Source organism: Kocuria sp. APC 4018 (genome assembly GCF_030407675.1).
In the GTDB taxonomy this organism is placed as follows: domain Bacteria; phylum Actinomycetota; class Actinomycetes; order Actinomycetales; family Micrococcaceae; genus Kocuria; species Kocuria rhizophila.
The window spans coordinates 1-57,671 of record NZ_JASDCY010000008.1; the positions used below are offsets into that span (position 1 = coordinate 1).

A 57,671-nucleotide genomic window follows, 5' to 3' on the forward strand; every position below is an offset into this window, starting at 1 on the left:
CTGGATCAACCAACCAACCGCCGCCGAACCGGTAGCCGCCTGACACCCACTGGCCTCAAACACCTTGAAAAATTCCGGTGCTGCCGAACGGGAGGCACCCGATCGCCCGGCGCCGCGGTGTACACCGGTGTGCACACCCGTACCGTGGGCACCGGCTCACCCCGCCCGCGTGAGACGCGCGCCCGTGCAGCACTCACGGTCTCGCCCGCTCGCGGGACAGGTGCGGCTGCGGGGCGCGGGACCGGGCGCGGCGGCGTCGTCGTGGGCCGGCGTCAGCGGGCGTCCTGGCGGGGGACGAAGACCTCCCGGACCAGGAGCAGCCCCGCGGCGGCGGTGGGGATGGCGATCAGCGCACCCAGGACGCCCCAGAGCGCGCCGCCGGCCGCCACGGCCACGATGGCCACGGCGCCGGGCACGGCCACGGCCCTGGACATGATCCGCGGGGAGATCACATAGGCCTCCACCTGCAGGTAGGCGAAGTAGCCCAGGGCGTAGGGCACCACCGTGTTCCACCCGCCGAGGGTGGCCACGAGGCTCACGAAGACCCCCGCGATCACCCCGCCCACCAGGGGAATGAACGCGAGCAGGGCCACAAAGAGCACCAGGAGGGAGGCGTAGGGGACTCCGGTGATGCTCATGAGGATGAAGGCCACCGTGGCGTTGAGCAGCGCCACGCAGGCTTGGCCCATCACGTAGTTGCCCACGCCGTTGATCATCCTGTCCCCGAGGTGGGTGACCCGGGCGCGCTTGCTGGCCGGGGCCAGGCGGTAGCACCACGCCTTGATGGTGGGCCACGAGAAGAGGAAGTACAGCGTCAGGGCCATCACGATCAGCGTCCCCGTGACGCCGTTGAGCACCACCCCGCCCACGTTCACCACGGAGCCGAACATCCCGCCCAGGAAGTTCTCGTCGGAGGCGAGCCTCTCCTGCAGGCCGCTGGCGCCCTTCTGCACCGAGGCGGCGATGTCGAAGCGGTCGTTGAGCGCGTGGTAGAGGTCGGAGTGCATGAAACTGTCCACGAACTCGGGGACCCGGGCCGCGAACTGCTGGGCCTGCTCCACCATCCGCGGCACCACCACCAGGATGAAGGTGGTCAGGGCCAGGGCCAGGGCCAGGATCACCGCGGCCGCGGCCAGGGCGCGGGGCATGCCCTTGGACTCGAGCCAGCGCACGAGGGGATCGAGGCCCAGCGAAATGAACGCCGCGGTCACGATCCACCCCACGAGCCCGCCCACGTTGGTCAGCACGTAGTAGCCGAGCAGTGCGAAACCCACGCCCACGGTCAGCAGGAACCCGGTCTGCACCGGGTGGGCCTTCGCGGGGACCGGGTGGTCCCACGGGGCGCGCGGCTGCCCGGTCCCGTCCTCACGCGGTTCGGGTGGAACCTCGAACTTGCGGCGGGAGGGGCGGAAGCGCGCGGGCTGCTTGTGCTGGGAACCGGGGCTGGTGCTCACGCCGGAAGCGTACAACGCCTGCCGGGTGGAGGATCCCCACGGCGTGGTGCCCATAATGGCAGCAGCACGAATGCCCGGGCGTCAGCGCCCGGCAGCCAGCCCACGACGCCCCACACCGGTGCCCGGGTGGGGCCACAGGAGGTACACATGAGCGAGTTCCCCCGTTCCCCGCAGCCCCGCCCGACGTCCGCCGGTCCCGGTGCGGGCTCCCCGACCGGGGCTCCCGGCTCGGGCCGGACGGACGCCGAGCCGAGCGTTCCCGCGTCCGTGCGCGGTGCCGTGGACCTGGGCGCCGCGACCGCCCCGGCCGGGGGCACCGGGGGCGACGCCGCGGCGTCGGGCTCCGGGGCGGGTGCCGGCAGCTACCGCGTGGCGCTGAGCACCGCCACCTTCCAGCAGTACGCCGAGGCGTCCGCGTCCTACCCCGTGGTGGTGGTGCTGCACGCGCCGCAGAGCCCCGAGTCCGAGCAGTTCGCGGACACCGTGGCCGCGGTGGTGGACGAGTTCGCGGGCAAGCTGCTGCTGGGCACGGTGGACGTCTCCGCCGAACCCCAGATCGCGCAGGCCTTCCAGGCCCAGACCGTGCCCACCATGGTCGCCCTGCTGGGTGGGCGCGTGGTGCCGCTGGTCAACTCCACGGTGCCCGAGCAGCAGGTGCGGGAGCTGCTCACGGAGCTCGTGGCGCTCGCGCAGCAGAACGGGGTGACCGGCACCGCGGAACCCACCTCCCAGGCCGAGCCGGCGCCCCTGCCGCCGCTGCACCAGGAGGCGCTGGAGAAGCTCGAGGCCGGTGACCTGGACGGCGCGGAGGCCAGCTACAACCGGGCCCTGGCCGAGAACCCGGGGGACCACGACGCCAAGCTCGCCCTCGCCCAGGTGCATCTGCTGCAGCGCGTCAGCGCCATGGACGCCACTGCGGTGCGCGAGGCCGCGGCGTCGAACCCCTCCGATGTCGCGGCCGCGCTCGACGTCGCGGACCTGGACCTCTCGGGCGGTCACGTGGAGGACGCCTTCCGGCGGCTGCTCACCGTGGTGCGCACCACGGCCGGGGAGGACAAGGACGCCGCCCGGGCCCGCCTGGTGGACCTCTTCGACGTGGTGGGCGCCGACGATCCCCGCGTGGTCGCGGCGCGCTCGCAGCTCATGCGCGCGCTGTTCTGATCCGGGCCGCGTCCCGGCCGGCGGCTCGGCCCCGAGCGTGGCGCAACATGGCGCGGCGCCCGTGCGCGCCGGTTAGCGTGGGGCCATGAGCATCCCACCGAACGGACCCACGACGCCGCGCCGCGAGCCCGCTGCGGACGCCGCGCCCCCGGCCGAGACCCAGGCCCCACGAGACGGCACGGCGCCCGCGCCGTGGTCACCTCAGGACCACGACGCCGCGGGGTCGGACACCACACCGCGCCCGGCTGCCGGGGTCCCCGGGAGCGGGGCAGCGGCCACGGGTGCCGCGGCACTCGTGCTGCGGGAGCTCACCAAGATCTACGGGCACGGAGCCCGGCCCGCGGCGGACCGCGTGGACCTCACCGTGCCGCGCGGCTCGTTCTACGGCCTGGTGGGGCGCAACGGTGCGGGCAAGACCACCACGCTGTCCATGGCCACCGGCCTGCTGCGCCCCACCTCCGGGCAGGTGCTCGTGGGAGGCGGCAGCCGGGACGAGCTCGCGGACGTGTGGCGTGACCCCGTCACGGCCAAGCGCCGCATGGGCGTGCTCCCGGACGGGGCCCACCTCTTCGACCGGCTCACGGGCCGCCAGCTCGTGGCCTACTCGGGTCTGCTGCGCGGCATGGACCGCCAGCTCGTCAAGGAACGCACCGAGGACCTGATCACCGCGATGGACCTGCAGGACGCCGCTGGGCGCCAGGTGCAGGACTACTCCGCCGGCATGACCAAGAAGATCGCCCTGGCTGCGGCCATGATCCACGCGCCCAGCCTGCTGGTGCTGGACGAGCCGTTCGAGTCCGTGGACCCGGTCTCCGCCGCCAACATCCGCTCCCTGCTGCACCAGTACACGCAGTCCGGCGGCACCGTGGTGGTCTCCAGCCACGTGATGGACCTGGTGCAGCGCATGTGCGACCACGTGGCCGTGATGGACCAAGGGCGTGTGCTCGCCCAGGGGACCATGGAGCAGGTCTGCGACGGCATGTCCCTGGAGGACCGTTTCGTGTCCTTCGTGGGCGGCCGCACCGAGGCGGGGGAGGGGCTGCAGTGGCTTCGACCGGAGTGAACCAGACCCCCGGCGGTGCGCTGCCGGAGCCGTCGGCGCACGGCCGTGACGGCACGGCTGCCGTGCCGGGCGGCATCGACCCCGGGACCCGCGCTCCCGCGGCGGCCCACGGCACGGCCGTGCCCGGTGGGGCGGCCGACCGGCCGTTAGCGCCCGAGCGGCAGGAACCCGTGCCCGACGCCGCCGTCCCCGCCTCCGTGCGCCCCGCGCCGTCCGGGCAGGAGCACGTGAGCCACCGCTTGCGCGTGCTCGAGGAGGCGCGGCGGCTCGCGGGGCTGAAGTGGCACATCCTCGTCAACACGCTGACCCGCAGCACGTGGATCCTGGTGGGCACCGTCCTGGGAGGGCTCTACGCCCTGTCCATCCTGGCCATGCTGCTGGGTGGGATGTTCTTCCTGGGGTCCGAGCCACTGGAGGTGGTGACCGCGGCGTCCGTCCTGGGTGGCACCACCGTGCTGCTGGGCTGGTGGGTGGTGCCCGTGCTCACCTCCAAGGCCGATGCCACGCTGGACCCCGCCCGGCTGGGCCTGTTCCCGCTGAGCACCCCGGGGGTGCTGGCCGGTCAGGTGGTCGGCGCGGTCATCGGGATTCCCGGGATCCTCACGGTCATCGCGCTGGTCGGGTGGCTGTTCTGCTGGCGTTCCTCCCTGCCCGCCGTGGTCGCCGCCGCGCTGTGCGCGGCCCTGGCGGCGCTGCTGGCGTTCACGGGGGCGCGCTGCGCCGCCGCGCTGGCGGCTCGGCTGGCCAAGGGACGGCGTTCCACCGAGATCGTCTCGGTGCTCAGCCTGCTCCTCGTCGTGCTGCTGGCCCCGATCATCACGTCGGTGGCCACCGGCGTGGAGCGCGTGTGGGACAGGCTGCCCGGCTGGGCCGCGGTGCTGTCCTGGACGCCGCTCGGCGCGGTCTGGGCCGTCCCGGGTGACGTTGCCCAGGGGCACTGGGGCGCCGCCCTGCTCCGCCTCCTCATCGTGCTGGCCACCCTCGTGGCGCTCGCGGTCGCGGCGCGGTTCGCGCTGGACCGGGCACTGGGCGACGCCGCCGGGGGTGCCGCGCGCGCCACGGGCAGGTCCGTGGTGGGCATGGGTCTGCTCGACCGCTTCCCGTCCGCTCCGTGGGGCGCGGTCGCGGCGCGGTGTCTGACCTACTGGCTCAGGGACCCCCGGTACTCGGCGTCCCTGCTCATGGTTCCGGCCATGGGCGCGGCGCTCTGGTTCATGAGCGGTGAGGGGGGAACCGCCATGTGGCTGCTGCCCCCTCTGGTCGCCCTGCTGATGTCCTACTCGATCTCGGCGGACATCTCCTACGACAACACCGCGTTCAGCCTGCACCTGCTGGCCCCGGTGCCCGGGTGGGCCGACCGCCTGGGACGCGTGGTGGCCATGCTGATCGTGACCACGCCACTGCTGCTGATCGTCACCGGGCTGTGGCTGGCCCGGGTGCAGCGCTGGGACGCGTTGCCGGCGATGCTCGGTGTCTGCCTCGCGCTGCTGCTGTGCGGGGCGGGGCTGGTCTCGGTGGTCTCCGCGCGCTACACGTACCCCACGCCGCCGCCGGGGGCCTCGCCGCTGAAGACTCCGCAGGGCTTCACGCTGCTGAACCTCGTGGTGCAGTTCGTCACCATGGGGCTCATCGTGGTGCTCGCGCTGCCCTCGATCGTCGCGCTGTTCGTGTTCCTCGGCTCGGGTGCCGCGCTGTGGGGCTGGATCGCCGTGGCGGTGGCCCTCGCGGAGGGCGCGGCGCTGCTGTGGATCGGTGTGCACCTGGGCGGGAAGTGGCTGGATGCCCGCGGGCCGGAGATGCTGCAGGAGGTCGCGGGCTACCGCTGAGCCGGGATCGGGGAAGGGGCTCACGGGGTACAGTGGTGGACATGGACACCACCGAAGCCCAGCACGTCGGGGGCCCCTTCTCGCGGTCCTCCCGGGTGCTGAACAGCACCGAGTCAGGCACGGAGACCGTGGGGGGAACCGCCACGATCGAGCGGGAGGAGACCCGCCAGTTCGCGGAACCCGGTGACCACGAGCGGTTCGCCCACTACGTCCGCAAGGAGAAGATCATGGAGTCGGCGCTGTCCGGCGAACCCGTGATCGCCCTGTGCGGCAAGGTGTGGACCCCCGGTCGCGATCCCCAGCGCTTCCCGGTGTGCCCGGAGTGCAAGGAGATCTACCAGGGTCTGCGCCCCGGCAAGGACCAGCCCGAGAACTGACAGCACCACCGCAGCACCCCCGTCCCGCCCCGCGGGACACCGGCGGCGCCCGCGCAGCGGGCGCCGTTGCCGTGCCGGGCGACGGCGCTGCGGACTGCACCGCGCGACGGCACGGGCCCGTTCTCCGACGCCGGTGATCGGCACCTCGCGCCTGACCCGGCCGCGGTGCGCGTGCCGGCACGGGAAGTCGACACCGGCTTCGGACGTCGGCACCACCCGAGCGATCCCCGGGAACCGCGCCGCGGCGGCGTCGTCGGGCGAGGGGTGCCGAGGACGGGCGACAGGACCGGGGAAGTGCGGAACGGGCGCGGGGCAACCCCTGCCCGCGGACCCGACCGGGCGGCGTCGTCCGCAAGAACTCTGGAGAAACGGTGGAAACGCGCGCCACAGCGCGCGGAGAGGACGAGCACCACGTGTCTGAGAACGACCAGATGTCCCTGTTCGGGGCGGCGGCCGACCTGCCTCCGGCGTACCCGGATCGAGCGGCGTGGGGCACTGCCCCCAAGCTGCGTGCCTGGCAGGCGGAGGCCATCCAGCGCTACGAGCAGGCGCAGCCGCGGGACTTCATGGCCGTGGCGACCCCCGGCGCCGGCAAGACCACCTTCGCGCTCACCGTGGCCAAGAAGCTGCACGACGCCGGTGTGGTCCAGCGCGTGACCGTGGTGACCCCCACCGAGCACCTGAAACGGCAGTGGGCGGACGCCGCCGCTCGCGTGGGGCTCGCCATCGACCCCAACTTCAAGAACGCGGACGGCCAGCACGGGCGGGGCTACATGGGTGCGGCGGTGACGTACGCCCAGGTGGCGAACAAGCCGCTGCTGCACCGGGCCCGGACCGAGGCCGGACGCACGCTGGTGATCATGGACGAGATCCACCACGCGGGTGACGCGCTGTCCTGGGGTGACGGGCTGCGCGAGGCCTTCGAGCCGGCCACCCGTCGGCTCGCGCTCACGGGTACGCCCTTCCGCTCGGACACCTCGCCCATTCCGTTCGTGCGCTACGAGGAGGACGGGGACGGCATCCGCCGCTCCACGGCCGACTACACGTACGGCTACGGCAACGCGCTGCAGGACCACGTGGTGCGCCCCGTGATCTTCATGGCCTACTCGGGGCAGATGCGCTGGCGGACCTCGGCGGGTGAGGAGATGGCCGCGCAGCTGGGGGAGGGCTTCACCAAGGACATCACGTCCCACGCGTGGCGCACGGCCCTGGACCCGCAGGGCCAGTGGATCCCGTCCGTGCTGCGCGCCGCGGACCAGCGCCTGACCCAGGTGCGCCGCACCGTGCCGGATGCGGGGGCGCTCGTGATCGCGACCGATCACCAGGACGCCAAGGCCTACGCCGAGCAGCTGCACGCGCTCACGGGGGAGCGGCCCACCGTGGTGCTCTCCGACGACAAGGCCGCCTCGAACAAGATTGACCAGTTCTCGGAGTCGGACAAGCGCTGGATGGTGGCCGTGCGCATGGTCTCCGAGGGGGTGGACGTGCCCCGCCTCGCGGTGGGCGTCTACGCGACCTCCACGTCCACGCCGCTGTTCTTCGCCCAGGCCGTGGGCCGCTTCGTGCGCGCCCGCAAGCGCGGGGAGACCGCCTCGGTGTTCCTGCCGTCGGTGCCCGTGCTCATGGCGCTCGCCAACTCCATGGAGGAGGAGCGGGACCACGCCCTCGACAAGCCCAAGAGCGTGCCCGACGTCGTGGACTTCGACCAGCCCATGGAGAGCGGCTGGGACGACGACCTGCTGGAGGAGGCCAACCGCGACGAGCGGGCGTCGTCCGCGCTCGCACAGGGCAACTTCCAGGCCCTGGACTCGGACGCGTCCTTCCACGGCGTGCTCTTCGACGGCGGCGCGTTCGGCGGCGGCGCCGCCGTGGGCTCGGAGGAGGAGGCCGAGTACCTCGGCATCCCCGGCCTGCTGGATCCCGAGCAGGTCTCCGAGCTGCTGCGGGAGCGCCAGTCGCGCTCGGCGCAGCGCCAGGGCGGTGGCACGGCCCCCCAGCAGCCCGCGGTCCCGGACCACCGGCGGCTCAAGGACCTGCGGGCCCAGCTGTCCAAGAACGTCTCGGCGTGGTCCGCCCGCACGGGCACCCCGCACGGTGTGATCCACAACGAGCTGCGCACCAAGTGCGGTGGTCCGCCCGTGGCCCAGGCGTCGGAGGAGCAGCTGAACGCGCGCCTCGCAATGCTGCAGCGCTGGTTCATCGGCCGCAAGTAGGTCCCGTGCACGACGCCGCTCGGCCGGGTCCTCGACGCCCCGCGCGCCATCCTGCGGGCGCTCGGCCCTCGCAGACGCGCGCGGACGCCCTCGGCACCGCCTCCCGATCCGAGCCGGTTCCCTTCCCACGCCGAGCTGCGGCCCACTGGGCCGCGCCCGGCAGGGACACGTCAGGCCAGGTCGGTGACGACCTCCACGCCCGCGGCTTCCAGCTCCGCGACGGCGCGCTGGCCGCCTTCCGCTGAGACAGGCGCCGTGAGCGGCAGCAGCAGCCGGGTCTCGTAGCCGGCATCTACTGCATCCTTGGCGGTGGCCAGCACGCAGTGGTCCAGGGCGAGCCCCACCACGTCCACGGCCTCGACGTCCCGCTCCCGGAGCCAGTCGTCCAGGCTCACACGGTCCTCGTCCGCGGCTTCCTCCGGCTCTCCCATGGGCACGTCCACGTCCGGGGCGGACAGCCCCTCGAAACCCGAGTAGGCGGCGTCGTACGCGCCCTTGCGGAAGAACTCGGTGACGTGCTCGGTGTCGAAATCGGGGTGGGTCGCCGCGCCGGGGGTGTCCGCCACGCAGTGCACGGGCCAGCTCGTGGCGAAGTCCGGGGTGTCGCTGAAGTGCTCTCCCGGGTCCACGTGCCAGTCCTGGGTGGCGGCCACGGCCACGTAGTCCGCGTGGTGGTCCTCGAGGTGCTCGGAGATCCCCGCGGCCACCGCGGCGCCCCCGGCGACGGCCAGGCTGCCGCCCTCGCAGAAGTCGTTCTGGACGTCGACGATCAGCAGTGCAGTGCGCACGGTGTCCTCCCTGCTCAGTGAGCGGTTCCTGGTTCGATGACGGTGGGGATCACGGGCTCGCCCTCGGAGAGCCTGCGTGCCGCCCGCGGCAGCTCCGCCACGGACTCGGCGTGGCGCCGTCGGGCCCGCTGCACACCCTCGGGGCCGGTGAAGCCGTCGTGCAGCTCCCCGCCGGTGACGTAGTCCACGAGGAGGGGACGGTCGTCGCCGTCGTCGTGGGGCTCGTGGGAAATGCCCACGAGCTCGTGGGTGGCCAGGCCCTCGGCGCTGCGGCGCCGCAGAGCGTACTTCTCGCCGCCCACGGAGGCCTTGCCCGAGGAAGCCTTGGCCACCGGCTCCATGGTGCCCGAGGTGCCCTCCCGCGAGACGAGTTTGTAGACCATGGAGGACGTGGGGGCTCCCGAGCCCGTCACCAGGCGCGTGCCCACGCCGTACGAGTCCACGGGTACGGCGCGCAGGGCGGCGATCGCGTACTCGTCCAGGTCGCTCGTGACCGTGATGCGAGTGTTCGGGTTGCCGAGCTTGTCGAGCAGCGCACGCACCGACGCCGCCTGGGTCACCAGGTCGCCCGAGTCCAGACGCACCCCGCCGAGGTCCGGACCGGCGATGTCCACGGCGAGGCGGACGGCCCGCTCGACGTCGTACGTGTCCACGAGCAGTGTGGTGGACACTCCCAGAGCGTCCAGCTGGGCTCGGAAGGCCTGCTCCTCGGAGTCGTGCAGCAGGGTGAAGGAGTGGGCGGCGGTGCCCACGGTCCGCACACCGTAGCGGTAGCCCGCCTCCAGGTTGGACGTGGACTCGAAACCGGCCACCACGGCGGCGCGGGCGGCGGCCACGGCAGCCTGCTCGTGGGCGCGGCGTGAACCCATCTCGATGCACGGCCGGTCCCCGGCGGCGCCCACCATGCGGGACGCGGCCGAGGCCACGGCGGAGTCGTAGTTGAGCACGGACAGGATGTAGGTCTCCAGGACGCACGCCTCCGCGAAGGAGGACTCCACGCTCAGCAGCGGGGAGTGGGGGAAGTAGGTCTCGCCCTCCGCGTAGCCGCGGATCTGGCCCGTGAAACGGAAGTTCTCCAGGTAGGCCACAGTGGCGGCGTCCACCACGCCGGTGTCCCGCAGGAAGCGCAGCTGCTCGTCCGTGAAGCGGAACTGCTCCAGGCCCTCCAGGACGCGACCCACCCCGGCGAAGACCCCGTAGCGCCGACCGTGCGGCAGGCGGCGGGTGAAGACCTCGAACACGCTGCGGCGTGAAGCCGTGCCCGCTCGGAGGGCTGCCTGCAGCATGGTCAGCTCGTAGTGGTCCGTCAGCAGGGACGTGGCCTGCGGGTGCCAGGAATAGCTGTGCTCGTTCACCCTGCCAGCCTAGTGGGGCGCTCGCCGTGCGCACATCACCACGCCCCCGGCTACCATGGAAACGATGCTCACTTACCAGTTCCGGGGCCGTGTCCCCGCCCCCGCCGTGCTCATGAGTGCCGCGCCTGCGGAGTCCCCGCAGCTCACGCGGGAGGAGCAGGCGCTCACCGCCGTGAACGTGCCGTGGAACGTGGTGGTCTGGGACGACCCCGTGAACCTCATGAGCTACGTGGTGTACGTCTTCCGCTCGCACTTCGGGTTCACGGACGCCAAGGCCCGCACGCTCATGCTCGAGGTCCACCACCAGGGCCGGTCGATCGTCTTCACCGGCTCCCTGGAGGAGGCCGAGGCCCACGTGAGCGCACTGCACGGCTACGGCCTGTGGGCCACCTACGAGAAGGCGGGGGAGAACTGATGGCGCGCGGGTTCAAGCGCACGCGCAAGGGCATCGTGGGCCGCTTCGAGGCCCCCGAGGTGCGTCTGCTGCAGAAGCTGTTCTCGGACGTGGCAGAGACGCTCGCGCCCGAGCCGCGCGACACGGACGACCCCCTGGAGGCGCTCGTGGGTTGGGACGAGGACGTGGCCGAGCCCACGGACCCCGCGCTGCGCAGACTGCTGCCCGCGGCGTCGTCGGACCCCGAGCAGGCCGCGGAGTTCCGCAGGCTCACGGACCGCTCGCTGCGCGAACGCCGGATCGCGGCACTGCGGGCGTCCTCGCTCGCCCTGGAGTCCGATCCCGTGGTGCTGACCACGGAACAGGCGCAGGACGTTGCACGCGCACTCAACGACGTCCGCCTGGTGCTCGCGTCCCGGCTGGGGATCGACTCCCCGCAGGACGCCGAGCGGGTGGCGGAGCTCACGGACTTCGGGACGGCGCAGACCGTGGAGCAGTACATGGGCGTGGTGTACAACTTCGTCTCGTGGCTGCAGGAGACGCTCATGGAGGCGCTGCTGAAGACCCTCCCGTCCTCGTGACGCGGCATCGGAAGCACGCCTCGTCTCATGTTCGGGGTGCTCACCCGGACGCACTACAGTTTTCCGTTATGCAGGCTGAGCACCGTTCTCCCACCGGTCCGAACCCCAACTCGCCCATCGGGGTGTTCGACTCCGGAGTGGGCGGTCTCACGGTGGCCCGGTCCATCATCGACCAGCTGCCCAACGAGGAGATCCTCTACGTGGGGGACACCGCCCACGGCCCGTACGGTCCGCTGCCCATCGCCCAGGTGCGTTCGAACGCGCTGCGGATCATGGACGACCTCGTGGACTCCGGCGTGAAGCTGCTCGTGATCGCGTGCAACACGGCGTCCGCCGCGGTGCTGCGCGACGCGCGCGAACGCTACACGCGGGGCTACGACATCCCGGTCACCGAGGTCATCCAGCCCGCCGTGCGCCGCGCCGTGGCCACCACCCGCACCGGGCGCGTGGGCGTGATCGGCACCGAGGCCACCATCGGGTCCCGCGCGTACGACGACACGTTCGCGGCGGCACCCCAGCTGGACATCACCTCGGTGGCGTGCCCCGAGTTCGTGGAGTACGTGGAGCGCGGGGTCACCTCCGGTCCGGAGCTGCTGCGCACCGCCCAGGAGTATCTGCAGCCCCTCAAGGACGCCCAGGTGGACACCCTCGTGCTCGGCTGCACGCACTACCCGCTGCTCACCGCGGTGATCTCCTACGTCATGGGGGAGAGCGTCAACCTGGTGTCCTCGGCGGAGGAGACCGCGCGGGACGTGTACCGCAGCCTGCTCGACAACGGCCTCGAGCGTGATCCCGCGCTGGCACCCCACCACGAGTTCCTGGCCACGGGCGACCCCGTGAGCTTCGAGGGACTGGCCCAGCGGTTCCTGGGCCCGGAGGTGCTGCGCGTCCGCCACACCTCGTCCGTGGCCGAGCAGTACCCCACCGGCTCCCTCTCCACGATCCACCCGGCTCAGCGCTGAGTCGGCAGCAGAAAGGTCGCAACTCCATGATCCTCACCGTGGTCGGCAACTCGGGCAGCTTCCCGGGCCCGGACTCCCCGGCGTCCTGCTACCTGGTGTCGGGGGAGGACGCAGACGGACGGATCTGGCGGATCGTGCTGGACATGGGCAACGGCGCCCTGGGCACGCTGCAGCGCTACATCGACCTGCACGAGATTGACGCGATCATGCTCTCCCACCTTCACCCGGACCACTGCGTGGACGTGGGCGGTCTGCACGTGGCGGTCAAGTGGGATCCCCGTGGATGGAACGCAGGGACCATCCCCCTCTACGGGCCCTCCGCGACGCACACCTACTTGAACCAGCTGCACATGCTGCCCCCGGAGCACTCCATGGCCACGGAGTTCGACTTCCACGTGTGGCAGCCCCGGCAGCCCGTGACGGTGGGCCCGTTCACGGTGACGCCGTTCCCCGTGAACCACCCGTGCCCGGAGCCGTTCGCCCTGCGGGTCGAGCACCGGGGTCCGGAGGGTGTGGAGGTGCTCACCTACTCCGGGGACACCGATTCCTGCGAAGAGCTCGTGGTGGCGGCCAGGGACGCTGACGTGTTCCTGTGCGAGGCCGCCTACGAGGAGGGACGCGAGGACCACCTGCGGGGGATCCACCTCACGGGCCGGCGCGCGGGCCGGACGGCCGCGGAGGCGGGAGCGCGGCGTCTGCTGCTCACGCACCTGCCCGTGTGGAACGACCCGCGCACGGCAGAGGCGGAGGCGTGCGAGGCCTTCGACGGGCCGGTCTCCGTGGCGCGGCCGGCCAGGAGCTACCGCGTGTCCGGCCCGACCGACCGGTCGTTCGATGCGTTGGCACGCGCCGGGGCCGACGACTAGGCTGATCCGCATGACTGCGCCTACCGATCCGGCACGATCCACCGCGAACTCCACGGGCCAGGGCGAGCGCTCGACCACGGACGTGGTCCGCGCCGACGGGCGCACGGTGGCCGAGCTGAGGCCCATCACGATCACTCGCGGCTGGTCCGAGCAGGCGGAGGGCTCCGCGCTGATCGAGTTCGGAGGCACCCGTGTGCTGTGCACCGCCTCGCTCACGGAGGGCGTGCCCCGCTGGCTCAAGGGAGAGGGGCGCGGCTGGGTGACCGCAGAATACGCGATGCTCCCGCGCGCCACCTCCACCCGGTCCGCACGAGAGTCCGTCAAGGGCAAGATCGGCGGGCGGACCCACGAGATCTCCCGGCTGATCGGGCGCTCGCTGCGCTCCATCATCGACCTCGAGGCACTCGGCGAGAACACCGTGGTGCTCGACTGCGACGTCCTGCAGGCCGATGGCGGAACCCGCACCGCCTCCATCACGGGTGCCTACGTGGCGCTCGCGGAGGCCATCAACTGGGCCCACGACAACGGCGTGCTCAAGCGCCGCGTGAACCCCCTCACCGACTCGGTGGCGGCGGTGTCCGTGGGCATCATCGACGGCGTCCCCATGCTGGACCTGCCCTACGTGGAGGACGTCCGCGCGGAGACCGACATGAACGTGGTCGTCACCGGCTCCGGCGACTTCGTGGAGGTGCAGGGCACCGCCGAGGGTGTCCCGTTCCGCCGCGACGAGCTGGATGCGCTGCTGGACCTGGCGGTTGCCGGGTGCGCCCAGCTCGCCGAGATCCAGCGCGAGACCCTGGAGAGCACCCGTGGTCGGTGAGGTCCCCGGCGCCCGCGTGGTGCTGGCCACCCACAACCAGGGCAAGGTGCGCGAACTGCGCGCCATGCTCGCCGCAGCGGGTCTCAGTGACCCGGAGCTTGTGGTGGACGCCGGCACGGCCGGGGTGGGCGACGTCGTGGAGACCGGCGTGACGTTCCAGCAGAACGCGCTGTTGAAGGCGCGTGCCGCGGCCGCGGAGTCCGGCCTCGTGGCGCTCGCCGACGACTCCGGACTGGCCGTGGACGTCATGGGAGGATCCCCAGGGATCTTCTCCGCGCGCTGGGCCGGGCAGCACGGCGACGACGCCGCGAACCTCCGTCTCCTTCTCGCCCAGCTCGGGGACATCGCCCCCGAGCACCGCGGCGCTCGCTTCGTGTGCGCGGCCGCTCTCGTGGACCCCCGCGACGGCACCGAGCATGTGGTCACGGGAGAGCTGCCGGGAAGGATCCTCCCGGGTCCGGTGGGCGAGAACGGCTTCGGCTACGACCCGGTGTTCGCGCCCGAGGGGGAGGGCGGCGCGAGCTGCGCCCAACTCGGTGCGGAGCACAAGAACCGCATCAGTCACCGCGGCCGGGCCATGGCGGCGATGCTGCCCCACCTGCTGCGCGTCCTGGGCCACGAGGAGCGCGCAGCCGCACCCGTTCCGGGTGCCTCGCCCGAATCGGAGCCCGAGGCCTGACCATGACCTTCGCCTGCGGACACCTCCCCTTCGCCAACGCCGTGGAAGCGGTTCTGGCGGAGGCCGGTGTCTCCGTGGAGCGCTCCGACTGGGAGCTGCACGCGGGCGGCTCGGCGCACATCGTGGTCAACGCGGGCCACATGATGAGTGTGCGCATCGCCAAGAACCCCACCTCCGGTGAGAACGTCCGGCGTCGGACGCGGGCGCTGTCCAAGCTGCCGGAGTTCGACTTCACTGTGCCCCGACCGCTGACGCCCGTGATCCAGGACGGCCGCTACACGGCCGTCGGAATGACGTGGATCCCCGGGGCACCCCGGGCTCCGGGACCCGTGGACCCCCGTCAGCTGCGCCGTGTGCTGGAGCAGATCGGCCGCGCGGACGCCCGGGCCGCCGAGCCGTGGCTGGACCGCCCCGGGCAGCACTGGGGCGGGCACCGGCGCCGCCACGTCCTGCTGGAGCAGGTGCTTCCCCGGCTGCTGCCACGCAGCAGGGACCGGGCGCTGCACGCCATCGAGGACCTGGTGGCGCTCGAGAACGCGACGCCCCAGCTCGTCCACGGGGACCTTATGGGCTCCAACATGCTGTGGCAGGGGGAGCACCTGGTGGGCGTCATCGACTGGGACCACGCGTGCCTGAGCGACCCCGCGTACGACATTGCCTCCCTGGGACTGTGGTTCGGCTGGCCCAGCGTGCGCGATGCCACGGACGAGGTCGGCTACGAACGGGCGCGTCTGCACGCCCGGATCTTCCCGCTGCAGGCCGTGGCCTACGCGCTGCACCACGAGCTCGACGCCGCCCAGGTCCGCCAGGCGGTCGAGAAGGCGGACGCCTGGTACGAGTCGCGCGCCGTGGCGGCCGTCTGAGCCACCCTCATCGTGTCGGAGCGGGGCCGTACGCTCACAGCGTGTCCGTCAGCTTCACCGCCATCGACTTCGAAACCGCCAACCGCAGCCTCGCCTCGGCCTGTGCCCTGGGAGTGGTGCGCGTCCGGGACGGTCGGGTGGTCGACACCCGGTACTCCCTCATCCGGCCTCCCGCGGGCCACGACGGTTTCGAACGGGGCAACGTGCGCATCCACGGGATTCAGCCCGCGGACGTGGCGGACGCCCCCACGTTCGACCAGCTCTGGGACTGGATGTGCGACAACATCTCCCCGGAGGACCCGGACTCCGTCCTGGTGGCCCACAACGCGGTGTTCGACACCGGTGTCATCAAGGCCGCCAACAGCGCGTGCGGGGGTGCATCCCGGGTCTGGGACTATGCCTGCACCCTGAGGCTGGCGCGGGCGGCGTACACGCTGCGCTCGTACTCCCTCCCGAACGCCTCCCGCGCGGCGGGGGCGGAGGTGCGTGATCACCACAACGCCCTGAGTGACTCCCTTGCCTGCGCAGGCATCGTGCTGGACCTCGCCCGACGCAGCGGGGCGGAGAGCATGGCGGAACTGGTGTCGCACTACGGCGTGCGGATGCAGCGCGCGGACCTGTAGCCGGTTCGGGCGCGCCCTTCCACGTCGCCTGACGACTGCGACCCGCCAGGCACCCCTGCTGCGATCCGCTCCAAGGCCTCAGCCCCGGCCTGCCACGATCACCACGGGGTCAGGCGCACCAGCGGGAGATCCACTCGTCGGCCAGCGCCAGGAGATCGGCCCGGGTGGCGTCACGAGCGGACGTCCCGGGTGTTTCGGAAGCGGCCGGATCCGTGCCGCTGAGCCCCCACATGGCAGCGGCCACCGTGGTGGCCACGGCTCGGGCCGCGGTGTGGACCGGGGTGTCCCCGGGCAGCGCCGCAGAGGCGCGTCGAGCGGCGTCGTCCCCCGGAGTGGCCGAGGCCGGGAACTGCAAGGGGGCGGCGTCCGCCAGTGCAGCAAGTCCTAGAGCCAGGGCCGTCGACGCCGCGTGCTCGCCTCGTACGGCGAGATCCGGTGCCGCGGCCAGCAGCTCGCGCCGTGAGCCCGGTTCCGTGCACTGCGCCAGCAGCTCGAGGGTGCGGGGCGCGGGGCGGGTGACGACGGCGCACACCCGCGCGGTCTCGGTCAGCACGTCCTGTACGGTGGCACCGGTCTCTGCCGCGCGGGCGGCGGCGTGGACCGCGAGGGCCATGCCCACGGCGGCGGTCTGCGCCTCCGGGCTGCCGTGGGTGATGGCGGCCGAATCCACGGCGAGAGCCACGAGGGTCTTCCACCCGATGGTGGGGACCATGCCGTAGGGAGCCGTGCGCGCGAGAACCTCGGGGCTGTCCGCGGCGGGAAGCACAGGTCGTACGACCTCTCCGAGCGAGCCGGTGGCCAGCGCGTCGAAGGAGTCGCCGGAGTGCTCTCCCGGGGCGGCGACGACTGGATGGTGGCGGTCCAGGTCGTCGGATGGCGGGTGCGGGGCGTCGTCGGGCAGCTGCGCGCCGTTGGCCACGGCCCACCGGAGGTAGGACAACCAGGCGCACGCGGTGGGGTCTGCACTCTGGCCGTCGTTGGCCCAGCCCGCCACCTCGTCCAGCGCGGCCACCGTGCGTGCGGCGAGCTGCGTGGCCTGGTCGGGCCGGTCCGTGCCCGCGGCGATCCACGGTGCGAGAACCACTCCGCGGACCATGTCCGGGTACCGGTCCGACGTCGCATCCAGTCCTTGGTCTCGTGCCAGCAGCTCGGGTGTGTGCTCGGTGGTCATGGGACCAGTCTAGAAAGACTCGCCGGTGTGGTGACCATGAGGACATGGCGAGCACACGAACACCGCAGACGCACGGCCCCGGCGGGCAGGAGGACGAGGTGGTCTCTCGCCCTGGCGAGGTGCCGCGGGCTTGGAGGCGTCCGAAAGGTCAGCGGGAGGCCCCGGGACAGCCCACCCCGGAGGGATTCACCCGGCAGTCGTCCGCAACGTTGTGCACGGTGGCACGCCAGACGTTCAGCTGCACGGGGGCGGAGGTCACTTGGTTGTATCCCGCCACGGGCTGCCACCCCGTCCCCGCGATGTTGTACTCACCGTAGAACCAGGTGGTGAGGGTGACCGAGTAGTCGCCGGTTGAGGTGTACACGTGCGAGGTGTCCGTGGGAGTGTCCCACGCACCCTCCGGCAGGGGAGCGCCGGTGAGGGGAGTGGGGCCCAGGGACGCCCCGTCCCCGTAGTTCCAGGTGTACTGGGCGGGGTAGGCGCGCACCGACACGGGGTAGCCACCCAGGGTGGTCTCGAACGTCTGCGGCTGCGCCACGGCGTAGACATTCGTGTTCATGTTCTTCAAGGTGTCCGGGGCGGGCTGCACGTGGTTCTCCGCCGGAGCCACCGCGAGGCGCTGGAAGTCCTGGAGGGTGAACGTGGGCAGTGGCACGTAGCCGTCGTCTCCCGCGCCGCCGGCCTGGGTATCAGAAACGCACATCTGAGTGCCTCGAGGTGAACGCGCGCCGTCCGATGCCCCGCCCACGACGATGTCCATGGACACCCCGGTCTGGCCGGAATCGTCCGTGCACTCCTGCTGGGCCCGGCAGCTGCGCAGGGCGGCGCCCTTGTCGCCGGTGCAGGGATCCTGGAGGCCGTAGACCGTCTTGTTCTTGGCGGTGTCCATCATGCGGGCGTTGAAGAAGATGGAGTCGTCGTCGGACATCAACTCATTGCGAAGCGCGCGTTGAAAATCTGGGTCTGTGTCGGGATCCCATATCGCCCCAGATGCGTGAGACAAATTGTTGGTGGCGCCGCCACTGGCGGGCGCCCCCATGCCTGGGTTTTTGATTTCGAGCGACACGCGTATTTCATCCCCGTTCGCCCGACCATGGCTGGTCGCGAGACCCGCCTCGTCGGCCTGACCCCACCCGTCGGAGGAATCTGCAGCGTAAACCGGTGCCTCAATAGAAAGCGTGGCGACCATTAAAGCGAGACCACAGGCCACTTTGACAGCTCTCGTGTGTTTGTTCGATTCCGTCACAGTGATCCCCTGGGGGAGGCGGTGATGTAGATCCAGCTTTGCCCCTTGCGGATTACCGAGACATCAAGAAGGTTATCTCTGCTATACGGTTCTTGTCGATTTACAATTTTACCGTCGTCTATAACGATCACTCCTGAACTGCGAGCGTCTATTGGGAGAGTATATTCACCAGAGGCTCGGGGTTGGAAAGAGTTGGGGAGGATGTGTGATGATTCCGCCCCGCCAGCCATCCATGAACCAGATGCGTAATTTTCCTCGATTCGAGTGAACTGGTTGAAGCATCTGTCACAGGACGAAGAAGTGACATCGCGAACAAGAGACGTGTCGCCCGTCTGAAACGCATACCACTGCGCGTCCGCCCGGTAGTTGAGAAAGGCCTGCGCGCCCGCCTCAGTCTCCTCCTTTGCCTCGGGGGGCATGACCGGCTTCGGTACGTTGCGTGCGGGGTGCTCCAGTGTGGCGGGCTCGTAGTCGTCTGGCACCTTCTGTCCGGTGGCCAGGACGGTGGGCTCCTCGGGCCGCCAGTCCTCGGGCAGGGCCGCGTTGCTCGATGTCGTGGGGGTGGCTGTGCTTGTGGGCTTCGCGGAACCGGTGTCGGTTCTTTCCGGTGAGGGTGACGCGGAGGAGGACGTCTCAGCGGCCTGGGTGTCGGCGGTGTTGTCCTGCGGGCTGGCCCCGCAACCCCCCAGGACGAGGATGCCGAGGCCCACCAGGGCCAGAGTCCGCGCTCGCGTTCGTGCCGTACCCGTGTGCAGCATCTTCCACGCACTCTCCCTGTTGTCGTTCTCGAACCGGTGTGATGCACCTGACAGTAACCAGAGCATAGGGTGAAGACTGCCGCCGCGGGAGTGGTCGGCGAGCAAATGTGGACAACTCTAAAGATGCAGATGCATGACTGCACGTCAGGGGGGTGTGACGCCCCGCCCGTACCTGAATGGGTCTCGACGCGACCGCTGACGTCCAGGCGCGGTTCATGAGAAATCACGGAGAACGCAGGGCCCGGCCCGGTGCACGTGGGCGCGATGCCGCCGACCGGGAGCGGGACACGGGCGCGCCATGTGTGAGAGCCCTTATGAGTGTCTGAGACCCCCGTTACGTTTGATGCATGCTGATACTGCACACCTCCGACTGGCACCTTGGCCGGACGTTTCACGGGGTCGACATTCTCGACGTCCAGCGTCAGGCGATGTCCGAGATCGTGCAGTGGGTGAAAGAGCGCGGGGTGGCCGTGGTTCTGGTCTCAGGGGACGTCTACGACCGGGCTCAACCACGCACGGAGGTGGTCGAGCTGCTCAACGCCACCCTCGGAGGGATTCGTGCGGCGGGGGCGCAGGTGGTGCTCACGAGCGGCAACCACGATTCTCCGGCGCGGCTCGGATTCGGGGCAGAAATCATGGCTCACGGCGGTGTGCACCTCCTGACATCCGTGGCTGGAGCAGAGTGGCCCGTGGTGTTCCGCCGGAGGAACGGCTCGGTGACAGCGGAACGAGCGCCGTCCGTCGCCATGAAAGACGCGGGAGATCACGGGGATGCTCGCGAGGACGCAGTGGCGGTGTACGGCATCCCGTACCTGGAACCCCGGGCCGTGGCGCCGTTGCTCGACTGCCCTCCAACGCATCAGGCGGTCCTCGGTGCGGTGGCCCAGCGCATTGCCGGGGACAAACGGACCCGGGCCGGCATCCCCAGCGTGGTGATGGCGCACGCCTTCGTCACGGGCGCCGAACCCACGGACCCGGAACGCGTGGTGGACTCCGGGGGGTTGGGCACCGTGTCCGCCGAGGTCTTCGCCGATCACGACTACACCGCACTGGGACACATCCACCGGAGGCAGCGGGTCACGGGCACCGTGCGCTACAGCGGTTCCCCGGTGGCCTACTCCTTCTCGGAGGCGTCCCACACCAAGGGTGCGTGGCTGGTGGACATCGGCGCCCCTGGGGTGAGGAAGGTCGAGGAACTCGAGCACGAAGCCGGACTTCGCCTCGCGCGACTGCGTGGACCTCTGGCCACGCTGCTTTCCGCCCCGGAACACGCCGCCGCGCAGGATGCGTGGTGCCAGGTGGTTCTCACGGATCCCGAACGGCCGGCGGCCGCGATGGAGCGCGTCCGCACCCGATTCCCCCGCACGGTGGAACTGCGGTGGGAGCCCGAGGGCGGACGCAGCCTGTCGCCGCGCAGATACAGCGCCCAGGTGGCCGAGGCGGCCAGCCCCGAAGAACTGTGCGCCAGGTTCTACGACCACGTCCGGCACCGCGGGCTGTCACCAGAAGAGGCCCAGGACGTGCACGATGTCGTGGCATCGGTGGCGGGCGCAGGGGCGCAGAGATGAAGCTGCACCGGATGGAGATCGCCGCCTTCGGGCCTTTTGCGGGTCATGAATCCGTGGACTTCGAGGCGCTCAACGCCGCCGGCGTGTTCCTTCTCAACGGGGAGACGGGCTCCGGCAAGACGAGTGTCCTGGATGCCATCTGCTTCGCGTTGTACGGCACCGGCCCCACTACCGCGGCCAAGGGTGGCCGCAAGGCCGGGCACAGCGATCACGCGGATCCGCACACTGCGCCTCGCGTGGAGCTGGAGTTCACGGCCAGCGGCCGTCGCTGGCACGTGAGCAGGACTCCCGCGTGGCGGGAGCCGTCCACCCGGGCGGCGTCGGGGTGGAGCGAACGGCACGCCACGGTGCTGCTGCGCGAGCTCGTGGACGGTGGATGGTCGGAACGGGGATACCGCCCGGATGACGTGGGGCAGATGATCCACCACGCGATCGGACTGGACCGCGAGCAGTTCACCCAGGTGATGATGCTGCCCCAGGGCAAGTTCGCCCGTTTCCTGCAGGCGGGCTCCAAGGACCGGGAAGAGTTGCTGGAGACCCTGTTCGGAACGGATGTCTACGCGCGGATCCAGGACGAGCTCAAGGTGCGCGCTGACAGTGCACGGGCGGAACTGCGCGAGGCGGAAGCGGAAGCTGAGCGCACCCACGACCAGCTCGAGCGGTTCCGTGATCGGGTGGCACTCGTGGTTGAGCACCTGCCCTCGGACGCCGAGGAAAGCGTCCCCGGACATGCGGACGGGGCGTCGGCGGAGGGGCTCGCTGGTGAAGACAAGCGGGCATCCACCGAGATGGCCGACGCTCCGCGCGACGGCGGGCAAACTCCCGCACCCGGGACGTTCCCGGCCGACGGCGCTCCGACCGCCGAGGCCGACACGGCCGAGGTGCGCTGGGGTCACCTCCAGGCATCCTGCCGTCTGGTGGAGGACACCCTGACCACTGCGCGGTCCCAAGCAGCCGAGGACCACGCGGCGGCCCAGCAGCAACTGGCCCAGCTGCAGCGCAACCACGAGCAGGCGGGGCGGTATGCCCGGCTGAAACACCAGCGGATGGAACTTGCGCAGGACGCCGATCGGGCCGAGACCACAGTGGCCCGGCTGCGGGACCACCAGGCCGCGTCGGGTCTGCGGGAGATGATCACCGGCGCGCAGGAGGCTGTGGCCACGGTCAGCGCCGCGGCGGCGCGCGTCACGGGGCTTCGGGAGGGCCTTGCGGTCAGCAGCGCGTCGGGAACGACAGCCCGCCGGGTCCTGGGGGATGCGGCCACGCTGCTGGACGAGCAGCTCGACCGCGGGGAGTTCTCCTCCGAGCTGCGAGATGCCGTCGTGGCCGCCCGAGAGACCGCGCGCGCTCTGGTCGAGCGTGCAGAGGCCGCGCAGCGCGAGCACCAGGACATGCTGGCGCAGCAGGAACGGCTCACTGCCCTCGAAACCGAGGAGCACCGTGTGCGCGAGGGTCTGGGCGCGGCACGGACCGAGCTGGCGAAGTCCGAACAGGCTCACAGCGCGCTCCTGGCGGGGGTCAAGGACGAGGCACTTGTTCGAGACCGGGCCCGCGCCTGCCGGGACGCGGTGGCGGCGAGCCGTGAGTACGCGCAGGCACGCTCCGTGGAGGAGCGGTGCCGGAGCGCCTACGAACAGGACGAGAAGTCCCGGCGCGTCGCGGCGCTGCGCGTGGAGGAGCTGGAGGGGCAGCGCTATGCCCGGGCGGCGGCGTCGTTGGCCGAGGAGCTCAGCCCCGGGCACCCCTGCCCCGTCTGCGGGTCCACCGAGCATCCGGAACCGGCGAGCGCCACCTCCGAGGAGGACGTCAGCGCCGAGGTCCTGGACAGGGCCCGAGCTGCCAGGGAAGGCGCTCAGACGGCAGCGGACCGTTCACACGCCGCGTGGCAGGACGCGCGGGACACCGCATCGCAGGCGCTGGCGCGCGGGGCGGATCCGGATCTCGAGGCGGTCGTGCAGAGAGCAGGCGCTGCCGAGGCCGCAGAAGCTGAGCTGGACGCGCGGCTGTCGGAGGTGGAACGCACCGCCACCACTCTGGCCTCGACCCGAGACCGGGTCGCGCAGTGCGAGGCGGCGCTTGCCCGGAAGGTGACGGACGTGACAGCTGCCAGGACTCGGGTGGAGGCCATGGCGGAGCACGACGAGCAGGAACGGGCTCACCTGGCTGCCAGCCTGCGGGGCTTTCCCTCGGCAGCCTCCTTCCTGGAGAGCGCGGAGTCTCTGTCGGACGCCGTCGAGGCATGGGACACCGAGCACCGCGTGCTGGAACGCGCGCGTCACGAGGCCCAGTCCGCCGAACGCGCGGTGGAGAAGGCCCTGGAGGCCTCGCCGTTCGCGTCGGAGGACGCGGTGCTGCGAGCCATCCTGGAGGACCGCGATGCCGCTGAGCTCACAGCATGGCACGAGGAGTGGGCGCGTGACGTTGCGCGGGTCGAGGCCGAACTCGCGACCCAGGACATGCAACGGGCCGCGCGGCTCTCGGAGGAGGACCGCGCGCAGCTCACGGACCACGCGATGGAACGGGCTGCGGCCCGGTGCCGAGACCTGGAGGAGTTGCGCGACCGGCTCACCCGGCAACTCGGGGGCTTGCACGCGCTGCGCCGCGATCTCGATGCCGCTGCGGCTGACGTGCCGGCGCAGGAGGCCGCGCACCGGGTGGCACGGGAGAGAGCGGAACGTCTGGGCGGACTGGCGGACGTCGCCACCGCCACCTCCTCCGAGAACACGCTGCGCATGACACTGACCTCGTTCGTGCTCGCGGCGAAGCTCGAGCACGTGGCGGCGGTCGCGTCCGAACACCTCTCCCGCATGTCCTCCGGTCGATTCACCCTGGTTCACACGGACCAGACCCGCGGTGGTGGCAAGTCGGGGCTCGGACTGGAGATCGACGACTCCTGGACCGGGGCGCGCCGAGGAACCGAGACCCTCTCCGGTGGTGAATCCTTCTTCACCTCTCTGGCGCTGGCGCTGGCCCTGGCCGATGTGGTGCGAGCAGAGGCCGGCGGTCAGGAGATCGACACGCTCTTCGTGGACGAGGGTTTCGGGTCCCTCGACGAGCAGACCCTCGAACAGGTCCTCGAGGCTCTGGACGGGCTGCGCCGCGACGGCCGCGTGATCGGTGTGGTCTCCCACGTGAGCGAGATGAAGCAGCGCATCGACACCCAGCTGGTCGTGACCAAGACCCCCCAGGGTTCGCACCTGGCGGTCACAGCCGGTCCCCTGACCGCCCAGTAGGCTGGCGGCGTGAACTCTCTGACCTCGCGCGCCGCCCTCCAGCGCCCCTCCGGTGCCCCGACTCCGCGGGAGCGCTGGGTGCGCAGCGACCGTCAGCTCAGCGCCATCACTCTGCTGCTGCGCCTGCCCCAGGTCATGGCCCCTCTGGGCGTCCTGACCTGGCTTGCCGTCACCTCGTCCTCGGCGTGGGCCGCTGCGCTCGGTTCCGCAGCACTCTGCGCGGGCATGGCGGTGTGCGCCATGGGCATGGCGGTCTTCGCCACGGTGCGGTGGCGGCTGTGGATCCTGGCGGCCGTCGCGGTGATCCAGTGCACGGTCATGTGGCAGCTGTCCCGGGTGGACATCACCACGGTGACGCCCTCGAGGGACGGGGTGCAGGAGTTCCTGCCCTTCTTCATTGCAGGCCTCTCCCTGGCACCCATGGGTCTCGCGGCGCGGCTCCGCTGGGCCTCGGTGTGCGAGGGGGAGGACCGCCCGCAGGCCTTTGGAGCCGCCATGCGGCGCGAATCGGTGAACGAGGCGCTCGCCACCGTCCTCGGTGCCGCCCTCACCGGGCTGCTCGCCGTGGTGACGGGCCCCTCATCCGTGCTGCAGGTCTCGGCGGTGCTGTCCGTGGTGTTCATGGCACTGTTCGTCCTGCACCCCTCCGCCCGGCACCCCCAGGCCAACATGCCGGTGAACCTCTGGTTCCGGGGATCGTGGTCGTGGCACCGGGAACAGGCCGCCGTCTTCCGGCTCCGGCACAGTGTGCTGTTCGGCATCGCGGCGTTGAACGCGCTGCTGGGCGCAGCCCAGGGGTGCCTGGCGGTCTACTCCGTGTCCCTGGACACGGTGGAGTCCATGGGTGTGATGTACGCGCTGCTGGGTTTCGGGGCCGCCGTGGGCTCAAGCCTCGCGGTGCGGTTCCGCCACAGGATCACGGCGTCCAACACGTGGGTGCTCGTGGCCACGGGTGCCCTGCTGACCACCATGCTGCTCTCCGGACCCTCCGGTACCGTCGGCTACGCCATGGTGCTCATGACCGTGGGGTTCTTCTCCGGCCCGTGCCTGCTGGCGATCCACAGCTGCGCGGGGCAGGTAGACATGGCCCACGGCTACATGGGGCTCGTCGCGCTCATGAACGTGGCCACGGGAGCGGCCACCGCGATCGGACTGATCGTGTGCACCTACCTGGGGGTGTACTTCGACTACATGACCGCGGCCATGATCCCCGTGGCCGCGGCCATGCTGCTGCTGGGCAGCGCTCTCGTCTTCAGCCACGGGTTGCGCCGCGCGCCCGGGACGGACCCCACGATCTGAGAAGATCTTCGGCCCACCGGGCCGTGGGGGAGAGGACGGGGACAGAGGCCCTTGCGGAAGCGGGCCCTCAGTAAGCGGCCCCGGAGACAGCAACTCGAAGGACGTGGGCCAGGAGACAGCGGCTCCCGCAAAGCCGGGCCGGCCGACCTCGGGTCCGTCCGGGCACGCGGAGGGCCGTCGCCCAGCAGGACGACGGCCCTCCGCGTGGGGTGCGGCGGGTCAGTGACCGCGCGCGATCCACTCGGGGAGGTGCGGCTTCTCGTCCCCGATGGTCGTGGAGTCACCGTGACCGGGGAGCACGAGGGTGCCCTCGGGCAGACTCAGCAGGCGCTCGTCGATCGACTCGATGATCGTGGGGAAGTCCGAGTAGGAGCGCCCCGTGGCCCCGGGCCCTCCCTGGAACAGGGTGTCGCCGGTGAAGAGCACCCCGTGGTCTCCCAGGTCCGGAGCATGGAAGACGACAGAACCGGGGGAGTGCCCGGGCGTGGCCAGCACGGTGAGGGCCACCGATCCCGCGAGGAGCTGCTGTCCATCGGAGAGCGGCTCCGGAGCCGGGCCGTCGGGGTACACCGCATGCCACAGCATGAGGTCCTCGTGGCTCATGAGCACGGGGGTCTCCCCACCCAGGCGGTCCACGAACTGCCGCACGGCCTTGATGTGGTCGTCGTGCCCGTGGGTCAGCAGCACGTGGGTCACGGTGCGGTTCGCCACCGCCTCCAGCACGGCACCGGGGTCGTGGGCGGGGTCGATCACGGCGCACTCCGCGGCAGTGCCCACGATCCACACATTGTTCTCCACCTCCCACGAGCCGCCGTCGAGGTTGAAGGTCCCCTCGGTGACGCACTTCTCAACGGTCACGCCACCGCGGGGGTCGGTGAGCACGGTCTCGGGCTGCCGCGTCATCGGTCGAGCTCCACGACGGAGCGCAGGACCTTGCCGGAGGACATGGTCTCGAAGGCCTGGTCGACGTCGTCGAGCGCGATGCGCTCGGACACGAAGGCGTCGAGGTCCAGGCGCCCCAGGACGTACTGGTCCACGAGCATCGGGAAGTCCCTGGAGGGCAGCGTGTCCCCGTACCACGCGGACTTGATGGAGCCGCCGTGGGAGAACACCTCGTCCAGGGGCAGATCGACCGTGGTGCCCGGGTTCGGAACGCCCACGAGCACCACGCGCCCCGCGAGGTCCCGTGCCTGGAACGCCTGCATGAACGTGTCCGCGACCCCCACGGCGTCGATCACGAGGTCCGCACCGAACCCACCCGTGAGCTCGCGGATGCCCTCGACCGGGTCGGTGGTGCGCGAGTTGATCGTGTGGGTGGCACCGAGGCGCTGCGCGGTCCGCAGCTTGTCGTCGTCCACGTCCACCGCGATGATCGTGGTGGCTCCCGCGAGCGCCGCCCCGGCAATCGCGGCCGTGCCGACGCCGCCGCAGCCGATCACGGCCACGGACTCGCCCCGCTGCACGGCCCCCGTGTTGATGGCGGCGCCGATTCCGGCGGTGACGCCGCAGCCCAGCAGCCCCACGGCCGCGTACTGCTCGTCCTCGAGGGGCGTGCCGATCGGCGTGCACTGACCGGCGGCCACCAGCGTCTTCTCCGCGAAGGCCCCGATGCCCAGGGCCGGTTCGAGCGCGGTGCCGTCCTCCAGGGTCATCTTCTGCGTGGCGTTGTGGGTGTCGAAGCAGTACCAGGGTTCACCCCTGCGGCACGCGCGGCACTCTCCGCAGACCGCGCGCCAGTTGAGGATCACGTGGTCGCCCACGGAGACCTCGGTGACGCCCTCGCCCACCGCGCTGACCACGCCGGTGGCCTCATGCCCCAGCAGGTAGGGGAAATCGTCCCCCACCCCGCCCACCTTGTAGTGCAGGTCCGTCTGGCACACGCCGCACGTGAGCACGTCCACCAGGGCCTCTCCCGGCCCCGGATCCGGAACCAGGATGGTCTCCACCGTGGCGGGCTCGTTCGCCGCCCGCACCACTACTCCCTTGACCTTGTGCATGCAGTTGCCTCCGTCGTGCTGCTCGGTTGCCTGTCGCTCCCAGTATGCGCGGTCCGCTGCGCGCCGTGCAGCCGCTCCGCGGGGATTCGCCGCGCGGTGAACACCACGGTGCTGCGCCGCGCAGGAACAGCTGCCCACGACGACGCCGCCCACCGCCCCCGGCCACGGATCCCGAGTGCGCGACGGGGCCCGCACGATCGTGTCGTGCGGGCCCCGGGGTGCCGATCGCCTGGGCGGTCGGGAGGGTGCGGGTCAGTCCTTCTCGGAGTAGTCCACGTGCTCGGTGTGCAGCCGGATCTTGCGACCCTCGGCCTCGAGCTTCTCCTCCTTGGTGCGCAGCTTCTTCACCTGGGTGGTGTCCCGCGGGGGGAGCTGGATGGTGCGCTCGGCACGGATGCCGCCCTGCAGCTGACGACCGCGTTCGAGCTCGGCGTCCACCTCGGCGCCGAAGAGCAGCGCGTTGTTCATGATCCAGAGCCCCAGCAGCAGGATGATCACGGAGCCGATCACTCCGTAGGTGGCGTTGTAGGACGCGAAGTTGGAGACGTAGAACGCGAAGCCGAGGCCCGCGACGATCATGAAGACCAGGGCGATCCCCGCACCCGGGCTCATCCACTTGAACTTGGGCTGCTGCACGTTCGGGGTGGCGTAGAAGAGAATGGCGATCAGCAGGACCAGCAGGAACAGGGCCACGGGGATCTTGACCCAGGACCACACGGTCACGGCGGTGGAACCCAGCCCCACGGCGTCGCCGAGTGTCTGGGCGAGGTCACCCGAGAGCAGGACCATGACCATGATGGCGGCCACGATCAGCACCACGATGAGGGTGATCAGCAGCATGACCGGCTTGAGCTTCCAGAACGGGCGCCCCTCGGAGACCTCGTAGATGCGGTTCATCGAGCGGGAGAAGGCCCCGGTGTACCCGGACGCGGTCCACAGGGCACCGGCCACACCAACGACGAGGGCGAGACCTGCGCCGGACTGGGTGGTCAGCTGGGAGATGGGCTCAGACAGCAGCTCCACGAGGGACGAGGGGGCGTACTGGTTCAGGAAGTCCAGGATCTCCTTGGTCGTGGCCTCACCCTGGCCGAAGACGCCGAGGAGCGAAACCAGCGCGAGCAACGCCGGGAAGATGGACAGCACGGCGAAGTAGGTGAGGGTGGCCGCGAGATCGGTGCAACCGTCCTTGGTGAACTCGGACAGGGCGCGCTTGAGGACATACCCCCAGGACTGGCCCTTGAGCTTGCCGGGGGAGTCGGGCTTGGAGTCGTGGTCCGGGTGGGGAGCGGAGTCCTCCCGGGCCGCTGTCGACTCCAGGTTCTGGTCGGTCATGGGGGTCCTCTCGAGGGGGAAGGAGACGGGGCTGCGAGGTGCAGGTGCTGCGAGTCAGTGTACTAACTGCGCGCGGCCTTCCTGCGTGTGTCACCGAATGGGAGCGCGACCGCGCCCGTGGACTGGCACGGTCGCGGTCGCGCGGGTTCTCCGCCGGGCGCCGGCCCGGTCCCTCCTAGCGGGACAGGGACAGCGCGTACTGGTGGATGCGTTCGCTGAGGCGTGTGAGCACGCGGATCTCCTGGGCGTCCAGCGCCGTGCTGACCACAGCCGCGACCTTCTGGTCGTTGTCCGCCGAGATCTGCTCGTAGAGCTGCGCCCCCGCCTCCGTGAGTCCCACTCGCACTCCTCGCAGATCCTGCGAGTCCTGTCGGCGGGTCACGAGCCCCTTGTTCTCGAGACGCTCGAGCATGCGGGACAGACTGGACTGGGTCAGCAGCACGTGGCTGTTGAGGTCCCGCAGCCTCAGTCCGCTGCGATCCGACCCGTAGAGCGTGGCCAGCACCTCGAACTCGCGGCGTGACAGCCCGCGGAGGTCAACGTCCCGCTGCAGTTGTCTGGTCACTGACACATGGCAGCGACTCAAAGCATCCCACGCCTCGATACTCCCCCTTGACGTCATTCTTTCCCCCTTTGTAGCAACGTTCACCCCCTATGAACGTTATCTACATGTTACGAGGGCGGGCTTTCCCATATCTCCCGGGACGTGTCCACACTTCTGGCCGGGGGCCTCGTGCCTGTCCACGCAAAGGGGCACACGACGGCGCGGGGGCCGTTGCGCACGCTGCGCAACGGCCCCCGTAGGAGACTGTGGTGGTCTCAGTCGATGCCGAGAACGGACGCGGTGTGGCCCATGATCTCGTCAGCCAGCCGCGGGTTGTCGTTGAGCTTGACGCCGTAGGCGGGAATCAGCTCCTTGATCCGGGGCTCCCACTCGGACAGCTTGGCCGGGAAGCAGCGGGAGAGCAGGTTGAGCATGATCGGCACGGCCGTGGACGCTCCGGGGGAGGCGCCCAGCAGGGCCCCGATGGAACCGTCCGCGCTGGTGACCAGCTCGGTGCCGAACTGCAGCACGCCGCCCTTCTTGGGGTCGGACTTCATGACCTGGACGCGCTGCCCGGCCTCGATGAGCTCCCACTGGGACCCGTCCGCCGTGGGGTAGTACTCGTGCAGGGCGTCGATCCGCTGGGACCGGGTCTTGGTCAGCTCGCCCATGAGGTACTTTACGAGGTCGAGGTTGGCCATCCCGGCGCGGGTCATGGGGTAGAGGTTGTGCGCGCGCACGCTCTTGGGCAGGTCCAGCAGGGACCCCTTCTTGAGGAAGTTCGGCTTGAACCCTCCGTAGGGGCCGAACATGATGGCGCGGCGTCCGTTGACGTACCGGGTGTCCAGGTGGGGGACGGACATCGGAGGCGCGCCCACGGAGGCCTGGCCGTAGACCTTGGCGTTGTGCTGCGCGGTGACGGTGGGGTCGGTGTTGCGCAGGAACAGGCCGGACACGGGGAAGCCGCCGAAGCCCTTGGCCTCCTTGATGCCCGACTTCTGCAGCAGCGGCAGCGCACCGCCGCCCGCGCCCAGGAACACGAACCCGGCGCGGATCACGCGGTTGTTGTCGCTGTTGAGACGGTCCTCCACGGACACCAGCCACGAACCGTCGCTCTGCCGCTTGAGGGTGGTCACCTGCTGGCCGTACTGCACGGAGACGTTGCGCCCCCGGAGGTGGTCGAGAAGCTGGTTGGTGAGCGCGCCGAAGTCCACGTCCGTGCCCTCGGGAGCGAAGGTGGCGGCCACCCGCCCCGCGCCGCGTCCGTGCATGGTCAGCGGAGCCCAGTCCGCGATCACGCTGCGGTCCTCGGTGAACTCCATGCGCTCGAACAGCTTGTTCGGCTTGAAGGCGTCGTAGCGCGCGCGCAGGTAGTTCGCATGCTCCTCACCGAAGACCATGGAGATGTGGGGCACCGAGTTGATGAAGGAGCCGGGGTCCTGCAGCGTGCCGTTCTCCACCAGCGAGCTCCAGAGCTGGCGGGTCACCTGGAACTGCTCGTTGATGTTCAGCGCCTTGTCCGCGCTGACGGTTCCGTCGGCAGCCTGCGGGGCGTAGTTGAGCTCGCACAGGGCGGAGTGCCCGGTGCCGGCGTTGTTCCAGGCGTTGGAGCTCTCCAGCCCAGCCGCGTCCAGACGCTCGAGGACCACCATCTTCCAGTCGGGCTGGAGGTCGTTGAGCAGGGTGGCGAGCGTGGCGCTCATGATGCCGGCGCCCACGAGGACGACATCGGCGGTTTCGGTGGGCTGAGGTGAAGTCACTGTTTCTCCCGTGCGTGCATGTGCGGCGCGGCACTGCGCCTGGACGTTCACGGTCCAGGATATCCCCAGCCAGGGTCAACTCCCAACGCGCGAGCTGGCAGCGAAGCGGCTCAGGCGAGCTCCAGATCGTTGAAGCGCTCGAAGCCCGTGGAGGTCAGCGGGTAGTTCACCACCCGGGAGCTCACGGCCACCGCGGAGTCGGGGTGGGACAGCGGCACGGCCGGCATCTCCTCGGACACGCGGTCGTTGAGGGTCTTGTACGCGCTGGTGCGGGAATCGCCCTGGGGCATGCCCGCGGCGCGGTTGACCGCGGTCATCAGCCCGGCGTCGTCGAACCCCAGGCGCGCCTGCGGTGCGCTGAGCAGCGGGGCCATGAAACTGTCCGGGTCCCGGAAGCTGCCGCTCCACCCGAGGAGGCTGAACGCGTGGTCCCCATCCGGGGTGGACACCGCATCGAGGTAGCCCTCGTCCCAGTCCATGGGCACCGGCTGCAGGCGGAAGCCCACGCGGGTGAGTTGCGCCGAGATCTGGGCGTACACCCGTTCCGGTTCCTGAAGGTACAGCCTGGACGTGTGGCGGGGGTAGAGGAAACGCAGCCGTTCGCCACGGTAGGAACTCTTCTTGAGCAGGTCCTTGGCGTGCTGGGGGTCGTAGCCGGGGATCTGCAGGTTGTCCCCGTTGACGTTGAAACGTGCGGGCACGAACTGGTCCGCCACGTTGGTCCCGTTGGGGTACAGGGACTTGGCCAGTGACCCGCGGTCGATGGCGGCGGCGACGGCTCGGCGCACGTCCAGGTCCTGGAACGCACGGACCCGCTGGTTGAGTCCCAGGTAGGACACGGCGTAGGGGTCTCGGTAGAGCACCTGGATGCCCTCCCGCGCCAGCGGTGCGAAGTCGTCCAGCCCCACGAGGTCGTAGGCGTCCACCTCACCCGTGAGCAGGGCGGCGCAGCGGACCTCGGGGTCGGGGACGACCCGCAGCTCGAGAGTTCCCACGCTTCCGAGCTCACCCCAGTAGTCCTCGTGGGCGAGCAGCTTCACGGACTCGGGTGTTGCGGAGTCCAGTCTGAAGGGGCCGGTGCCCACGAGGTGCTGGTCCTCGGTGCCCGCGCGGATGCTCTCGGGGGAGGACATGGCGAAGGCGGGCTGGGTGAGCGCGGAGAGCAGCGGCGTGTAGGGGCGGGTCAGTCGGAGCACCACGGTGCGCTCGTCCGCCACGTCCACTCCCGCGTAGCACGTGCTGACCCTCGGGTCCGGTGAACCGTGGCGGAACGTGGTGGCGAACGCGCACTGGCGTGCCCAGGCCTCTGGGGATTCCGCCTGGGCCTGCCACTTGTCGAAGTTGGCCTTGACCGCTGCCGCGTCGAACTCCGTGCCGTCGTGGAACGTCACGTCCTCGCGCAGGGTGAAGGTGACGGAGCGCCGGTCGTCCGCGACCACCCAGGACTCCGCGAGTGCCGGGGAGGGCTCACCCGTGGAGCGGTCCGCGGCCACGAGACCCTCCAGGACCTGGGTGGAGACCCGTGACGTCTCCTGGGACGTGCGCCGGGAGGGATCCAGCCCCGTGGGTGCCGCGGCGTGTGCCAGCACGAAGGATGCCTGCGGTGGGGGTGCGCTCGCCCCCGAACGGGTGCTCCTGTCCCCGCATCCCGAGATCGAGAGGCCGAGACCGAGGCCGGCGGCAGCGAAGAGCGTGCGTCGCCCGAAAGCCTTCTCAGCCGTCACCCGCGCACCTTCCTGCCGTTCTGGTCGTCTTCTGGGTGGCGGTCCCCAGCCGTGCTGTGCGCAAGACGGGAATCGAACCCGCACGCCGTGAGGCACAGGAACCTAAATCCTGCGTGTCTGCCAGTTCCACCACTCGCGCCGTCCTCGGGCGTGCCGGTGGTCACCCACACGACCTCCCGAGATCGTCCCCCATCCTAACCAGTCGTCGCCCGGGTTTCGCCGGGAGAGCGGGGGTGCGCGCCGCGCCGTGACCACGGGCCGACGCCGCTCGGCCGGGCGGTGCCACGTTCCCCGGACGGAGCAGCGCGGAGCTCTCACGCCGGGTGGCGCGCTCGGCGCGGGGCGCCCGTGCGGGCGGAGGTGGGCTGGCGGCGTCGTCCGCGCACCGTGGCGCCGCGGACCCGCGGCGCGCCCGTGTCCCAGGACGCGCCCTGGACGGCGCTGAGATCAGGAGTCGATGCCCAGATCCCTGCGGAGCTTGGCCACGTGCCCCGTGGCGCGCACGTTGTACTGGGCCAGGGCCACCGTGCCCTGCTCGTCCAGGACCACCGTGGAGCGGATGAGCCCTTCGGAGACCTTGCCGTAGTTCTTCTTCTCGCCCCAGGCGCCGTAGGCCTCCGCCACGCTGTGGTCCTCGTCCGAGAGCAGGGGGAAGCCGAGGTCGTGGTCGGCGGTGAACTCCGCCAGGGCTGCGGGGGCGTCGGGGGAGATCCCGACCACGCGGTAGCCCGCGCCGGAGAGGGAGGCCAGGTTGTCCCGGAAGTCGCAGGCCTGGGTGGTGCATCCGGGGGTCGCCGCGCGCGGGTAGAAGTAGAGGATCACGTTCTCCCCGCGCAGCTCGCGCAGGGACACCGGCCGGCCCTGGGCGTCGGACAGGGTGAAGTCGGGGGCGGTGTCCCCTGGGTTCAGGCGCGCGCTCATGCTGCAGTCCTCCGTGTGTGGTGACAGATGTTCCCTAAATTGTGCAACCTCGCGTACAGTGCAGGGGTGCAGATCGAGCATGCCATGCTCGGGCGCGCTGCGGGGATCCCGGCGACCGGGGGGGGTTGCCGTTGCGGGTCGATCGAATCGATGTCGTGCGCCTGCGGAAACGCCCCGTCGGGGGAGCGGCTTCCTGCGGCATCTTGACTGCCCTCGCGCTTTACTGTAAAGAGTCCGAAACGCACCGAGTGGATACAATCGTCTTATGTCGTACAGGAACCAGTGGCCCACGAACCGTCTGCTGTCCACCGCGGCACGGCTCGTGGAGCACGCCTGGAACGAGGAACTCGCGTCCCTCGGGGTCACCCACGCCGGCGTGATGGCTCTGGACGTCCTGCACTCGAAGGGCAGCATGACCCAGGCGCAGCTGGCGCAGGAAGTGCGCGTCCAGGCGCAGACCATGGGCAAGACCCTGCACCGGCTCGAGGCCCACGGGCACATTTCCCGCGCCAAGAACGAACGCGACCGCCGCTCCCACGTGGTGAGCATCTCTCCGGTGGGGGAGGGTGTGCTGGAACGTGCCGCACACATCGAGCAGGGCCTGCTGGGTGGCGGCCAGGACTCCGACGAGGAGTTCCGGTGCCGGCTCGTGGAGATCATCTCATCCCTCGGCGGTGCGCGCTGGCGCCGGGAGGTTGAGGAGGACCGCGCCGCGTGCGACGCGAAGAACTGCGGGGGTCTGCAGACCCACTGACCGTGGCGCGCCGTCGCTGATCCGCCCTGCGCGGCCGTCGGCGACACGTCACCCGCAGGGCCTGGCGGCCTTCGACTGCGGGGGGCGAGGATCCCGCCCTGCTCGGAACCCGCACGGCGTACCGTGCGCACTGCGAACATGACGAAAGCCGGACCGCTGATGCGGTCCGGCTTTCGACGTGGTGCGCCCCCAGGGACTTGAACCCTGAACCCATTGATTAAGAGTCAATTGCTCTGCCAATTGAGCTAGAGGCGCGGGTGCTGCTGGTTCGGGTTTTGGCGTTTCGCCGTTGCCTTCTCCCTCGCAACGAGAGATAACTTTAGCAGTCCGACCGGGGGAGTCAAATCGGGGGTCGGGGCGGTTCCTCGCCGGTTGTCCCGCGGCTCCCGCACCCGTGCTCCCGCCGTAGAATCACGGACATGAGTGACCCCGCCGATCGTGTCCCGCTCGACTCCCTGACGGTCCTGTCCCTGCCGGACCCGTGGCTGCTCGAGGAGGTCGCCGCCGAGGCGCCGGACTTCCGGTGCGTGCTGTGGGACCTGGTGGGCGAGCCGCAGGGGTGTGCACGCCACGAGGTGGACATCGCGGTGGCTCCCTACGACAGCAACAGGTGGCGCAAGGACCCTTCGGTGCTGCGGGACGTCTCGCTCCTGCAGCTGCAGTCCACGGGGTACGACGGCGTTCCCGAGCTCCTGGGGGAAGGTACCGCTCTCGCGGCGGCCGGCTGGGTGCACGCCGCGGGGACCGCGGAGATCGCCCTGGGGCTGATCATTGCGGCGCAGCGGGAGCTGGACCGCGGTGTGCGGCAGCAGGCCGAGGGCGTGTACCGGACCTACCACTCCCGTGCGGTCGCGGACTCACGGGTGACCGTGGTGGGGGTGGGGGAGATCGGCGGCGCGGTGGCCTCCAGGCTCCGGCCCTTCGAGGTGCAGCTCACGCGTGTGGCCTCCTCCGCGCGGGACGATGCCGCCGGCTACGTCCACGGCACCGACGAGCTGGGGGAGATCCTTCCCCGCACGGACATCCTGGTGCTCGCGCTGCCGCTCACGGCTTCCACGGTCGGTCTGGTGGATCGGGAGATGCTCTCCCGGCTGCCCGACGACGCCCTGGTGGTCAACGTGGGGCGGGGGCCGGTGGTCGACACCGCCGCCCTCACGTCCGAGGTGTGCGCGGGGCGGCTGAGGTGTGCACTCGACGTGGTGGATCCCGAACCGCTGCCCGGCGAGCACCCCCTCATGGGCGCTGCGGGGTCGATCGTGCTGCCCCACGTGGGCGGCTCCAACGCGTCCTACCGGCCCCGGATGCGGCGCCTGGTCCTGGAGCAGCTGGAGCGTCTGCGTCAGGGGCGCTCGCCGCAGTTCCTGGTCCAGCCCGGTCGTCTCATGATGTGAGATGACTTGTCCGCCGATTGACACTCGGGTTCGCTGCGTCACACCATGGGGACATGAATTCGGCACAGCGCATCATCCAGGTCCTCGTCCTGGTCGTCCTCATTGGACGACCGGCCTGAGGAGCTGCGACGCGCACACCGCCAAGGCCCTCAGCCCACGGAACCCGTGGACAGGGCCTTTATTCATGTACGAGGACACCACCCCCGCCCTCTCCCGCCGAACACCACCCCGGCCGGCACCGTCACCACCACGCACGTAAGGACACAGCCCCATGAGCAAGGACCAGCCGATCTCACCGGCGGTGATGGCCCAGCGGAGCACCCCGTCCGGGCCCACTGCCCAGACCGCGGACTCGGACCGGGTCCACCTGACGGGCCACGCCGCGGACGTCGTCGCCCCTGAGCAGATGACGGGCTCCCAGGCGATCATCCGCTCGCTCGAGATGCTCGGCGTCACGGACGTGTTCGGGCTGCCCGGCGGCGCGATCCTTCCCACGTACGACCCGCTGCTGGACACCGAGAAGATCAACCACGTGCTGGTGCGCCACGAGCAGGGTGCTGGCCACGCCGCCGAGGGCTATGCGCTCGCCTCGGGCCGGGTGGGCGTGTGCATCGCCACCTCGGGTCCCGGTGCCACCAACCTGGTCACGGCCCTGGCGGACGCCAACATGGACTCCATCCCCATGCTGGCCATCACGGGCCAGGTGGCGAGCTCCTCGATCGGCACCGACGCCTTCCAGGAGGCGGACATCGTGGGCATGACCATGCCGGTGACCAAGCACTCCTACCTGGTGACCGACCCCGAGGACATCCCGCGGGTGCTTGCGGAGGCCTACCACCTGGCGTCAACGGGCCGGCCGGGCCCGGTGCTCGTGGACGTGGCCAAGGACGCCCAGCAGGGGCAGCTGACCTTCAGCTGGCCCCCGCACGTGGAGCTGGCCGGCTACCGCCCGGTGACGCGGGGGCACTCCAAGCAGATCAGGGAGGCCGCGCGGCTGATCGCCGCCGCCGAGCGTCCCGTGCTCTACACGGGCGGCGGCGCCATGCGCGCCAACGCCCCGGCAGAGCTCGCGGAGCTGGCGGAGCTCACGGGTGCCCCCGTGGTCACCACGCTGACCGCCCGCGGGATCTTCCCGGACTCCCACCGGCAGAACCTGGGGATGCCCGGGATGCACGGCACGGTGCCCGCGGTGTACGCCATGCAGCAGGCGGACCTGCTCATCACGCTGGGTGCACGCTTCGACGACCGCGTGACCGGCCAGCTGGACACCTTCGCGCCGAACGCCAAGGTGATCCACGCGGACATCGACCCCGCGGAGATCTCCAAGAACCGGATCGCGGACGTGCCGATCGTCGGGGACCTGGCGTCCGTGATCCCCGACCTCACCCAGGCGGTGCGCCAGGAGTTCGAGGAGACCGGGGCGCCGGACCTCAGCACCTGGTGGCAGGCCCTGGACTCCCTCACGGAGACCTACCCCCTGGGCTACACCCGCACGGAGGACGGCCACGGCAGCCCGCAGCACGTGATCGAGCGGATCTCCGCTCTGACGGGCCCCGAGGCCGTATACGCCTCGGGCGTGGGCCAGCACCAGATGTGGTCCGCACAGTTCGTGGACTACGAGCGGCCCCGGCAGTGGCTGAACTCGGCCGGCCTGGGCACCATGGGCTTCGCGGTCCCCGCGGCCATGGGCGCCAAGGTGGGCCAGCCGGACCGCGTGGTGTGGGCCATCGACGGGGACGGCTGCTTCCAGATGACCAACCAGGAGCTGGCCACGTGCGTGATCAACGACATCCCCATCAAGGTGGCGGTGATCAACAACTCCTCGCTGGGCATGGTGCGCCAGTGGCAGACCCTGTTCTACGACGGGCGGTACTCCAACACGGAGCTGAACACGGGCCACGACTCGCGCCGCATCCCGGATTTCGTGAAACTCGCCGAGGCCTACGGCTGCGCGGCCCTGCGGTGCGAGCGGGACGAGGACGTGGACGCCACCATCCAGAAGGCGCTGGAGATCAACGACCGCCCGGTGGTCATCGACTTCGTGGTCTCCGCGGACGCCATGGTGTGGCCCATGGTCCCCGCCGGGGTCTCCAACGACCAGATCCAGATCGCCCGCAACATGACGCCCGAGTGGAACACGGAGGACTGACCCATGAGCCGACACACCCTCTCCGTCCTGGTGGAGGACAAGCCGGGCGTGCTGACCCGGGTGGCGGGACTCTTCGCCCGCCGCGCCTTCAACATCCACTCCCTGGCCGTGGGCCCCACGGAGCTGTCCGGGATCTCCCGGATCACCGTGGTGGTGGACGCGGACGGTGAGCTGCTCGAGCAGGTCACCAAGCAGCTGAACAAGCTGGTCAACGTGATCAAGATCGTGGAGCTCACCCCGGAGTCCTCCGTGCAGCGCGACCACATCATGGTCAAGGTCCGCGCGGACGCCGCCACCCGGCTGCAGGTCACCCAGGCCGCGGACCTTTTCCGTGCGACCATCGTGGACGTCTCCACGGAGTCCGTGGTGATCGAGTCCACGGGCTCCCGCGACAAGATCCACGCGCTGCTCGACGTCCTGGAGCCCTTCGGGATCCGGGAGATCGTCCGCGCTGGCACCGTGGCCCTGGGCCGCGGCCCCAAGTCCATGTCCGACCGCGCACTGCGCCACTGATCCACCGGGCCCTGCCGGCTCGCACCGTCGACCGGGCACCCCGGACCGGCCCGCCGCCCCGCGGCGTCGGGCCCCACGAGAACCCCACCCGCTACCCAAGGAGACAGAGCAAGCTCATGGCAAAGATCTACTACAACGACGACGCCGACCTCTCGATCGTCCAGAACCGCTCCGTGGCCATCATCGGCTACGGCTCGCAGGGCCACGCCCACGCGCTGAACCTGCGCGACTCCGGCGTGGACGTCCGCATCGGCCTCAACGAGGGCTCGAAGTCCCGCGCCAAGGCCGAGGCCGAGGGGCTGCAGGTGATGAGCATCGCCGACGCCGCCAAGGAGGCGGACGTCATCATGATCCTGACCCCGGACCAGGTCCAGGCGCAGGTCTACGAGGAGTCCATCAAGGACAACCTCCAGGAGGGCGACGCGATCTTCTTCGCGCACGGCTTCAACATTCGCTTCGGCTACATCGAGGCGCCCCAGGGCGTGGACGTGGCCATGGTCGCCCCCAAGGGTCCCGGCCACACGGTGCGCCGCGAGTTCGAGGCCGGGCGCGGTGTGCCAGACCTGGTGGCCGTGGAGGTCGACGCCTCCGGCAACGCCCTGCAGCTCGCCCTGTCCTACGCCAAGGGGATCGGCGGCACCCGCGCCGGCGTCATCGAGACCACCTTCACCGAGGAGACCGAGTCGGACCTCTTCGGCGAGCAGGCCGTGCTGTGCGGCGGCGTCTCCCACCTCGTCCAGTACGGCTTCGAGACCCTGACCGAGGCCGGCTACCAGCCCGAGATCGCGTACTTCGAGGTGCTGCACGAGCTCAAGCTGATCGTGGACCTCATGGTCGAGGGCGGGATCGCCAAGCAGCGCTGGTCCTGCTCCGACACCGCCGAGTACGGCGACTACGTCTCCGGTCCCCGCGTGATCCAGCCCGAGGTCAAGGAGCGCATGCAGGAGGTCCTTGCGGACATCCAGAACGGCGCCTTCGCGGACCGCTTCATGAAGGACCAGGCCTCCGGCGCCAAGGAGTTCAAGGAGCTGCGCGCCAAGGAGGAGCAGCACCCGGTGGAGACCACGGGTCGCAAGCTGCGCTCGCTGTTCGCGTGGGAGCAGACGGACGCGGACTACACCGAGGGCACCGCCGCGCGCTGATCCGCGTTCGCGCGGTCCCGTCGCCCGCGACGGCGGGTACACGTCAAGCCCACGACGACGCCGCGGTGCGCCTCCCACGGGACGCGCACCGCGGCGTCGTCGTACCAGGTGGTGCCGTGCGCGGGAGCGGCGGGCCCGGTGGCGGGTCCGGGGCCGGTGCGCGGCGGAGCACCGGGCGGGGAAGGTGGGCGCGGGTCGATAGAGTGGAGGGGTGACTCAGCTGAACCCCTTCTACGCGACCACGGCCATCTCCTACCCGAACGGAGCGCCGCACATCGGCCACGCCTACGAGGCGATCGCCGCGGACACGCTGGTGCGCTTCAAGCGCCTGGACGGGTTCGGCACCCGGTTCCAGACCGGCACGGACGAGCACGGGCAGAAGATGCAGCAGACCGCGGAGAAGCTCGGCACCACCCCGCGCGAGCTCGCGGACGCGAACTCGGCACGGTTCCGGGAGATGGACGACGAGCTGGGGATCTCCTACGACCGCTTCATCCGCACCACGGACGAGGACCACGCCGCGGCCTCGCAGGAGTTGTGGAAGCGCATGGAGGCCAACGGCGACATCTACCTGGACACCTACGCCGGGTGGTACTCCGTGCGGGACGAGGCCTACTACGCCGAGGACGAGACCGAGGTGCGCGCGGACGGGCAGCGCTACTCGATCGGCACCGGCACGGAGCTGACGTGGACCGAGGAGGAGAGCTACTTCTTCCGGCTCTCGCGCTACCAGGACCGCCTGCTGGAGCTGTACCGCACGGACTTCGTGCAGCCCGAGACCCGCTCGCACGAGATCGCGTCCTTCGTGGGCGGGGGACTGCAGGACCTCTCGATCTCCCGCACCACCTTCGACTGGGGCGTGCCCGTGCCGGGCAACCCGGACCACGTGATGTACGTGTGGGTGGACGCGCTGACCAACTACCTCACCGGGCTGGGTTTCCCGGACACGGACGCGCCGCTGTTCCGCGAGTTCTGGCCCGCGTCCGTGCACCTGATCGGCAAGGACATCGCGCGCTTCCACGCGGTGTACTGGCCGGCGTTCCTGATGTCCGCGGGGATCGAGCTGCCGCGGAAGGTCTTCGCCCACGGCTTCCTGTTCAACCAGGGCGAGAAGATGTCCAAGTCCGTGGGCAACGTGATCGACCCCCACGCGATGGTGGAGGAGTACGGGCTGGACCAGCTGCGGTTCTTCCTGCTGCGCGAGGTGCCTTTCGGCCAGGACGGGAACTACTCGCACGACGCCATTGCCGGGCGGATCAACTCGGACCTGGCCAACGACCTCGGCAACCTGGCCCAGCGCAGCCTCTCGATGGTCGCGAAGAACCTCGGTGGGGAGGTTCCCGAGCCCGGTGAGTTCACGGCCGAGGACCTCGCGATGCTCCAGCAGGCCGAGGACGTGGTGGCCGACTACCGGGCGGCCTTCGACGCGCTCGCCTTCCACCGCGGGCTGGAGTCCGTGTGGCGCGTGATCGCCTCCGCAAACCGCTACTTCACGGCGCAGGAGCCGTGGGTGCTGCGCAAGACCGACCCCGAGCGCATGGCCACCGTGCTGTACGTGACCGCCGAGGTGCTGCGCATCGTGGCCATCCTGGTGCAGCCGGTGATGCCCGGCTCCATGGCCCGCCTGCTGGAGCAGCTCGGCCAGCCCGAGGGTGAGGCACGGATGTTCTCCGCCCTGGGCACGCGCCTGGCCCCCGGCACGGCGCTGCCCAAGCCGAGCGGTGTGTTCCCGCGCTACGAGGAGCCCGCCGCGCTCGCGGACTGACCCCTCCGAGCGGGCGCGCCGCGTCCGTGGACTGCATCCTGCTCACGGACCACGCCGCGTCCACGGGTGATGCGTTTCCCGCAGCTCGACGCCGCCCGTCGGTGCCGCACCCCGCGGCGTCGGCGGGCGGCGTCGTTCCCGCGGGTGGCCGTGCCCGCCACGACAACGCGGAAGGGCGGGCCTCGGTCTCACGATGTGGAACGGGCATTCATGATGTGGATACGGCCGCCCGCACGCCCCTACTGTGGGCCCATGAGCGAAACCACTGCCGCCGAGACCGCCCGCCGCCACTCGATCGCCGTCCTCCCCGGCGACGGGATCGGTCCGGAGGTGGTGGCCGAGGCCGTCAAGGTCCTCGACGCCGTGACGGAGCCCGCCGGGATCACCCTGGAGAGGACGGAGTACCCGCTCGGGGCCGAGCACTGGCTGGCCACGGGCGAGGTGCTCCACGACGACACCATGGAGCGGCTGCGCGCTCATGACGCGATCCTCTTCGGTGCCGTGGGTGCCGCTCCCAACGACAAGCGGGTGCCCTCCGGGATCCTGGAACGCGACCTGCTGCTCAAGCTGCGCTTCGGCTTCGACCACTACATCAACCTGCGCCCGGCCACCCTGTACCCGGGCACCACGAGTCCGCTCGCCGAGCCCGGCGACATCGACTTCGTGGTGGTGCGCGAGGGCACCGAGGGGCTCTACGCGGGCAACGGCGGAACCCTGCGCACGGGCACGGAGCACGAGATCGCCACCGAGGTCTCCGTCAACACGGCCCACGGGGTCCGCCGCCTGGTGCGCTACGCGTTCGAGCTGGCGCGCAGCCGGGAACGCAAGAAGCTCACGCTGGTCCACAAGCACAACGTGCTGGTCAACGCGGGCCGGCTCTACCAGCGCACCGTGGACCAGGTCGCAGAGCAGTACCCGGACGTCACGGTGGACTACATGCACGTGGACGCGGCCACGATCTTCATGACCACGGATCCGGCGCGTTTCGACGTGATCGTCACCGACAACCTCTTCGGGGACATCCTCACGGACCAGGCCGGGGCCGTCACCGGCGGGATCGGCCTGGCGCCGAGCGGCAACATCAACGCGGACCGCACCGCCCCCTCCATGTTCGAACCCGTGCACGGCTCCGCCCCGGACATCGCCGGGACCGGCACCGCCCAGCCCACCGCCGCGATCCTTGCGGGGGCCATGATGCTCGAGCACCTCGGTCACCCGGAGCTCGCCGCGCGCATCGACCGCGCCGTCCGCGAGGACCTGCGCCTGCGCGGCACCACCCGGCGGAGCACGGCGCAGGCGGGGGACGACGTCGTGGCGCAGCTGGGCGCGGACGGCGCGTAGCTGCCACGGCGGGTGCGCACGACCCTGCATACTGTGAGAGACACACATCACGTCCGGTCCGCACCACCACGGAGCGTGACCCGAACGGTCGAAGGAGAACATTCGTGACCACAGAATTCGCCAGGCAGCTCAACCCGCACCCCGCCACGGACGAGGTGCGCGAGGCGGTCCTGCAGAACCCGGGGTTCGGGAAGTTCTTCACGGACCACATGGTCTGCATCGACTGGCAGGGGGACGTCCAGCAGGGCACCGGCCGGTGGGACAACGCGCGGCTGCAACCCTACGGCCCGATCAGCCTGGACCCCTCCACGTCCGTGCTGCACTACGGGCAGGAAATCTTCGAGGGTCTCAAGGCCTACCGGCACGGGGACGGGTCCGTGTGGAGCTTCCGTCCGGAGGCGAACGCCGCCCGCCTGAACCGTTCCGCCCAGCGCCTGGCGCTGCCCACGCTGCCCGAGGAGACCTTCGTGGACGCTGTGCGGGAGCTCGTTACCCAGGACCAGGCGTGGGTTCCCTCCGGTGACGGCGAGTCCCTGTACCTGCGGCCGTTCATGATCGCCACCGAGCCCTTCCTGGGGGTGCGCCCCTCCAAGGAGGCGCTGTTCTCCGTGATCGCCTCCCCGGCGGGCAACTACTTCGGCACCGTGGAGCCCGTGGACATCTGGCTCTCCGGGACGTACGCCCGGGCCGGCAAGGGTGGAACGGGCGCCGCCAAGTGCGGTGGCAACTACGCGGCGTCACTGATCGCCCAGATGGAGGGTGACGCTCACGGCTGCAGCCAGGTGCTGTTCCTAGACGAGGAGCGCGGGGGTGCCGTGGAGGAGCTCGGCGGCATGAACGTGTTCTTCGTCTTCGACGACGGCCGCGTGGTCACCCCGGAGCTCACGGGGACCATCCTGGAGGGCATCACCCGGGACTCCGTCATCCAGATCGCGAAGGACCGCGGTCTGCAGGTGGAGGAGCGCGCCTTCACGCTGGACGAGTGGCGCGAGGGCAAGCGCTCCGGGCACCTCACCGAGGTGTTCGCGTGCGGCACCGCGGCCGTGATCGCGCCGGTGCGCCGGCTCGTGAGCCACGACGAGGTCATTGGCTCGGAGGACGAGAAGCCCGGTGAGGTGACCATGGCCATCCGCCAGCAGCTGCTGGATGTGCAGACCGGCAAGGCGGAGGACACCCACGGCTGGCTGACCCGCCTGGTCTGAGCCGGACGGTCTTCCCAGACCCGCGGGCCCCACCAGGCCCGCGGGTCGGCAGCCGCCCCCTGTCCGTGGTGAACGGACCGGGGGCGGCTGTGTAGCCTGTGGGCATGCGCATCGCACGGTTCACACACGACAACGAGATCCACTACGGCACCGTCCACGGGGAGCCGGGCCAGGAAACCCTGCGCTACCTCACCGGGGACCCGCTCTACGTGGGGGTCCAGGAGCTGGACCGCACCGTGGCGGTCTCCGAGGCGCGGCTGCTCTCGCCCGTGATCCCGCGCTCCAAGATCGTGTGCGTGGGTCGCAACTACGCGGACCACGCCGCCGAGATGGGCAACGACGTCCCCAGTCGGCCCCTGCTGTTCTTCAAGCCCAACACGGCGGTCTCTGGCCCGGGTGACCCGGTCACCCTGCCGGTCTGGACGGAGGAGGTCTCCTACGAGGCCGAGCTCGCCGTGGTCATTGGGCGCATGTGCAAGGACGTCCCGGTGGAGCGCGTGCCGGAGGTCGTGTTCGGCTACACCGCCGCGAACGACCTCACCGCCCGCGACGCCCAGCGCACGGACGGGCAGTGGGCCCGGGCCAAGGGCTTCGACGGTGCGTGCCCCCTGGGCCCGTGGATCGAGACCGAGCTCGACACCGCCGCACTGTCCGTGCGCTCGTCCGTGAACGGCGAGCTCAAGCAGGACGGCAGCACCGAGGACATGGTCTTCGACGTCCCCACCCTGGTCTCCTACGTCTCCGAGGCGTTCACGCTGCTGCCCGGTGACGTGATCCTCACTGGAACGCCCGCGGGCGTGGGCACGGTGGACGAGGGCGATCAGCTCTCGGTGCAGATCGAGGGAATTGGGGAGCTCACCACGGTGCTGCGCCGCTAGCACCCGGGATCGACATTCAGCTGTGGACGACGCCGCCGCGGCACCGCGGCGTCTTCGGTGGCGTCCGTGAGGCGGCGCCACCCGGCGTCGTAGAATGGCGCCATCATGACTGACGACGCCTCCACCCTGCACCCCACCGTTCCCGCCGACGCACCCGTGCGCGTACGCTTCTGCCCGTCGCCCACGGGCACCCCGCACGTGGGCCTGATCCGCACCGCTCTGTTCAACTGGGCCTGGGCACGCCACACGGGCGGCACCCTGGTGTTCCGCATCGAGGACACGGACGCCGCCCGTGACTCCGAGGAGAGCTTCCAGCAGATCCTCGACGCCCTGGACTGGCTGGGGATCACCTGGGACGAGGGCGTGAACGTGGGAGGCCCGCACGAGCCCTACCGGCAGTCCCAGCGCGGTGAGATCTACCAGGACGTTCTGGCCAAGCTGGTGGAAAGCGGGTACGTCTACGAGGACTTCTCCACCCCCGACGAGGTCGAGCAGCGCCACCGCGCCAAGGGCGAGGACCCCAAGCTCGGCTACGACAACTACGACCGCGACCTCACGGACGAGCAGAAGGCCGCCTTCCGGGCGGAGGGACGCCAGCCGGTGCTGCGGCTGCGCATGCCGGACGAGGACATCTCCTTCACGGACCTGGTGCGCGGCGAGATCACGTTCAAGGCCGGCTCCGTCCCGGACTTCGTGGTGGCCCGCGCCAACGGCACGCCGCTGTACACCCTGGTGAACCCCGTGGACGACGCCCTCATGGGCATCACCCAGGTGCTGCGCGGGGAGGACCTGCTGTCCTCCACCCCTCGCCAGATCGCGCTGTACCGCGCGCTCGTGGCCATCGGCGTGGCCGAGTTCATCCCGGAGTTCGGCCACCTGCCCTACGTGATGGGCGAGGGCAACAAGAAGCTGTCCAAGCGCGACCCGGAGTCCAACCTGTTCCACCACCGGGACAACGGCTTCATCCCCGAGGGCCTGCTGAACTACCTGGCCCTGCTGGGCTGGTCCCTGTCCGCGGACGAGGACATCTTCACGGTCGAGCAGCTCGTGGCGAACTTCGACATCCACGACGTCCTGGCCAACCCGGCCCGCTTCGACGTGAAGAAGGCCACCGCGATCAACGGCACCCACGTGCGCATGCTGGACCCGCAGGACTTCCGCGACCGCCTCGTTCCGTACCTGCAGGCCGCCGGACTGGTGGGGGAGACCCTGACTCCCCGCGAGAACGAGATCCTGGACCAGGCCGCGCCGCTCGTGCAGGAGCGCATGAACCTGCTCGGCGAGACCGAAGGTCTGCTGGGCTTCCTGTTCCGCTCGGACGGCGAGATCGTGGTGGCCGAGGATGCCGCCAAGCAGCTCAAGGAGAGCGCACCGCAGGTCCTCGACGCCGCACTGGCGGCGCTGGAGCCGCTGGAGGACTTCACCGCCGCGGCCATCGAGACCGCACTGCGCGAGGCCATCGTGGACGGGCTGGGCATCAAACCGCGGCTCGCGTTCGGCCCCGTGCGCACCGCCGTGTCCGGCCAGCGGATCTCCCCGCCGCTCTTCGAGTCCCTGGAGATCCTGGGCAGGCAGTCCACGCTCGCGCGCCTGACTGCGCTGCGCGCCCGTCTCGCCCAGGACTGAACGGGCCCGTTGCAGGGCCGCCGGCGCGCGACGCCGTCCGGTCCCCACGCGCTCGACGCCGGACACCGGACCGGGCGGGGACGCACCCTCGGCAGAGGGAGCGGTTCCGCCCGGACCGGTTTGGCAGGGGAGCGCCGAGTGGGTATAGTTATTGCTCGTTGCGCGGCACTGAGCAGCTGAGCCGGGTGACAACCATTGGGATATGGTGTAATTGGCAACACAGCGGTTTCTGGTACCGTCGTTCTAGGTTCGAGTCCTGGTATCCCAGCGCTGATCGCACCCCTCACCTTCTGTGTGGGAACGAGTATGCACGGCAGGTCCTCCGGCCACTCCGGTGGAATTGGACCACGACAGCGTTGATGCTACTGTTTGGTGCGTCAACGAAGGAATGAGCGGAGCACGCGTTCCAGATCATTCTGAAAGTACACGGCCCCATCGTATAGCGGCCTAGTACGCCGCCCTCTCACGGCGGTAACGCGGGTTCGAATCCCGCTGGGGTCACGCAGTGAAAGCCCCGGTTTCCTTGGGAAGCCGGGGCTTTCTGCATGCCAGGTCCGGATGGCTCCCTGTGCCGCGCCCGCGCTGCCGGCCGGCCGTGGGGAGTGAGTGGGGGACCGTGACGACTGGCACAATGACCGTGTGAACACTGAGACCACGCCCGCCGTGCCACTCATCGAGGCACTGGAGGAAGCACGCGACCTGCTCCGCGCCACCACTCTGCCGCTGGCCACCGCGAGCGCCCCGCAGCAGCGCGAGAACGCGGCCCGCGCCGTGGCCCAGCTGGACGACTACGTCCTGCCCCGGGTCCGTTCCCTGGACGCACCGCTGCTCGCGGTGGTGGGCGGCTCCACGGGTGCGGGCAAGTCCACGCTTGTCAACGCCCTGGTGGGCCACCCCGTGACGCGCTCCGGCGCCATCCGTCCGACCACGCGGCGGCCCCTGCTGATCCACCACCCGCGGGACGCCGGGGCGTTCACCACCCAGCGGGTGCTGCCGCACCTTGCGCGGGTGCGCGGCACGGTGACCGATCCCTCGGCGGCACCGGGAACGAGCCTCGGCGGCTCCGGTCCCGTGGAGGACACCGGCTCGCTCGTGCTGCTCGGGGACGCGAGCATCCCCGAGGGCCTGGCCATCCTGGACGCCCCGGACGTGGACTCGATCTCCGACGAGAACCGGGCGCTCGCGGGCCAGCTGCTCTCCGCCGCGGACCTCTGGCTGTTCGTGACCACGGCCAACCGATACGCGGACGCCGTCCCCTGGCAGCTGCTGCGCAACGCCGCCGGCCGGGACATCACGGTGGCCGTGGTCCTGGACCGGGTGCAGGCGGCGTCGGCGGCGGAGATCGAGGAGGACCTGAGGCGCATGCTGGATGCCGAGGGGCTGAACGGGGCACCGATCTTCGTGGTGGAGGAGTGCCCGCTCAACGAGACGGGAATGCTGCCGCCCGCCGCGGTGGCGCCACTGCGGGACTGGCTCGAGGCGCTCGGCGCGGACGCTCACGCGCGCTCGGACATCGCCGCGCGGACGCTCGGCGGCGCGGTGCGCGAACTCGCGGAGACCACGGAGCGCACCGCGGAGGCCACCGCGGCCCAGGAGCACACGGAGGAGCACCTGCGCCGCGAGGTGACCACCGCGTTCGACGAGGCGCTGCGGGCGGTCGTGGACTCCACGCGTGACGGCACGCTGCTGCGGGGAGAGGTGCTCGCGCGCTGGCAGGACTTCGTGGGCACCGGAGAGTTCTTCCGCGGCCTGGAGGCCGGAATCGGACGGGTGCGGGACCGGATGTCCGCGTTCTTCACGGGCCGCCCGGCGCCCGAGGTGCGCGTGGAGGAGGCCATCGAGACGGGACTGCAGGCGGTGGTCGTGGAGAACACGGCGCGCGCCGCCGAGCTCTCCGAGCGGCGCTGGCGGGACGAGCCGGCCGGGCAGGTGCTGCTCGCGGGGCGCGACCTGGCGGCACTGCCGCCCGAGTTCCCGCAGGAGGTCGCCCAGAGCATCCGCGACTGGCAGTCGGACGTGATGCTCATGATCCAGCAGGAGGGCGCGGGCAAGCGGACCCGGGCACGGGCCATGTCCATGGGCGTGAACGCCCTGGCCGTAATCCTCATGATCGCGGTGTTCTCCACCACGGGTGGCCTCACCGGCCTGGAGGTGGGAATCGCCGGCGGCTCCGGTGTGGTGGGCACCAAGCTGCTCGAGGCGGTGTTCGGGGAGGACGCCGTGCGCCGGATGAGCGAGCAGGCGCGCCGCAACCTGGAGACCAGGATCAGGGCCCTCCTGGACCGCCGGGCGCGCACGTTCCTGGACCGGCTGGACGAGCTGGGGGAGCACCCCACGGCGGAGGCGCTGCACGCCGTGGCCGCCCGCGTGCGCACGGAGGGTGAGGCTCTGTGAGCCCCCGTTCCCGCACCGCACCCACGCTCTCCGAGCGGATCACCGGTCTCGCCATGGCCACCGACATCGCAGAGGGCCGGCTCGACGCCGCCGTGGTCCAGCAGGCCCGGCAGACCCTCGACCGCGCGGGCCAACGCCGGGCGCTGTCCGCCGACCACACGGTGGTGGGGTTCTTCGGTGCCACGGGATCCGGCAAGTCCAGCCTGTTCAACGCGGTGGTGGGCCAGGAGCTCGCCCGGACGGCCGCGCGTCGACCCACCACCTCGGCGCCGCTGGCCGCGGTGTGGGGTGACGAGGGCAGCCAGCCCCTGCTCGACTGGCTCGACGTGGCTGACCGTCACGTGGTCGGCCCGGCGCTGAGCACGACCTCGGGGAGCGGTCGCGCGGCGGCCACCACCACGGGTGGTCTCGTGCTGCTGGACCTGCCCGACTTCGACTCCGTGACCCGCGAGCACCGGGACATCGTCCAGCGCATGGTGGGTCTCGTGGACGTGGTGGTGTGGGTCGTGGACCCGCAGAAATACGCGGACGCGGTGCTCCACCAGGACTTCGTCCAGCCGCTCTCCCGTCACGGCGCGGTGACCATGGTGGTCCTCAACCACGCGGACCGGCTCGCGGAACGGGACGTCCCCACCGTGCTCGGCTCGCTGCGGGAGCTGCTGGCCCAGGACGGGCTGCCCGCCACCGGGCCCAGCGCCCCGGCGGCCGTGTCAGCCCGCACGGGGGAGGGCGTGGGCGCACTGCGCACCCGCATCCACGAGGTGGCCGCCGGACGGGCCGCGGCGGGGGCGCGCCTGGAGGCGGACGTGGTGCACGCCGCCCAGGACCTCGCCCACGCCGCGGGGGAGGGTGATCCCCGCGGGATCGACAAGGACGCGAGCGAGCGGCTCACCGCCGGGCTCGCCCGGGCCGCGGGGATCGACATGGTGGCGGACGCTGCCGCCCGCTCGTACCGGCTGCGGGCCGGGCGCCACACGGGCTGGATCGCCACCCGCTGGCTGTCCCGGTTCCGCAAGGACCCCCTCAAACGGCTGCACATCGAGAGCCACGACCGGCACTCGGACCCCGGGGTGCACCGCACCTCCCTGCCGCCCATGAATGCGGCCCAGAAGGCCTCGGCGGACTCCGCGGTGCGCGGTTTCGCGGACCAGGTCTCCCAGGGCGCGGGGGAGCCGTGGCACCGCAGCGTCCGCGGTGCCGCCCGGCGTCATGAGGAGCGGCTGCCCGACGCCCTGGACCAGGCCGTGGCACGCACCAAGTTCTCCGCCCGCACGTCCTCGTGGTGGTGGATCGTCTTCGACATCCTGCAGTGGCTGGCCATGGCCGTGACCGTCCTGGGCCTGCTGTGGCTGCTCGGGCTGTTCCTGGCGGACTACTTCCAGCTGCAGCTGCCCCCGCCGCCCACGGTGGAGGGCTTCCCCCTGCCGGTGCCCACGCTCATGGTCGTGGCCGGGGTGGTGCTCGCCCTGTTCCTGGCCCTCACCGGCGCGGTGCTCGCCTCTCTCGCCTCCCGTGCGCGGGCCTCGCGGGTACGACGCCGCCTGCTGCGGTCCGTGCGCGAGACCGCCGCCGAGGTGGTGGAGGCTCCGGTGCGCGCCGAGCTCGACGCCCACCGGGAGTTCCGCAAGTCCCTCGTCCGAGCGACCACGGCGGTCTGAGACACCGGGCTTCCCCGCGCCACCCGGCGTTTACGCCGCGCTGACGCGCACGGCCTCCGTGAGCTGGCGGGCGGCCTGGACCACCACGTCCGCGTGCTTCTGACCAGGCTGCTTGGACAGCCGCTCGATCGGACCGGAGATCGAGACAGCGGCGATCACCCGGCCCGAGGGCCCGCGGACGGGGGCGGAGACGGACGCGATGCCCGCCTCGCGCTCGCCGATCGACTGGGCCCAGCCGCGGCGTCGTACCCCGGCGAGCGTGGTGGCGGAGAAGCGGGCGTGCTGCAGACCCTCGATCAGACGCGCGTGGTCCTCCCACGCCACGAGGACCTGGGCTGCGGAACCGGCCTTCATGGACAGCTGCGTGCCCACGGGGATCGTGTCCCGCAGACCGATGGGCCGCTCGGCCGAGGCCACGCACACGCGCCACTCGCCCTGGCGGCGGAACACCTGGGAGGACTCGCCGGTGCTGTCCCGCAGCTGCAGCAGCACGGGGGCCGCGGCGGAGATGAGCCGGTCCTCGCCCGCGGCGGAGGCGAGCTCCACCAGACGGGAACCCAGGACGAAGCGCCCCTGGACGTCCCGGCCCACGAAGCGGTGGTGGGCCAGGGCGACCGCGAGCCGGTGCGCCGTGGGGCGCGCGAGTCCCGTGGCCTCCACCAGGTCCGCCAGGGAGGCCGGTCCGGCCTCGAGGGCGTCCAGGATGAGGGAGGCCTTGTCGATCACGCCCACCCCCGAGGAGGAGTGCGTGGGCTCGTCGTTCAACCGGGACCCGGTGCCCAGACCACCCAGGGGAGAACCCAGGGGGGCGCCGGTGGGGTCCATCGCGTGCGTGGTGTCCATGCTCCGATAGTGACGTCTCACAATGCGAGAAGCAAGTCCACGGGCTGGAACTGGCCGCGGGCAGCCGGGACGATGGGTCCAGCGGCCGCACCCGTCGGCCGCCCGACGCCCGGGCCCCGCGGACGCCCGGGACCCGAGAGGCAAGGAGAGCAGAGATGAGCACCACGGACACCGCCGCACCGCGCACGCTCGCGGAGAAGGTGTGGGACGACCACCTGGTCCGCCGGGGCGAGGCGGGCCGCCCGGACCTGCTCTACATCGACCTCCACCTGCTCCACGAGGTGACGAGCCCCCAGGCCTTCGAGGGCCTGCGGCTCGCCGGACGGGGCCTGCGGCGCCCGGACCTGACGATCGCCACGGAGGACCACAACACCCCCACCGAGGACATCTTCTCCACCATCGCGGACGAGACCTCCCGCAAGCAGATCGAGACGCTGCGCGGCAACTGCGAGGAGTTCGGCGTCCGGCTGCACTCCCTGGGGGACGCCGAGCAGGGAATCGTGCACGTGGTGGGCCCGCAGCTGGGCCTGACCCAGCCCGGGATGACTGTGGTGTGCGGTGACTCCCACACCTCCACGCACGGGGCGTTCGGGGCGCTCGCGTTCGGGATCGGCACCTCGGAGGTGGAGCACGTGATGGCCACCCAGACGCTGCCGCTGGCACCGTTCAAGACCATGGCCGTCACGGTGGAGGGAACGCTCAAGCCGGGGGTGAGCTCCAAGGACATCATCCTGGCGGTGATCGCCGAGATCGGCACCGGCGGCGGTCAGGGGTACGTGCTGGAGTACCGCGGCTCCGCCATCCGGGCGCTGTCCATGGAGGCCCGCATGACCATCTGCAACATGTCGATCGAGGCCGGTGCCCGTGCGGGCATGATCGCCCCGGACGAGGTCACCATGGACTACGTCCAGGGACGCCCCCACGCGCCGCAGGGCGAGGACTGGGACGCCGCCGTGCAGTACTGGCGCACCCTGCACACGGACGAGGGTGCGGAGTTCGACCGGGAGGTCTTCATCGACGCGGACCAGCTGGAGCCGTTCGTCACGTGGGGCACCAACCCCGGCCAGGGAGTGCCGCTGTCGCAGCCCGTGCCGGACCCGGAGGACGCGGGCGACGACAACGCCAAGGACGCCGCCCGCCGTGCCCTGGACTACATGGGCCTCGAGGCCGGCACACCTATGAAGGAGATCCCGGTGGACACGGTGTTCCTGGGCTCGTGCACCAACTCGCGGATCGAGGACCTGCGTGCGGCCGCGGACATCCTGAAGGGGCGCCGCAAGGCGGAGAACGTGCGGATGATGGTGGTCCCGGGCTCCGCGAAGGTCCGGCTGCAGGCAGAGGCGGAGGGCCTGGACCGGGTCTTCCGGGACTTCGGCGCGGACTGGCGTTTCGCCGGGTGCTCCATGTGCCTGGGCATGAACCCGGACCAGCTGGCCCCGGGGGAGCGCTGCGCCTCCACCTCCAACCGCAACTTCGAGGGACGCCAGGGCAAGGGTGGGCGCACCCACCTGGTCTCCCCGGTGGTCGCGGCGGCGACCGCCGTGCGCGGGACGCTCAGCGCACCGTCGGACCTGGAGCCCGTGCGTGAGGAGACCGCGGTGCCTTCCGGGCTCCAGCCCGCCGTCTGACCACCACACCCGCCCGCAGCACCAGCAGAGAGGGACACAGCCATGGAGAAGTTCTCCACCCACCGCGGCGTGGCCGCCCCGTTGAAGCAGTCCAACGTGGACACGGACCAGATCATCCCCGCCGTCTACCTCAAGCGCATCACCAAGACGGGTTTCGACGACGCCCTGTTCGCCGGGTGGCGTAAGAATCCCGACTTCGTGCTCAACCGTCCGGAGTACGCCAACGCCTCGGTCCTGGTGGCCGGTTCCGACTTCGGCACCGGATCCTCACGCGAGCACGCGGTGTGGGCGCTGCGCGACTACGGCTTCAAGACCGTGATCTCATCGCGCTTCGCGGACATCTTCCGTGGGAACTCGGGCAAGCAGGGCCTGCTGGCCGCGCAGGTGGACCAGTCGGACGTCGAGCTGTTGTGGAAGCTCATGGAGGAGCAGCCCGGCATCGAGGTCGAGGTGGACCTCGAGGCCCGCACCGTGACCTGCGGAGCCGTGACCGTGCCGTTCCAGATCGACGACTACACTCGCTGGCGGCTCATGGAGGGCCTGGACGACATCGGTCTCACCCTGCAGCGGGAGACGGACATCGAGGCCTACGAGCGGGACAGGCCGAAGTATAAGCCCACCACGCTCCCCGCCAGAGTCTGACAGCCGGCTGGACCGGGAGCCGGTCCGGGCCGGTAGAATGTCGAGGTCCCGTGCGTGTTCCGCGCGCGGGAGATCACTTCCCCCAGATCGGTAGGTCATGACTTCTTTGCGCATCACCGGCGGAGTTCCGCTGACGGGTCAGGTGACGGTACGCGGCGCCAAGAACCTGGTCCCCAAGGCCATGGTGGCCGCGCTGCTCGGCGCCTCGGCCTCCACCCTGGGCAACGTTCCGGAGATCAAAGACGTCGAGGTGGTCACCGACCTGCTGTCGCTGCACGGAGTGGAGGTCACCCGCGACGACGCCCTGGGGCGCCTCACGCTGGACCCCACCAACGTGACGCGGGCGCGCCACGCGGACATCGACGCCCACGCGGGGGACTCCCGCATCCCCATCCTGCTGTGCGGTCCGCTGCTGCACGCACTGGGTGAGGCGTTCATCCCGGATCTCGGTGGCTGCCGGATCGGGGACCGCCCGATCAACTACCACCTGGAGGTGCTGCGCAACTTCGGTGCCAAGGTGGAGAAGCTGGACTCCGGCATCCGGATGAGCGCCCCGCACGGGCTGCACGGTGCCAAGATCGACCTGCCCTACCCCTCCGTGGGCGCCACCGAGCAGGTGCTGCTCACCGCCACGCGCGCCGAGGGCCACACCGAGCTGCGCGGCGCGGCCACCGAGCCCGAGATCATGGACCTGATCGCGATCCTGCAGAAGATGGGCGCGCTCATCACCGTGCAGACGGACCGCGTGATCCGCATCGAGGGTGTTCCCGAGCTCCAGGGCTACGTGCACAGCGCCCTGCCGGACCGCATGGAGGCGGCGTCGTGGGGTTCCGCGGCCCTGGCCACGGGCGGGGACATCTTCGTGGCCGGCGCCAAGCAGGCGGACATGATGACCTTCCTCAACACCTTCCGCAAGGTGGGCGGCGGGCTGGACATCCGTGAGGACGGCATCCGCTTCTTCCACCCGGGCGGGGACCTGAACCCCCTGATCGTGGAGACGGACGTCCACCCCGGGTTCATGACCGACTGGCAGCAGCCGCTCGTGGTGGTGCTGACCCAGGCCAAGGGCGTGTCCATCGTGCACGAGACCGTGTACGAGAACCGCTTCGGCTTCACCCGCGCCCTGAACCGCATGGGAGCGACCATCCAGGTGCACCGCGAGTGCCTGGGCTCCGTGCCGTGCCGCTTCGGGCAGCGCAACTTCCTGCACTCCGCAGTGATCTCGGGACCCACGCCCCTGCAGGCGGCGGACATCAACATCCCGGACCTGCGCGGCGGCTTCTCGCACCTGATCGCGGCGCTCTCCGCCGAGGGCGTGTCCACGGTGACCGGGGTGGAGCTCATCAAGCGGGGCTACGAGCACTTCACCGACAAGCTGGGCGGACTGGGCGCCAACTTCGACGTCACCGAGCAGTGACGCCCGGTGTCCTGAGCGTCCGGCACTGCGGCCGCCGCGCCCCGGTCCTCCCGGGTGCACCGCACACCGCGCGGGTCTCCCGCGCACCGTTGCCCGAGGAGGGGGTCTCCGGATGAGCAGAACGTCGCAACGATCCACGTTCCGGCTGATCGCCGCGGCCGTGATCCCCGCGTACCGCTCGCTCGCGGTGCCGCGCTGGCGGGGCACGGAGAACATCCCCGCGTCCGGCGGCTTCGTGGTGGTCTCCAACCACCTCACGGAGATCGACCCGATCACCGTGGCCTATGCGGTCTACAAGGCGGGCGTGATGCCGCGGTTCCTGGCCAAGGAGTCCCTGTTCCGGGTGCCCGTGCTGGGCCCGGTGCTCACGCGGATCGGGCAGGTTCCCGTCTACCGGGGCACCTCCCGGGCCAAGGACTCCCTGGAGGCCGCCTTCGCGGAGCTGGCCAGCGGGGGAGCGATCATCGTTTACCCCGAGGGCACCATCACGCGCGATCCGCAGATGTGGCCCATGCGCGGGCGCACGGGTGCCGCGCGCCTCGCGCTGCAGGCGGACGTTCCCGTGGTGCCCATGGTGCACTGGGGGGACCAGGAGATCGTCTACCGGGACCCCCAGGGCCACCGCACCGCTAAGCCCTTCCCGCCCAAGCGCGTGGACGGGATCGTGGGTGAGCCCCTGCGTGCCTCCGACCTGGTGCCCGGTGGGCTGAAGCACCCGGGGGAGCCGAGCAGCGAGGAGCTCGCGACCGCCACGGCCACGATCATGGCCACGGTGGCCCGCCTGCTGGGTGAGCTGCGCGGTGAGCCCGCGCCGCAGGAACTCCTCGATCCGCGCGCGCCCCGCCGGGCGGCGTCGTCGGACCCGGGCGACGCCGCGGTGCCCGAGGACGACCTCGGTTCCGCCGGCGGGAGCGTTGCCCCGTGAGCGCGCGTCCGCAGCCACCGGCGAAGATCACGGTGCTCGGTGCCGGCTCCTGGGGCACCACGTTCGCCAAGGTGCTTGCCGACGCCGCCGCGGAGGCCCGTGCCGAGCGGAACGTGTGCCTGTGGGGCCGCGACCCCGAGGCCGTCGAGCGCATGGCGCGCGAACGCCGCAACGAGCGCTACGTCCCCGGGATCGACCTGCCCGCGGCACTCACGTTTTCGAGCGACCTCTCCGAGGCCCTGGACGGCGCGGACCTCGTGGTGGCCGCGATCCCCGCGCAGGCGCTGCGTGCCCAGCTGGAGATCGCCGCCCCGGCGGTGGCGCCGGGCGCGGTGGTGCTGTCCCTGGCCAAGGGGCTGGAGTCCAGCACCGGGCTGCGGATGACCCAGGTGATTGCCGAGGTCCTCGCGGAGGCAACAGGGGTCCCCGAGCAGGACTGGGCCCGGCGCACGTGCGTTCTGTCCGGACCGAACCTGGCGATGGAGATCGCCCGGGAGGAGCCCACGGCCTCCGTGGTGGCAGCGCCGGAGCACGAGACCGCGGCGTGGGTGGCCCGTTGCTGCGCGGCGCCCTACTTCCGCCCGTACACCAACACGGACGTGGTGGGCACGGAGATCGGCGGGCTCGTGAAGAACGTGATCGCCCTGTGCGTGGGGATCTGTGACGGCCGCGAGTACGGGGACAACTCCAAGGCCTCCGTCATGACGCGCGGCCTCGCGGAGACCACGCGGCTCGCCCTCGCCCTTGGCGGCCACACCACCACCCTGTCCGGTCTCTCCGGCATGGGCGACCTGGTGGCCACGTGCTCGTCCTCCCTCTCCCGCAACCACACGGCCGGCAGGCTCCTGGGCGCGGGGCTGACCCTCGCGCAGGTGCAGGACGCCATGACCCAGACCGCCGAGGGGATCAAGTCCGCCCCCGCCGTGCTGGAGCTGGCACGGCGCCACGGCGTGGACATGCCCATCACGGAGGCCGTGGTTAGCGTGCTGAGGGGCGAGACACCCGTCCACGAACTGGCCCCCCGACTGCTGGGCCGAGACCTGAAATCCGAAGGGAACACCGCATGAGCACCACCCACGAGACCCCGGAGGCCACGGCGGAGGGCGGCAAGCCCTGCATCGCCGTGGTCTTCGGCGGCCGCTCGTCCGAGCACTCCATCTCGCTCATCACCGCCCGGTCCGTGCTGCGCGCGATCAACCGGGACCGCTGGGACGTGGTGAGCGTGGGGATCTCCCCGGACGGCGCGTGGTTCCTGTGCTCCCAGGAGGAGCTCGAGGCGCTGCTGGACGAGCAGCCCATGGCGCAGCTGCCCGTGGGCCCCCACCGCGTGAGTCTCCCGCTGCAGGCCGGGGACAGCCGGCTGCTGATCCACGACACCTCCGAGCACGGGGCTCCGCTGTCCCGCGGGCGGCACATCGACGCGGTGCTCCCGCTGCTGCACGGGCCGTTCGGCGAGGACGGCACGCTGCAGGGCATGCTGGAGCTCGCGGACCTGCCGTACGTGGGGTGCGGCGTGGCGGCGTCGGCCATCGGGATGGACAAGCACTTCATGAAGCTCGCGTTCGAGGCCGCCGGCCTGGAGGTGGGCCCGTACACCGTGGTCCACGACCGCACGTGGCGCACCGATCCGCAGGGCGTGCGCGATCGTGTGGCAGAGCTCGGCTTCCCGGTGTTCGTGAAGCCGGCGCGCGCCGGCTCGTCGTTCGGGATCACGCGCGTGGACGAGCCCTCCCAGCTGGACGCCGCGATCGCCATGGCGCGCGAGCACGACCTCAAGCTCGTGGTCGAGGCTGGCATCGACGGCCGGGAGATCGAGTGCGCCGTG

The 57,671-nt window shown here is 70.8% G+C and carries 48 protein-coding genes and 4 tRNA genes (1 of these 52 running past the window's edge); 36 read left to right on the top strand and 16 right to left on the bottom strand.

All coding sequences use genetic code 11. The features are described from left to right. Positions 1 to 272 precede the first annotated feature (272 nt). On the bottom strand, positions 273 to 1,454 hold the full coding sequence (locus QL985_RS02615) for an AI-2E family transporter (protein ID WP_012398058.1): 1,182 nt from the start codon (positions 1,452 to 1,454) through the stop codon (positions 273 to 275). Between the two features lie 147 nt (positions 1,455 to 1,601). Here QL985_RS02615 and QL985_RS02620 point away from each other — a divergent pair, with 147 nt between their 5' ends. The 5 genes from QL985_RS02620 to QL985_RS02640 all read left to right on the top strand — a co-directional run bounded on the left by QL985_RS02620 (position 1,602) and on the right by QL985_RS02640 (position 8,094). After that, the gene (locus QL985_RS02620) at positions 1,602 to 2,615 is read left to right on the top strand and encodes a tetratricopeptide repeat protein (RefSeq protein WP_041297334.1); all 1,014 of its coding nucleotides are present in this window, start codon (positions 1,602 to 1,604) and stop codon (positions 2,613 to 2,615) included. 85 nt (positions 2,616 to 2,700) lie between these two features. Further along, complete coding sequence (locus tag QL985_RS02625) at positions 2,701 to 3,678, top strand: ABC transporter ATP-binding protein (protein WP_012398060.1); 978 nt, start codon at positions 2,701 to 2,703, stop codon at positions 3,676 to 3,678. Then, the gene (locus QL985_RS02630; RefSeq protein ID WP_235005044.1) at positions 3,660 to 5,504 is read left to right on the top strand and encodes a hypothetical protein; all 1,845 of its coding nucleotides are present in this window, start codon (positions 3,660 to 3,662) and stop codon (positions 5,502 to 5,504) included. Before QL985_RS02625 ends, QL985_RS02630 begins: the two co-directional genes overlap by 19 nt. Before the next feature lie 32 nt (positions 5,505 to 5,536). After that, complete coding sequence (locus QL985_RS02635) at positions 5,537 to 5,881, top strand: DUF3039 domain-containing protein (RefSeq protein WP_012398062.1); 345 nt, start codon at positions 5,537 to 5,539, stop codon at positions 5,879 to 5,881. A 431-nt stretch (positions 5,882 to 6,312) separates the two neighbouring features. Beyond that, complete coding sequence (locus QL985_RS02640) at positions 6,313 to 8,094, top strand: DEAD/DEAH box helicase (RefSeq protein WP_035885041.1); 1,782 nt, start codon at positions 6,313 to 6,315, stop codon at positions 8,092 to 8,094. Positions 8,095 to 8,264: 170 nt separating this feature from the next. On the opposite strand, the gene QL985_RS02645 is transcribed toward QL985_RS02640, so the two are convergent. Beyond that, positions 8,265 to 8,882 carry an isochorismatase family protein gene (locus tag QL985_RS02645; RefSeq protein ID WP_102613440.1) on the bottom strand — a complete coding sequence of 206 codons (618 nt, stop codon included), beginning with the start codon at positions 8,880 to 8,882 and terminating at the stop codon, positions 8,265 to 8,267. 14 nt (positions 8,883 to 8,896) lie between these two features. Continuing rightward, a complete protein-coding gene (locus QL985_RS02650) occupies positions 8,897 to 10,237 on the bottom strand; it encodes a nicotinate phosphoribosyltransferase (RefSeq protein ID WP_259906083.1) in 1,341 nt (446 codons plus the stop codon). 112 nt (positions 10,238 to 10,349) lie between these two features. Here QL985_RS02650 and clpS point away from each other — a divergent pair, with 112 nt between their 5' ends. The 8 genes from clpS to QL985_RS02690 all read left to right on the top strand — a co-directional run bounded on the left by clpS (position 10,350) and on the right by QL985_RS02690 (position 16,025). Then, entirely contained in the window at positions 10,350 to 10,652 is a 303-nt protein-coding gene (gene clpS, locus QL985_RS02655; RefSeq protein WP_047979176.1) for an ATP-dependent Clp protease adapter ClpS, read from the top strand. Beyond that, positions 10,652 to 11,212 carry a DUF2017 domain-containing protein gene (locus QL985_RS02660; protein ID WP_019309334.1) on the top strand — a complete coding sequence of 187 codons (561 nt, stop codon included), beginning with the start codon at positions 10,652 to 10,654 and terminating at the stop codon, positions 11,210 to 11,212. Before clpS ends, QL985_RS02660 begins: the two co-directional genes overlap by 1 nt. Positions 11,213 to 11,280: 68 nt before the next feature. After that, a complete protein-coding gene (gene murI / locus QL985_RS02665) occupies positions 11,281 to 12,174 on the top strand; it encodes a glutamate racemase (protein WP_039101935.1) in 894 nt (297 codons plus the stop codon). Between the two features lie 26 nt (positions 12,175 to 12,200). Then, a complete protein-coding gene (locus tag QL985_RS02670; protein ID WP_019309332.1) occupies positions 12,201 to 13,040 on the top strand; it encodes an MBL fold metallo-hydrolase in 840 nt (279 codons plus the stop codon). A 10-nt stretch (positions 13,041 to 13,050) separates the two neighbouring features. Beyond that, complete coding sequence (gene rph / locus QL985_RS02675) at positions 13,051 to 13,860, top strand: ribonuclease PH (RefSeq protein ID WP_223110310.1); 810 nt, start codon at positions 13,051 to 13,053, stop codon at positions 13,858 to 13,860. Beyond that, on the top strand, positions 13,850 to 14,539 hold the full coding sequence (gene rdgB, locus QL985_RS02680) for an RdgB/HAM1 family non-canonical purine NTP pyrophosphatase (RefSeq protein WP_257744210.1): 690 nt from the start codon (positions 13,850 to 13,852) through the stop codon (positions 14,537 to 14,539). The genes rph and rdgB overlap by 11 nt, the downstream gene beginning before the upstream one ends. Before the next feature lie 2 nt (positions 14,540 to 14,541). Continuing rightward, the gene (locus tag QL985_RS02685) at positions 14,542 to 15,402 is read left to right on the top strand and encodes a phosphotransferase (protein ID WP_257744211.1); all 861 of its coding nucleotides are present in this window, start codon (positions 14,542 to 14,544) and stop codon (positions 15,400 to 15,402) included. A 41-nt stretch (positions 15,403 to 15,443) separates the two neighbouring features. Then, complete coding sequence (locus QL985_RS02690) at positions 15,444 to 16,025, top strand: exonuclease domain-containing protein (protein ID WP_065118191.1); 582 nt, start codon at positions 15,444 to 15,446, stop codon at positions 16,023 to 16,025. 109 nt (positions 16,026 to 16,134) lie between these two features. On the opposite strand, the gene QL985_RS02695 is transcribed toward QL985_RS02690, so the two are convergent. The 3 genes from QL985_RS02695 to QL985_RS02705 all read right to left on the bottom strand — a co-directional run bounded on the left by QL985_RS02695 (position 16,135) and on the right by QL985_RS02705 (position 19,152). After that, positions 16,135 to 17,196, bottom strand: a complete 1,062-nt coding sequence (locus QL985_RS02695; protein ID WP_259906086.1) for an ADP-ribosylglycohydrolase family protein — start codon at positions 17,194 to 17,196, stop codon at positions 16,135 to 16,137. A 148-nt stretch (positions 17,197 to 17,344) separates the two neighbouring features. Beyond that, entirely contained in the window at positions 17,345 to 18,124 is a 780-nt protein-coding gene (locus QL985_RS02700) for a hypothetical protein (protein WP_259906087.1), read from the bottom strand. A 314-nt stretch (positions 18,125 to 18,438) separates the two neighbouring features. Next, a complete protein-coding gene (locus QL985_RS02705) occupies positions 18,439 to 19,152 on the bottom strand; it encodes a DUF6318 family protein (protein ID WP_259906088.1) in 714 nt (237 codons plus the stop codon). A 395-nt stretch (positions 19,153 to 19,547) separates the two neighbouring features. Between QL985_RS02705 and QL985_RS02710 the strand changes: the two genes are divergently transcribed. From QL985_RS02710 to QL985_RS02720, 3 genes are read left to right on the top strand one after another with little or no spacing between them, the layout of a single operon-like run. Next, on the top strand, positions 19,548 to 20,768 hold the full coding sequence (locus QL985_RS02710; RefSeq protein ID WP_259906089.1) for an exonuclease SbcCD subunit D: 1,221 nt from the start codon (positions 19,548 to 19,550) through the stop codon (positions 20,766 to 20,768). Beyond that, complete coding sequence (locus tag QL985_RS02715) at positions 20,765 to 24,001, top strand: SMC family ATPase (RefSeq protein ID WP_259906090.1); 3,237 nt, start codon at positions 20,765 to 20,767, stop codon at positions 23,999 to 24,001. The genes QL985_RS02710 and QL985_RS02715 overlap by 4 nt, the downstream gene beginning before the upstream one ends. A 9-nt stretch (positions 24,002 to 24,010) precedes the next feature. Next, the gene (locus QL985_RS02720) at positions 24,011 to 25,300 is read left to right on the top strand and encodes a hypothetical protein (RefSeq protein ID WP_223246096.1); all 1,290 of its coding nucleotides are present in this window, start codon (positions 24,011 to 24,013) and stop codon (positions 25,298 to 25,300) included. A 219-nt stretch (positions 25,301 to 25,519) separates the two neighbouring features. Here QL985_RS02720 and QL985_RS02725 read toward each other — a convergent pair whose 3' ends face one another. From QL985_RS02725 to bcp, 8 genes are all read right to left on the bottom strand, one after another. Beyond that, positions 25,520 to 26,203: an MBL fold metallo-hydrolase gene (locus QL985_RS02725; RefSeq protein ID WP_047979316.1), complete on the bottom strand. Its 684-nt coding sequence runs from the start codon at positions 26,201 to 26,203 to the stop codon at positions 25,520 to 25,522. Next, positions 26,200 to 27,297 carry an S-(hydroxymethyl)mycothiol dehydrogenase gene (locus QL985_RS02730; protein WP_259906466.1) on the bottom strand — a complete coding sequence of 366 codons (1,098 nt, stop codon included), beginning with the start codon at positions 27,295 to 27,297 and terminating at the stop codon, positions 26,200 to 26,202. The genes QL985_RS02725 and QL985_RS02730 overlap by 4 nt, the downstream gene beginning before the upstream one ends. Before the next feature lie 252 nt (positions 27,298 to 27,549). Then, on the bottom strand, positions 27,550 to 28,629 hold the full coding sequence (locus QL985_RS02735) for a YihY/virulence factor BrkB family protein (protein ID WP_259906468.1): 1,080 nt from the start codon (positions 28,627 to 28,629) through the stop codon (positions 27,550 to 27,552). Positions 28,630 to 28,804: 175 nt separating this feature from the next. After that, a complete protein-coding gene (locus tag QL985_RS02740) occupies positions 28,805 to 29,194 on the bottom strand; it encodes a MarR family transcriptional regulator (RefSeq protein WP_019309319.1) in 390 nt (129 codons plus the stop codon). A 254-nt stretch (positions 29,195 to 29,448) separates the two neighbouring features. Beyond that, the gene (locus tag QL985_RS02745; protein WP_289929848.1) at positions 29,449 to 30,984 is read right to left on the bottom strand and encodes a malate:quinone oxidoreductase; all 1,536 of its coding nucleotides are present in this window, start codon (positions 30,982 to 30,984) and stop codon (positions 29,449 to 29,451) included. Between the two features lie 59 nt (positions 30,985 to 31,043). After that, the gene (locus QL985_RS02750) at positions 31,044 to 32,657 is read right to left on the bottom strand and encodes an ABC transporter substrate-binding protein (RefSeq protein ID WP_124108965.1); all 1,614 of its coding nucleotides are present in this window, start codon (positions 32,655 to 32,657) and stop codon (positions 31,044 to 31,046) included. Positions 32,658 to 32,714: 57 nt separating this feature from the next. Beyond that, positions 32,715 to 32,796: transfer RNA gene (locus tag QL985_RS02755), tRNA-Leu, on the bottom strand. A 308-nt stretch (positions 32,797 to 33,104) separates the two neighbouring features. Then, positions 33,105 to 33,578, bottom strand: a complete 474-nt coding sequence (bcp, locus tag QL985_RS02760; protein WP_019309316.1) for a thioredoxin-dependent thiol peroxidase — start codon at positions 33,576 to 33,578, stop codon at positions 33,105 to 33,107. A gap of 265 nt (positions 33,579 to 33,843) precedes the next feature. On the opposite strand from bcp, the gene QL985_RS02765 reads away from it, so the two are divergent. Beyond that, positions 33,844 to 34,332: a MarR family transcriptional regulator gene (locus QL985_RS02765; protein ID WP_102613448.1), complete on the top strand. Its 489-nt coding sequence runs from the start codon at positions 33,844 to 33,846 to the stop codon at positions 34,330 to 34,332. 179 nt (positions 34,333 to 34,511) lie between these two features. On the opposite strand, the gene QL985_RS02770 is transcribed toward QL985_RS02765, so the two are convergent. Further along, positions 34,512 to 34,587: transfer RNA gene (locus QL985_RS02770), tRNA-Lys, on the bottom strand. A gap of 164 nt (positions 34,588 to 34,751) precedes the next feature. Between QL985_RS02770 and QL985_RS02775 the strand changes: the two genes are divergently transcribed. The 13 genes from QL985_RS02775 (at position 34,752) to QL985_RS02835 (ending at position 50,391) form a co-directional block, all read left to right on the top strand. Continuing rightward, complete coding sequence (locus tag QL985_RS02775) at positions 34,752 to 35,723, top strand: NAD(P)-dependent oxidoreductase (protein WP_144801795.1); 972 nt, start codon at positions 34,752 to 34,754, stop codon at positions 35,721 to 35,723. Between the two features lie 271 nt (positions 35,724 to 35,994). Beyond that, complete coding sequence (locus tag QL985_RS02780; protein ID WP_047978538.1) at positions 35,995 to 37,872, top strand: acetolactate synthase large subunit; 1,878 nt, start codon at positions 35,995 to 35,997, stop codon at positions 37,870 to 37,872. A gap of 3 nt (positions 37,873 to 37,875) precedes the next feature. Further along, positions 37,876 to 38,385: an acetolactate synthase small subunit gene (gene ilvN / locus QL985_RS02785; protein WP_019308931.1), complete on the top strand. Its 510-nt coding sequence runs from the start codon at positions 37,876 to 37,878 to the stop codon at positions 38,383 to 38,385. Between the two features lie 116 nt (positions 38,386 to 38,501). Beyond that, positions 38,502 to 39,527: a ketol-acid reductoisomerase gene (gene ilvC, locus QL985_RS02790; protein WP_290147579.1), complete on the top strand. Its 1,026-nt coding sequence runs from the start codon at positions 38,502 to 38,504 to the stop codon at positions 39,525 to 39,527. A 211-nt stretch (positions 39,528 to 39,738) separates the two neighbouring features. Further along, positions 39,739 to 41,292 (top strand): methionine--tRNA ligase, encoded by a 1,554-nt coding sequence (gene metG, locus QL985_RS02795; RefSeq protein ID WP_144999943.1) that lies wholly within the window; start codon positions 39,739 to 39,741, stop codon positions 41,290 to 41,292. A gap of 252 nt (positions 41,293 to 41,544) precedes the next feature. After that, entirely contained in the window at positions 41,545 to 42,633 is a 1,089-nt protein-coding gene (locus tag QL985_RS02800) for a 3-isopropylmalate dehydrogenase (RefSeq protein ID WP_039101917.1), read from the top strand. A 104-nt stretch (positions 42,634 to 42,737) separates the two neighbouring features. Beyond that, positions 42,738 to 43,835, top strand: coding sequence for a branched-chain amino acid aminotransferase (locus QL985_RS02805; protein ID WP_039101916.1), 1,098 nt, complete (start codon positions 42,738 to 42,740; stop codon positions 43,833 to 43,835). Positions 43,836 to 43,939: 104 nt separating this feature from the next. Next, complete coding sequence (locus QL985_RS02810; RefSeq protein ID WP_290147580.1) at positions 43,940 to 44,713, top strand: fumarylacetoacetate hydrolase family protein; 774 nt, start codon at positions 43,940 to 43,942, stop codon at positions 44,711 to 44,713. Positions 44,714 to 44,818: 105 nt separating this feature from the next. Next, complete coding sequence (gene gltX / locus QL985_RS02815) at positions 44,819 to 46,339, top strand: glutamate--tRNA ligase (protein ID WP_121566099.1); 1,521 nt, start codon at positions 44,819 to 44,821, stop codon at positions 46,337 to 46,339. Between the two features lie 196 nt (positions 46,340 to 46,535). After that, positions 46,536 to 46,607: transfer RNA gene (locus tag QL985_RS02820), tRNA-Gln, on the top strand. Positions 46,608 to 46,767: 160 nt separating this feature from the next. Beyond that, a tRNA-Glu gene (locus tag QL985_RS02825) sits at positions 46,768 to 46,840 on the top strand. Between the two features lie 138 nt (positions 46,841 to 46,978). Continuing rightward, the gene (locus QL985_RS02830; RefSeq protein WP_290147581.1) at positions 46,979 to 48,733 is read left to right on the top strand and encodes a dynamin family protein; all 1,755 of its coding nucleotides are present in this window, start codon (positions 46,979 to 46,981) and stop codon (positions 48,731 to 48,733) included. Next, a complete protein-coding gene (locus QL985_RS02835; protein ID WP_039101913.1) occupies positions 48,730 to 50,391 on the top strand; it encodes a GTPase in 1,662 nt (553 codons plus the stop codon). Before QL985_RS02830 ends, QL985_RS02835 begins: the two co-directional genes overlap by 4 nt. 30 nt (positions 50,392 to 50,421) lie before the next feature. Here QL985_RS02835 and QL985_RS02840 read toward each other — a convergent pair whose 3' ends face one another. Continuing rightward, on the bottom strand, positions 50,422 to 51,234 hold the full coding sequence (locus tag QL985_RS02840) for an IclR family transcriptional regulator (RefSeq protein ID WP_019308942.1): 813 nt from the start codon (positions 51,232 to 51,234) through the stop codon (positions 50,422 to 50,424). Positions 51,235 to 51,389: 155 nt separating this feature from the next. Here QL985_RS02840 and leuC point away from each other — a divergent pair, with 155 nt between their 5' ends. The 6 genes from leuC to QL985_RS02870 all read left to right on the top strand — a co-directional run. Continuing rightward, positions 51,390 to 52,862: a 3-isopropylmalate dehydratase large subunit gene (leuC, locus tag QL985_RS02845; protein WP_259905906.1), complete on the top strand. Its 1,473-nt coding sequence runs from the start codon at positions 51,390 to 51,392 to the stop codon at positions 52,860 to 52,862. A gap of 42 nt (positions 52,863 to 52,904) precedes the next feature. Beyond that, positions 52,905 to 53,504, top strand: a complete 600-nt coding sequence (gene leuD, locus QL985_RS02850; protein WP_019308944.1) for a 3-isopropylmalate dehydratase small subunit — start codon at positions 52,905 to 52,907, stop codon at positions 53,502 to 53,504. A 97-nt stretch (positions 53,505 to 53,601) separates the two neighbouring features. Beyond that, positions 53,602 to 54,921, top strand: coding sequence for a UDP-N-acetylglucosamine 1-carboxyvinyltransferase (murA, locus tag QL985_RS02855; protein WP_019308945.1), 1,320 nt, complete (start codon positions 53,602 to 53,604; stop codon positions 54,919 to 54,921). Between the two features lie 112 nt (positions 54,922 to 55,033). Then, on the top strand, positions 55,034 to 55,846 hold the full coding sequence (locus QL985_RS02860; protein WP_019308946.1) for a lysophospholipid acyltransferase family protein: 813 nt from the start codon (positions 55,034 to 55,036) through the stop codon (positions 55,844 to 55,846). Further along, positions 55,843 to 56,913, top strand: coding sequence for an NAD(P)H-dependent glycerol-3-phosphate dehydrogenase (locus QL985_RS02865; RefSeq protein WP_259905909.1), 1,071 nt, complete (start codon positions 55,843 to 55,845; stop codon positions 56,911 to 56,913). Before QL985_RS02860 ends, QL985_RS02865 begins: the two co-directional genes overlap by 4 nt. Next, a protein-coding gene (locus tag QL985_RS02870; protein ID WP_059280910.1) for a D-alanine--D-alanine ligase family protein crosses the window boundary here: on the top strand, positions 56,910 to 57,671 show its 5' portion. 390 nt of this gene lie beyond the right edge of the window; the window shows 762 of its 1,152 coding nt (coding positions 1–762); its start codon is at positions 56,910 to 56,912; its stop codon lies beyond the right edge, outside the window. The genes QL985_RS02865 and QL985_RS02870 overlap by 4 nt, the downstream gene beginning before the upstream one ends.

Bases quoted from the DNA above. Each gene is read 5' to 3' on its own strand.
- gltX (WP_121566099.1), top strand. From the start codon at position 44,819: ATGACTGACGACGCCTCCACCCTGCACCCCACCGTTCCCGCCGACGCA.
- QL985_RS02840 (WP_019308942.1), bottom strand. From the start codon at position 51,234: ATGGACACCACGCACGCGATGGACCCCACCGGCGCCCCCCTGGGTTCT.
- ilvN (WP_019308931.1), top strand. From the start codon at position 37,876: ATGAGCCGACACACCCTCTCCGTCCTGGTGGAGGACAAGCCGGGCGTG.
- QL985_RS02685 (WP_257744211.1), top strand. From the start codon at position 14,542: ATGACCTTCGCCTGCGGACACCTCCCCTTCGCCAACGCCGTGGAAGCG.
- QL985_RS02695 (WP_259906086.1), bottom strand. From the start codon at position 17,196: ATGACCACCGAGCACACACCCGAGCTGCTGGCACGAGACCAAGGACTG.
- QL985_RS02765 (WP_102613448.1), top strand. From the start codon at position 33,844: ATGTCGTACAGGAACCAGTGGCCCACGAACCGTCTGCTGTCCACCGCG.
- murI (WP_039101935.1), top strand. From the start codon at position 11,281: ATGCAGGCTGAGCACCGTTCTCCCACCGGTCCGAACCCCAACTCGCCC.
- QL985_RS02780 (WP_047978538.1), top strand. From the start codon at position 35,995: ATGAGCAAGGACCAGCCGATCTCACCGGCGGTGATGGCCCAGCGGAGC.
- QL985_RS02710 (WP_259906089.1), top strand. From the start codon at position 19,548: ATGCTGATACTGCACACCTCCGACTGGCACCTTGGCCGGACGTTTCAC.
- ilvC (WP_290147579.1), top strand. From the start codon at position 38,502: ATGGCAAAGATCTACTACAACGACGACGCCGACCTCTCGATCGTCCAG.
- murA (WP_019308945.1), top strand. From the start codon at position 53,602: ATGACTTCTTTGCGCATCACCGGCGGAGTTCCGCTGACGGGTCAGGTG.
- QL985_RS02700 (WP_259906087.1), bottom strand. From the start codon at position 18,124: ATGTCCGACGACGACTCCATCTTCTTCAACGCCCGCATGATGGACACC.
- leuD (WP_019308944.1), top strand. From the start codon at position 52,905: ATGGAGAAGTTCTCCACCCACCGCGGCGTGGCCGCCCCGTTGAAGCAG.
- QL985_RS02640 (WP_035885041.1), top strand. From the start codon at position 6,313: ATGTCCCTGTTCGGGGCGGCGGCCGACCTGCCTCCGGCGTACCCGGAT.
- QL985_RS02715 (WP_259906090.1), top strand. From the start codon at position 20,765: ATGAAGCTGCACCGGATGGAGATCGCCGCCTTCGGGCCTTTTGCGGGT.
- QL985_RS02775 (WP_144801795.1), top strand. From the start codon at position 34,752: ATGAGTGACCCCGCCGATCGTGTCCCGCTCGACTCCCTGACGGTCCTG.
- QL985_RS02625 (WP_012398060.1), top strand. From the start codon at position 2,701: ATGAGCATCCCACCGAACGGACCCACGACGCCGCGCCGCGAGCCCGCT.
- QL985_RS02800 (WP_039101917.1), top strand. From the start codon at position 41,545: ATGAGCGAAACCACTGCCGCCGAGACCGCCCGCCGCCACTCGATCGCC.
- QL985_RS02620 (WP_041297334.1), top strand. From the start codon at position 1,602: ATGAGCGAGTTCCCCCGTTCCCCGCAGCCCCGCCCGACGTCCGCCGGT.
- rph (WP_223110310.1), top strand. From the start codon at position 13,051: ATGACTGCGCCTACCGATCCGGCACGATCCACCGCGAACTCCACGGGC.
- QL985_RS02725 (WP_047979316.1), bottom strand. From the start codon at position 26,203: ATGACGCGGCAGCCCGAGACCGTGCTCACCGACCCCCGCGGTGGCGTG.
- QL985_RS02860 (WP_019308946.1), top strand. From the start codon at position 55,034: ATGAGCAGAACGTCGCAACGATCCACGTTCCGGCTGATCGCCGCGGCC.
- QL985_RS02735 (WP_259906468.1), bottom strand. From the start codon at position 28,629: ATGACCGACCAGAACCTGGAGTCGACAGCGGCCCGGGAGGACTCCGCT.
- QL985_RS02670 (WP_019309332.1), top strand. From the start codon at position 12,201: ATGATCCTCACCGTGGTCGGCAACTCGGGCAGCTTCCCGGGCCCGGAC.
- bcp (WP_019309316.1), bottom strand. From the start codon at position 33,578: ATGAGCGCGCGCCTGAACCCAGGGGACACCGCCCCCGACTTCACCCTG.
- leuC (WP_259905906.1), top strand. From the start codon at position 51,390: ATGAGCACCACGGACACCGCCGCACCGCGCACGCTCGCGGAGAAGGTG.
- QL985_RS02810 (WP_290147580.1), top strand. From the start codon at position 43,940: ATGCGCATCGCACGGTTCACACACGACAACGAGATCCACTACGGCACC.
- clpS (WP_047979176.1), top strand. From the start codon at position 10,350: ATGAGTGCCGCGCCTGCGGAGTCCCCGCAGCTCACGCGGGAGGAGCAG.
- QL985_RS02660 (WP_019309334.1), top strand. From the start codon at position 10,652: ATGGCGCGCGGGTTCAAGCGCACGCGCAAGGGCATCGTGGGCCGCTTC.
- QL985_RS02730 (WP_259906466.1), bottom strand. From the start codon at position 27,297: ATGCACAAGGTCAAGGGAGTAGTGGTGCGGGCGGCGAACGAGCCCGCC.